We start from the raw sequence: 45,399 nt of genomic DNA, 5'->3' as shown, positions 1-45,399 counted from the left end.
CATCCCGAACTCAGCAGTGAAACGATGCATCGCCGATGGTAGTGTGGGGTTTCCCCATGTGAGAGTAGGTCATCGTCAAGATTAAATTCCGAAACCCCAATTGCGAGAGCAGTTGGGGTTTTGTTTTATGTAGAAGTCCATGAATTTCACTGGCACGCTGCAATGCATCGTTCTGGTACACAGAATTTCTTGACGACCATAGAGCATTGGAACCACCTGATCCCATCCCGAACTCAGCAGTGAAACGATGCATCGCCGATGGTAGTGTGGGGTTTCCCCATGTGAGAGTAGGTCATCGTCAAGATCAAATTCCGAAACCCCTGTCTGCTAACGCAGGCAGGGGTTTTGTCGTTTAGGCAATCGGTATTTACCACTCAGTATCCAACCGCAATATCCTTATATGGCGTGCGCGCAAGTGCCGGTGTGCTGCATTCCCGCAATGAATCGGTGTACCACCGGTCCGGTTTCTCGCTCAAAAAGAAGATGTTTCCTACAAACCCTTAAGATTTCACTCGATTTGGCCGAAAGCCTGATGAGCCATGCGTGCACCGAAATAGAGCGGCCCGCGAAGCCGGCTATACCGTTACATGGAATGTTCCGCTCGGCACGCTCATCCCCCTTTGGCAAAAAGAAGTCGATGAAATGAATCTCAAGTTCAGTCATAAAATTTTGTTGGCCGCGTCAGGCGTGGTGGTCCTAGCCTTCGCGTTATTTACGCTTTACAACGATTACCTGCAACGCAGTACGATCAAGCAGAATCTGGAGTCATCTATCCAGCAATCCGGTGAGCTCACCGCCAGCAGTGTGCAAAACTGGCTCAGTGGTCGAATCCTGGTACTCGAAAGTCTGACTCAGAACATTGCCCACCAAGGCAGTGCTGCGGACCTGCCAGGTTTGGTAGATCAACCTGCACTGACATCGAACTTCCAGTTCACTTATGTCGGGCAAACCAACGGTGTATTCACCCAACGCCCTGACGCCAAAATGCCGGACGACTATGATCCTCGTCAGCGCCCTTGGTACAAACAAGCTGTTGCTGCAGATAAACCCATGCTTACGCCGCCTTATATGGCGGCAGTAGGTGGTCAGATCGTTACCATCGCGATGCCGGTGAAAAAGAACGGCGAATTGCTTGGTGTGGTGGGTGGCGACCTTAGTCTGCAAACCTTGGTGAAAATCATCAACTCGGTGGACTTTGGTGGTATCGGCCATGCTTTTCTGGTCAGCGGCGACGGCCAGGTCATCGTCAGTCCAGACGAAGATCAGGTGATGAAAAACCTCAAGGACATCTATCCAGGCACCACACTTCGCATAGAAAAGCTCAACCAGGACGTAGTACTCAAAGGCCATGATCGCATTCTGTCCTTTACGCCCATCAGCGGTCTGCCAGGTGCCGATTGGTATATCGGATTGTCGATCGACAAAGACAAGGCCTACGCGCCGCTCGGTAAATTCCGCACCTCAGCCTTGATTGCCATGTTGATCGCCGTGGTAGCGATTGCGGTGTTGCTGAGCCTGTTGATCCAAGTGCTACTGCGCCCCTTGACCACCATGGGCGTCGCCATGCAGGACATCGCCCAAGGCGAGGGCGACCTGACTCGTCGCCTGGCTGTCACCAGCAAGGACGAATTTGGCGAAGTAGGCAGTGCGTTCAACCGGTTCGTTGAGCGTATTCACGCTTCGATTTCGGAAGTCTCTTCGGCCACGCGCCAGGTTCATGATTTGTCCCAGCGCGTGATGGCGTCGTCCAACGCGTCGATCATCGGCTCCGACGAGCAAAGTGCACGTACCAACAGCGTTGCTGCGGCGATCAACGAGCTGGGGGCCGCCACTCAGGAGATTGCGCGGAACGCGGCTGATGCATCTCAACACGCCAGCGGTGCCAGTGAGCAGGCTGACGATGGGCGCAAAGTGGTTGAGCAGACCATTTTGGCAATGTCTGAGCTGTCTCAGAAGATCAGTCTTTCGTGCACACAGATTGAAACGCTTAACGCCAGTACCGACAACATTGGTCACATTCTGGATGTGATCAAAGGCATTTCTCAGCAAACCAACTTGCTTGCTCTCAACGCCGCGATCGAAGCCGCGCGTGCTGGTGAGGCCGGGCGTGGCTTTGCTGTGGTGGCCGATGAAGTACGCAACCTGGCTCACCGTACCCAGGAGTCCGCCGAAGAAATTCATAAAATGATCACTTCACTGCAAGTGGGCTCCCGCGAGGCGGTGACCACCATGAATGCCAGCCAGGTCTCAAGTGAGGAAAGTGTTGAGGTCGCCAACCAGGCGGGTGAACGCCTGGTGAGCGTGACGCAGCGAATCGTTGAGATTGACGGCATGAACCAGTCCGTCGCTGCGGCCACTGAGGAGCAAACCGCCGTGGTGGAAACGCTCAACGTGGACATCAACCAGATCAATCTGCTTAACCAGCAGGGCGTAGCCAATCTCAACGAGACACTCAGAGACTGCGATGCCCTGTCGCAACAGGCCAATCGCTTGAAGCAACTGGTCGACAGCTTCAAGATCTGACTTGTCTGGACGGTGCGTAGGAGCGAGCAGCTTCGCTCCTACGCACCGCCCAGCAGCTTACGCACGTTTGCCAGGGCGCTGTCGGCAAAGTCCTGCACAAACGCTTCGAAGCCCACCTGCGTCTTGTCCACTGGCTCGGCAATGATGGTCCAGCTCACCTTGGCGCATTGCACGCCATGTGCCTGCACACGAATCCCTGCCCACAACCTGGCCACGCCCAGCGTGTTATAGATCATGGTCCAGGTCATGTGCATGTCATGATCATCTCGACTATTGAGTTGCTCGACGACACAGTTGCCATCACGGAACGTTTTGGTACGCAATGCACCCACGCCTGTGCCGATCATCTCGACAGACGCCAAGGCCGGGATGAAGGCATCAAAGCTCGAAAACTGCCCCACCATCTCCCACACGCGAAGCGCTCCGCAGTTGATAACGACGCTCGCCACAATCGGCGGGCTGTTCGGGTTGCAGATTAAAGTATCGGGTTGCAGCGGTTTCATATCTTGGTCCTGGAACGGTTCAAAGAAAGCCAATGGCCTTGAGGTACTCAAAGCCTTTGTTCAACAGCGCCGGGTCTTTTTGCGGATAGTGCTCGCCCATCTGCTCAACACCTCGTCGGGCGTTGTCATGCACAATCATCTTGGTATCTCCAATGTCATCATCCAGGCGATCAAGGTAAAACCCGAGTACCCCAAACATTGCGTTGTCCTGGCTCACCGTGCGCAGGGCTTGTTGCCATTGCGCAACGCATACCCGCTCGAATCCGCACCCCACCCGGCTTAATTCATCCAAGTAGCGCTCCCAACTCAACGGCTGTGGGTTATGCAGGTTGAACACGCAGCTATTGGCGTGAAAGCTCATGCAATGGAACGCGATGAAACGCGCCAGGAAGTCCACCGGCATCAGGTCGAAATCCAGTTCCAAGCGGGGCAACAGGCCTAACTGCAGCGACCCCTTGAGCATCAGCATCAAGCGATTTTTCTGCGGTTGGCAAACGCCGGTGCGGCTGTTGAAACTGACGTTGCCCGGACGAAGGATGTTGACCCATGCACCTTGCTCGATCGCACGCCCCAACAGCCGTTCAGCCGTCCACTTGGACAGGTTGTAGCCATTCTTGATGAACAGCGGCGGCGCGGCACCGGCCTGAGCTTCCAGCACATGGCCCTGGGTATCGATGCAGCTGGCGGCTGAAAGCGTCGAGACAAAATTGAACACCTTCTTGCAGTGGGTCTCGCATAGACGCAGGCATTCGAAGATGGGTTCGACGTTGTCCCTGGCCAGTGAGGCGTAGTCCATCACATGGTTGACCTGCGCCGCGTTGTGCACCAGTACGCCGAACTCCCTCGCAAGCTCGTCATACACTGCGTCGGCCAACCCCAATCGAGGTTGGCTGATGTCGGCGGCCAATACCCGCACCCGGCCAAGGTCCAGGTGGTCGAGGCGGTAGTCGCGCAGTGCCTGATTGAACCGCGCCGCTGCGCACTGCCCCGGCTGTTCGCGTACCAGACACGCCACTTGGGCCGCCCCGCCGGCCAGAAGCGCTTCGACAATATGAACGCCCACAAAGCTATTGGCCCCTGTGACCACGACCTTCTTCGGATTGCCCCCAAGCCGCTCGGGCAAGGCTTTCACCCGCCACTCACGTTGCGCATCCCGAACGGCCTGGCCACAGGAGGCGTCAGGCCGCTCTCCCTCTTGCATCAACATGGCGAGCGTGCGGATCGTGGGCACTTCAATGAACTGGCTCAACGCGAAACTGCGGCCAAACTCTTCGCGTACGCGCAGCAACAGCGTCGACAGCAAAATCGAGTGACCGCCCAGGTCGAAGAAGCTGGCATCGACCGACAACTGCGCGGCGGGTACCTCCAGCACCCCGCCCCACAATTGCGCCACTCGTGCTTGAAGCGATGTCGGCGTCACGCCGCCGTTGACCTGCCTGCCTGACCGCCCCGGCAATGCGAGCAGCGCCTGCCTGTCGACTTTCCCATTGCTGGAACAGGGCAATCCTGGCAGCTCGACCCATATTCCCGGCTGCATGTAATCCGGCAACCATTGCCGCGCATGCTGCTTCACGGTTTCTAGCGTAGCGTCCGGTTCGGGCTGCGCGACAAATGCGCAGATTCGGTGGTCACGGTCGATCGCCACGGCAACCTGGCGATACAGCCGGCCGCTGCGCAAACAGTGTTCGATTTCCTGAGGCTCCACCCGGAACCCACGGATTTTCACCTGGTCATCGCGTCGCCCGACCAGCAGGATCCCGTCGGGCGTCCACTGCGCCAGATCACCGCTGCGATAGGCTCGCGTTACCTGGCCTCCCGGCATGGGCAGGTCGACAAACGGTCCATCGTTCTGCTGCGGTACATTGACGTAACCCAGGCTTACCCCAGGGCCGACGATATACACATCGCCCGTTACATGTTCATCCACCGGCTGCAAATGTTCATCGAGGATCAGCACCCGGCTATTGGCAATAGGGCGGCCGAGGTTGCGATTACTGTCGCTCTGGACGAACGTGCGGTGAGTGGCCAGCACCGTGATTTCGGTAGGGCCATACAGGTTGTGGAACTGGCACTGCCCGGCCAGTTGCTCGATGACATGAGGTTCACAGACGTCGCCGCCGGTCAGCAGATGTGTCAGGCCCAGCGGTTGCTCCAGTGGCAGGATACTAAGCAGCGCGGGCGGCAGGAATGCGTGAGTAATACGCTGCCGGCGCAGCAGCGCCAGTAGTTGCACCGGATCACGCCGTTGCGCCTGGCTGGGGACGATCAACTCGGCACCCGCTATCAGGGCAGGGAAAATATCGATCAGCGACGAGTCGAAACTCAGTGGCGAAAACTGCAGCACGCGGCAGTGCTCATCCAGCGCCATGCACGACCCGAACCAGGCTGCGAAATGCGCCAGGTTGCCTTCGCTCAACACAACGCCTTTGGGCAGGCCCGTGGTGCCCGAGGTGTAGAGCACCATGCACGGCGCATCCAGGCATGGTTGATGGCACATCAGTGCGAGCCCACCGTCGACTGACTCTACAGTGCTGACATCCAACGCAGTAAAACGCTCGCGCAATGGATGTTGACCAGCATCCAGCAATACGACGGCCCGGGCGCCTTCGAGCATGGCCTGATGACGTTGCGCGGGTTGGTCTGGCTCCAGTGGCAGGTACACCGCACCACTGCCGAGCACAGCAAGAATACTGGCATAAAGATCCAGGGATTTTTCCAGGCAGACGCCCACAACCGCAGGCGCTTCAAAGGGCTGCAGCACAGGGCGCAAGCGTTGTTGGATCGCCAGAGCGCGAAGATGCAATTCACGGTAAGTCACCGTGGTGCCGGCGATATTCAACGCCGGCCGCTCGGCGAAGGCCTGCAGGCTGGCTTGTATTCGGTCAATCATGACCACTTGCGCCCGCTGCATCACTTCGGGGTTTGCCGTGCGGTTGAATCGATGCAGGAACGCCAATGCCTCAAGCTCCTGCAGGCCTTGTTCGGGCCAGTCGTTGGTGGCTGCGGTCGGTGAGAAGTAGGCGGGGTCCCGCGAAAAACCGCTGACCAACAGCGCCACCCATTCGACCAGTGCATGGGTCACCTGTTGACGCTGCCGTTGGCCGTTTCCGCTGGGCTCGTCGACGACATCCAACATGGCCACCAGCCGGTGCCCACGGTCATAAGCGCGCAATTGCAGTACCGGCAGCCCGCTTTCGGTGATCGGACCAACGCCCAGGCGTAGCAGGATGCAGGCCGCGTCACCGCCATCCAGGGGCTGCGATGAGCTGCCATCTTCAATCCATAGGTCAATGGCTTCGTCGGCCGAGGCGTGCCCGTACTCCTCCAATACCCGCCTGGTGGCCGCCAGGGCCGTGCTGGTGCCGCGCCAGCCGATGGTCAGGCGCCTCATGCCAGCCCCCCGGGGCCCGGCGCGAAGGCGTTCAACGCGTCCGCCACACTCGGCGTCTGCAACAGGCCGCTGTTCTGCAGGAAACCGAGGATATTGCTCATCAAGGGGTGCTGGCGATGGATGGGAAACGCCAGCGCCCTGACGTCATCACGCAGCGCATTGCGCACGTTCGGGCTGATGTCGAGGTGGTCGATCAGGTGCAGGTCGAAATTTTTCTGCAGCTCATGGGTCAGGTAGTGCCCTAGAAACGTCGGCAGAACATGCGCGATAGCATCCCGGTCCTGTGCGCTCGCCGCTTGCCAATACAGGCGGACCAGGCTGGTCCAGAACCGGGCGTGCCGACCTTCGTCAAACAGGTGGTCGGCCATCATGCCGCGGATGGCGCCCTTGACGCTGCTGTCCTTGGAAAACGCCGCCACATCGTGGGTCACGGTATTTTCGGCGATGGCCACGCCAATCAGCTCCACGGCGTCGCGCAGGTGAGCCGGTGCCTGTGCCTGCGCCGCCGGCAACGCGCGGCTCAGTTCAATGTGCGAGGGCAGATCGAGGGGGGCAATGCCCGTCAGCGCCACGGTCTGTTGCAGGAAGTCCAGCGCGACCAGAGCGTGGTAATCCTCGTCCACCACTACGGTCATCGCGTCCACGCGACAGGCGAGCGGGAAGGCCAGCGAGAAGCGATTCTTGGCGATGGCGCGCGCGGTTTTATCGACGATTTCGGTTTCGAAGATCACCACGTCATTGATGAATTTATAAAAGCTTTGCACCAGTACGAATTCGCGCCACTGCGGGCAGTGTTCAACGAACGTCGCGCTGAGCACCAATGGCTGGCGGCACACTGGAAAGATCAGCTTATTGTCGTTTTCCAGCAGACGTCGCGGGCGGGTGCGAATGGTTGCACGGCGTTCCCAATCGTCGGCAAAGCAATGGTAGCCGGCGAGGTTCATGGACGTACCTCCTGCAGCGACACCTGCACCTCATCCCAGAACGTGATTCGGCTGTCCAGCGCGACGATCGCGGTTTCGTTGGCTTGCTGCGCATACGTCGGGTGTGCGTCGGTCAGTTGTCTGAGCAAGCGCTCTGCTGCCGGCGCGTGATCCTGGGCGTCCAGCTCGATATGGCGTCTGAGGTAGGCACATAAGATGGGCGCGCGGTCCTCAATCAGCGCGTCGGCCAGCAGCAGGCGCTCGAACATGCTGGGGATTACACGCTCGCGACCATGAAGAAATACCGCCGCGACACAGTGAGTCGGCGCGTTCAACGCCACGCGCAGCGTGTCGCTGACAAAGCGCCTGGCGCCCGAGGGGGCTTTAGCCTCATGCAACGCTGTGATCGGCGCCACACCCTGGCGTAGCAGGGCCATGAAACGGTTGATCGCGTTGGCGTTGGCGCCGATTTCGCACATTGCCTCCAGATACAGCTCGAAGTGGCTGCAATGACCGTCGCGCGGGTGTGTGTCGGACTCTTCCGCCAGCACGATTTCATTGATCAGGCGAGCTGCCTGCGGGTTGGCAGGTGGCAGCCAGGGCAGTTGAGTACACGTCAACTCCCGTTGCAGCCGTTTGGTGATGGTCATGAAGTCCCAGACAGCAAATACATGGCTCTCCATGAAAAGTTGTAACTTGTTTAGAGATGTAATTTGTTTGAAGAGCGGGTGAGCGCATAACTGCTGCTTTTTTTGTTCAAGTAAAAGTTGATGCATGGTTGCTGCCTATAAGTTGTTGCGTCTGCTGTGAATACAGCGATGAGCTTTTGTGATCGGCAAAGCGATAAGAGATTTAAACCAGGCTCGGCACGCGCCTTGGAACCTGCCGGAATGCACCGTTGGATAAGGTGTCTGGTTTGATGGCGAAGATGATAGTCAGGTTAAACAGTTTGACGAGCATATAAATGTGTTAGATGTTTTTCCAAATAATATGGGCTGTCAGTAAGTTGGTTTTTGAAAGTGGGAAAGTTTCCGCACACAAGCAGGCAGCCTCGGCTTGGTTATTAAGCCAAAGCGAATGTGCCCTATTTATTTAATGGGGAAATTGCGCAGGATCAGGTAGCCCTGCCTCGCTCAAGGGGCAGGGTGCACGCGGTTTTAGTGCGGGTTGTTTCGCTCGGCCTTGCCAAGGCCATCAAGGTAGGTAGAGATCACTTCCATCCCGCGCATCAGGTGATTGCGCAGGGTCAAAATGCTTTCCTGGATCTTCTTCTGCGCCACCAGGTTCAACAGCTCGCGGTGGTCCTCCTGGGACGTCTGACCCAGTCCCATGGCCTCCAGGTTGAAACGCAGGAAGCGCTCTTCCTCATTCAGACCATGTTCCACCAGTTTCAGCAGCCGCTGATTAGGCGCTTTGCTGTACAGGGCCATGTGAAACAAGCGATTGAGTCGGCCAATCTCGGTGTAGTCCTTTTCCTGCTCCAGCGCACGAATGAGCCCGTCAGCATTGGCGATATCAGCCTCGGTCAGCCAGGGAATCGACAAGCGCAGCGCTTCGGATTCCAGCAACATCCGCAGCTCATAGGTTTCGGCCGAATTGTCTTCGATCAAGGGGGCAACCACGGCGCCCTTGTGAGTGACTACATGCAACAGCGATTGGGCCTCCAGCTGACGCAAAGCTTCGCGCACCGGCATGCGGCTGACCCCGAAGAGGCTGGCCAGTTCCTGCTGGCGCATGGCCGTCCCGCAAGGCAGGCGGCCATCGAGTATCGCATTGCGCAGGGTTTCTTCAATCACAGAGCGGGCAAGGTGGGCGGGGATGGGACCGCTGATCTTGATGCTGTTCAAAGGTGTCGGCTTCTGCGTCACGGTTACGCTGCCCTCCTTGCTGAAATGGATGATGGCTAATTGGATCCAATGCACACTAGAGGCTGCTCCCAGGCTTGTCAAACATGCACGGTTTCGGCTTGTAAGCGTATCAACACGGCGCTCTGCGGGCTCACGCCAGGGTTTGATAACGTCTTACAGCAGGTGCCGAACTCGTCCAGGCTCGGACGATTCGGCGGCGAACTTCCTGGTGCTTGCCGTCAGTTTCACGCATATGGTTATTCTTTATTAGTATTTAAATTGAAGTTCTTATGTCTATAAAGTTCAGTTCCTGACTGACCGGGAGTGAACACATGTCCACCGTCTCTACCGTTGCATCCGAGGCTACTCACCTTCAAACGTTTGAAATTCGTGCGCTTCCCGGCAGCGTCGGCGCCGAGGTGGTTGGCCTGGACTTATCCCGGCCCTTCAACGACCGCGACTTCGCGCGCATCCACCGCGCGCATCTGGACCACCACGTGGTGGTGTTTCGCGACCAACGCATCACTCCCCAGCAGCAGATCGCTTTCAGCCGGCGCTTTGGCGTGCTGCAAATCCACGTGCTCAAGCAGTTCCTGCTGGCCAATCATCCGGAAATCCTGATCGTCTCCAATATCATCGAAAACGGCCAGGCCATTGGCCTCGGAGACGCCGGCAAATTCTGGCACTCGGACCTGTCCTATAAAGAGCTGCCCAGTCTCGGCTCGATGCTGCACGCCCAGGAGCTGCCGAGTGAGGGCGGCGACACGCTGTTCGCAGACATGCACAAAGCCTGGGATCAGTTGCCCGCGCATCTGCGCACGGCGGTCGAAGGCCGCCGCGCCGCGCACTCCTACACGGCGCGTTACAGCGAAACCAAATTCGAAGGCAACTGGCGCCCGACCCTGACGCCCGAGCAGCTGGCGCAAGTCGCCGAAGTGGTGCACCCCATCGTACGTACGCACCCGGAAAGCGGCCGCAAGGCGCTGTTTGTCAGTGAGGGGTTCACCACGCGCATCGTCGGGTTGCCGGAGGACGAAAGTCGCGACCTGCTAGCGCAGCTCTACGCCCACAGCGTGTTGGCGCACAACATCTACCGCCATCAATGGCAGCCCCACGACCTGGTGTTCTGGGACAACCGCTCGCTGATCCACCTGGCCGCCGGTTGCCCAAGCCATCTGCGCCGCAAGCTGTTTCGCACCACCATCCAGGGCGACGCGCCTTTCTGATCGGAGCACGACCATGTCCAGACACCTTCCATTTGCACGACTGGCCGCCAGCGTCGGCCTGGGTTTCAGCCTGTTGGTCGGCAGCCTCGCGGCCCCATCGGGGGCGCACGCCGAAGGCGAGATCCGCATCGCCGAACAGTTCGGCATCGTCTACCTGCTGCTCAACGTGGTACGCGACCAGCATCTGATTGAAAAATACGGCAAGCAGGAAGGCATCGACATCAAGGTCGACTGGACCCAACTCTCCGGCGGCGCGGCAGTCAACGACGCATTGCTCTCCGGTTCCATCGACATCGCCGGGGCCGGCGTCGGCCCGTTGTTGACCATCTGGGACCGCACCCACGGCAAGCAGAACGTCAAAGCCGTCGCGTCCCTGGGTAACTTTCCGTACTACCTCGTCAGCAACAACCCCAAGGTCAAGACCATCGCCGATTTTACCGACCAGGACCGCATCGCGGTTCCGGCAGTCGGTGTGTCGGTGCAGTCGCGCTTCCTTCAATACGCCGCCGCTAAGCTGTGGGGCGACCAGGATTTCAACCGCCTCGACAAGTACACCGTCGCAGTTCCGCACCCCGACGCCACTGCAGCGTTGATCGCCGGCGGCACCGAACTGACCGGGCACTTTTCCAACCCGCCGTTCCAGGAGCAAGCCCTGGCCAACCCCAACGTGCACGTGGTGCTCAACACCTACGACCTGCTGGGCCCGAACTCGCCGACCGTGCTGTTCGCCACCGAAAAATTCCGCAACGACAACCCCAAGACTTACAAAGCGTTCGTCGACGCTTTGACCGAAGCCGCACAGTTCGCCCAGAACGACAAAGGCGCGGCGGCCGACACTTACCTGCGCGTGACCAAGGCCAGGATCGATCGCGCCGAGCTGCTCAAAATCATCGACAACCCACAGTTCGAATTCAGCGTCACGCCGAAAAACACCTACCCGCTGGCAGAGTTCCTGTACCGCGTCGGCGCTATCAAGCACAAACCGCAGTCGTGGCAGGACTACTTCTTCCAAGACGCCAAACCCCTGCAGGGAAGCTGAAATGAACGCGCCTTTGCCAGGCCACGCGGCCAGCAGTCTGACCCCCTGCGCGCCGTTGCTGGCGGTGGATAACGTCAGCCTGGAATACCGCACGGCCGAGCGCGTGGTACGGGCCACCCACCAGGTCAGCTTCGAGATCGACCCGGCCGACCGCTACGTGTTGCTCGGCCCGTCCGGCTGCGGCAAATCCACGTTGCTCAAAGCCATCGCCGGGTTTATCAAACCTTGCGAAGGCGAGATTCGCCTGCTGGGGCAAAAAGTCGAGCAACCGGGCCCCGACCGCATCGTGGTGTTCCAGGAGTTCGACCAGTTGCCGCCGTGGAAAACCGTCAAACAGAACGTGATGTTCCCGCTGCTGGCGTCGAAGACCTGCAAGCGCGCCGAAGCCGAAGACCGTGCGCGGCATTACCTCGACAAAGTCGGCCTCAGCGCTTTTGCCGACGCGTACCCTCACACCCTGTCCGGCGGTATGAAGGCGCGCGTGGCGATTGCCCGTGCGCTGGCGATGCAACCGAAAATTTTGTTGATGGACGAACCCTTCGCCGCTCTCGATGCACTGACTCGGCGCAAGATGCAGGAAGAGCTGTTGTTGCTCTGGGAGGAGGTGCGCTTCACCTTGCTGTTCGTCACGCACTCCATTGAGGAGGCGCTGGTGGTGGGCAATCGCATCCTGTTGCTGTCACCGCATCCCGGGCGCGTGCGCGCGGAAATCCACAGTCACCAATATGATCTGCACAGCCTCGGCGGTGCCGACTTTCAGGCCTCGGCGCGACGGATTCATCGGCTGTTGTTCGACGAAGCCACCGAGGCGGAACCCGAGCTGGATTTTGCCGATATTCGCATCGCTTACTAAGGGGCTGCCCATGCGCCAGGAATATGAAATTACCCTTGAGCCGTTGCTCAGCGTGCCGGTGGAGCGAGTACTGCCGCTGCGCCAGCGCCTGTGGCGACAGGGCTGGTTGCGCAAAGGCCTGATCCTGCTCGTGCTCGCCGTCCTCTGGGAAGCCGTTGCGCGCTACCAGGACAACGACTTGTTGCTGCCGAGTGTTGTGCAGACCTTTCACGCGTTCTACGAGGGGCTGCTCAGCGGGGAACTGCTCGGCAAAGTCAGCATCTCGCTGGCGGTGCTGATCAAGGGCTATCTGATCGGCATTGTGCTGGCGTTCGCCCTGACTACCCTGGCGGTGTCGACGCAACTGGGCCGCGACCTGCTCAGCACACTGACCTCGATGTTCAACCCGTTGCCGGCCATTGCCCTACTGCCGCTGGCGCTGCTGTGGTTTGGCCTGGGCCAGAACAGCCTGATCTTTGTGCTGGTGCATTCGGTGTTGTGGGCGCTGGCGCTCAACACCTATTCGGGGTTCCTGGGCGTGTCTGAAACCCTGCGCATGGCCGGTCGCAACTATGGCCTCAAAGGCATTCGCTTTGTACTGTTTATCCTGATCCCGGGGGCGCTGCCGTCCATTCTGGCAGGCCTGAAAATCGGCTGGGCCTTCGCCTGGCGCACGTTGATCGCCGCCGAGTTGGTGTTCGGCGCCACCAGCGGCAAAGGCGGCCTGGGCTGGTACATCTTCCAGAACCGCAACGAGCTGTACACCGACAAGGTATTTGCCGGGCTGGCGGTGGTCATCCTGATCGGCCTGCTGGTGGAGAACCTGGTGTTCGATACCTTCGAACGTCTTACCGTGAAGCGTTGGGGTATGCAGCGCTGAAAGACCCATCCCTGTTACGATTGCGCCCAGTTCACTCCCCACTGCTTATGAGTGCTTGGCATGCAACTACCGGACATGAACCTGCTGGTCGCCCTCGACGCCTTGCTCGATGAAGGCAGTGTGGTCGGCGCCGCGCGCCGCATGAACCTCAGCCCTGCGGCCATGAGCCGTACCCTCACGCGCATACGTGAAGCGGTGGGCGACCCGATCCTGGTGCGTGCCGGGCGCGGCCTGGTGCCGACACCCAAGGCCCTGCAGTTGCAGGATCAGGTGCGCAACGTGGTCGAGCAGGCGGCGCTGCTGTTTCGCTCGGCCGACCAAGTGGACCTGAGTACCCTGCGCCGCCGTTTCAGCGTGCGAGCCAATGACTTCTTTATCGGGGTGTACGGCGGTCGCCTGTTCGACACCATGGAGCGCATGGCGCCGCTGTGCGAGCTGTGTTTCGTGCCCGAAGGCGACACCGACGACGAAGCGCTGCGCGAAGGGCGACTGGACCTGCGCGTGAGCAACACCATGCCGGCCAGCCCTGAAGTGAAAGTCCAGAATCTGTTCTCCACCACCTTCGTGGGCCTGGCGCGGCAAGACCACCCGCTGTTCGATGAAGACATCACCGCCGCACGCTTCGCCAGCTATTCCCATATCAGCATCTCGCGGCGCGGCATTGCCCGTGGTCCGATCGATACCGCGCTCAATGCCCAAGGCCTGGAGCGCCGCGTGGCGATGATCGCGCCGGGTTTTCACGGCGCAATGTTCATGCTGCCCGACTCCGACCTGCTGCTGCCGGTGCCCAAGGAAGCGCTCTACAGCGCCAACCGGTTGAAGCTGCCGCTGCGCGCCTTCCCGCTGCCCATCTCCTTGCCGACACTGGTGCTGGCCCAGTCCTGGCACCCGCGCTTCGACAACGATCCGGCGCACAAATGGCTGCGCGAGACCCTGCGCGAAAGCTGCCACGCCACCTGGCTGGAAGCGCAACCCACCTGACCTCCAAATCATGCAGGGTCAAAATGTGGGAAGGCGCTTGCCCTAATGCCAGTCAGTTAAGGCGAGAGGGGTAATGACTAAAAAACCAGAGCCAGTATGCGAATCCAAACCCCCTCCTCAGTATTAACTGAAAGAACCGGCTCAAAATGTGGGAGGGGGCTTGCCCCCGATAGCGGTCGATCAGATGAAAAATCTATGCCTGTCTTACAGCGTCGAGAGCAAACCCCTTCCCACCTGGAGATTTTTGTCGGATCGAGGATTGCGTTCAGCGCACTTATAAGCTGCCGACAAGTAACTTTTTGTCATGTTTTAGTCTGATTAAACTGCTCGGGTATTTCCTACGCCGAGTTACCTGTTCATGAGTTCCCTCGCTGCCCCCACCCTCGCGGCTGCAGCCCAACCCACCGCCATTACCCCGCCCGTATTCGGCCCGCGCATCATCGTCGGCCTGGTCGGCGTATTGCTGGCGGTGCTGGTGTCCGGTCTCAACGAGATGGTCACCAAGATTGCCCTTGCTGATATCCGCGGTGCGCTGTACATCGGCTTTGACGAAGGCACTTGGCTGGTCGCCGCTTATACCGCTACCTCTGTGGCGGCCATGGCTTTCGCGCCGTGGTGTGCGGTGACGTTCTCGCTGCGCCGCTTCACGCTGTGCGCCATCGGTTTGTTCACGGTGCTGGGCATCCTTTGCCCCTTTGCGCCTGACTACAAAAGCCTGCTGCTGTTGCGCACCGTACAAGGCCTGGCCGGCGGTGCATTGCCGCCGATGCTGATGACCGTAGCGCTGCGCTTCCTGCCGGCGAACGTCAAGTTGTACGGCCTGGCCGGCTACGCACTCACCGCCACCTTCGGCCCGAGCCTGGGCACGCCGCTGGCGGCGCTGTGGACCGAATACGTCGGCTGGCAGTGGGCGTTCTGGCAAATCGTCGCACCGTGCCTGCTGGCGATGGTTGCCGTGGCTTACGGGTTACCGCAGGACCCGTTGCGCCTGGAGCGTTTCAAGCAGTTCAACTGGCGCGGCCTGCTGCTGGGCTTCCCGGCGATCTGCATGCTGGTCATCGGCGTGCTGCAAGGCAATCGCCTGGACTGGTTCGAGTCCGGTCTGATCACCTTCCTGCTCAGTGGTGGCAGCCTGTTGCTGGTGTTGTTCCTGTTCAACGAATGGTCGCATCCGCTGCCGTTTTTCAAGCTGCAGATGCTGGGCCTGCGCAACCTCGCGTTTGCCTTGATCGTGTTGGCGGGCGTGCTGATGGTGCTGACCTCGGTGATCCTCATTCCGTCGAGTTTTCTCGCCCAGGTGCAGGGTTACCGGCCACTGCAAACCGCACCGCTGATGCTGCTGATGGCGCTGCCGCAATTGATCGCACTGCCGTTGGTGGCGGCGCTGTGCAACCTGCGCTGGATCGATTGCCGCTGGGTGTTGGGCACGGGCCTGGGCCTGCTGGTGCTGTCCTGCGTGGGCAGCGCACATCTGACATCGGCGTGGATCCGCGACGACTTCTACGTGCTGTACCTGCTGCAGATCTTCGGGCAACCCATGGCCGTGTTGCCGTTATTAATGCTCTCCACCGGCAGTATCCAACCGGTGGAAGGGCCGTTCGCCTCGGCCTGGTTCAACACCGTCAAAGGCCTGGCCGCCGTGATCGCCACCGGTGTGCTGGAGGTGCTGACCACCCGCCGCGTGCATTTCCACTCGAGCACACTGGTAGACGGCCTCGGCAACTCGCCGCTGGCCGACGCCGATGCACCGGGCCTGGCGCACCGCCTGCACGAACAGGCCGTGGTGCTCACCTCGTCGGATCTGTACTACGTCATGGCTGCGGTCGCGGCGGCTCTGATCCTGCTGATTTTCTGGATGCCCACGCGGATCTTTCCGCCGCGCGCACCGACCTAGTTCAAAGGACTCCCCATGAAACGCAAAGACAAAGTTGCCGTGTCCGTAATCGCCCTGTTCGCCGTCGGTGTGCTGGTGTACCTGGCCGCGCCTGGCCTGTTGGGCAGCCGGCAGCAGACCACCAACGACGCCTTCGTTGCCGCCGACTTCACTCTGGTCGCACCGCGCGTGGCCGGTTTTATCAAGCAAGTGCTGGTCGAAGACAACCAGCGCGTCAAAGCCGGGCAACTGCTGGCGCTGATCGACGACCGCGATTTTCGCGCTGCCGCTCAGGCCGCCGATGCCGACACACTGGTGGCCCAAGCCCAACTGAAAAACGCCACCGCGACACTGGAGCGGCAAACCTCGGTGATCGCCCAGGCTCAGGCCACGGTGGCGGCGGATCGCGCCGAAGTGGCCTTCGCCGAACACGAACTGAACCGCTACAACCATCTGGCCGGTGTCGGCGCCGGCACCGTGCAGAACGCTCAGCAGGCCAAGACCCGCATCGACCAGGCCACCGCTCGCCTGGCCAAGGCCACGGCCGTGCTGGCGGCCGAGCGCAAACAGGTGGAAATCCTCATGGCCCGGCGCGATGCCGCCGAGGGCGGGCTCAAACGCGCCCAGGCGGCGCTGGAAATGGCCAGTTATCAACTGTCCTACACACGCATCGTCGCGCCGGTGGATGGCATGGTCGGTGAGCGCGCTGTGCGGGTCGGTGCCTACGTGACACCGGGCAGCAAGTTGCTGGCGGTGGTGCCGTTGGCCGAGGCGTATGTGGTGGCCAATTTCCAGGAAACCCAGCTGTCCCACATGCATGCCGGTCAGGCTGTGCAGGTGCGCGTCGACAGCCTCGACGGTGAAGTGCTCAACGGCCATCTGGAAAGCCTGGCGCCCGCCACCGGAGTGACCTTCGCCTCGATCAAACCGGACAACGCCACCGGCAACTTCACCAAAGTCGTGCAGCGTGTTCCGGTGAAGATCGTGCTTGAGCCCAATCAGCCGCTGACCGAGCGTCTGCGGGTCGGTATGTCGGTGGAAGCCAGCGTCGACACCCAAGCCGCAGCACCACAGCGCGAGGTGGCCCAGCAATGAGACACCTCGCCTGGCTCACCCTCGGCCTCGTCAGCCTGAGCGCCTGCACCGTCGGCCCGGACTTCCAGCGCCCCCAAAGCGCGCAGCCCGCGCAGTGGACCGAACCCCAAGGCCGTCAGGCTGCCAGCCATGCCGTCAGCGATCCGTTGCAGGAGCGTTGGTGGGACGTGTTCCACGACGCGCAATTGTCGGCCCTGACCCGGCGCGCCCTCAGCGATAACCTCGACTTGAAACTGGCCAGCAGTCGCCTGCAACAAAGCCGTGCGGTGCGCCAGGTAACCACCGCCGAGCGTTACCCCAGCGCCAACGCCACCGGCGCCTATCAGCGCAAACGCAACAGCGCCAAAGGCCTCAACGACCCGTCCGGCGAAAACGGCCGCGCCGCGTTCAACCAATGGGATGTCGGATTTTCCGCCGCCTGGGAGCTGGACTTCTGGGGCCGCATCAAACGCGAAACCGAAGCGGCCGACGCCACGCTGCAAGTCGCGGAGAACGACCGCCGCGCCGTGCTGCTGTCGGTGCTGGCTGAAACCGCCCAGGACTACATCCAACTGCGCGGCGTGCAGAATACCCGCGCTGTCACCGAGCAAAACCTCGACGTCGCGCGGCACAGTCTCAAGCTCTCGCAATTGCGCCTGGCCGACGGCGTGGCGACCGACCTGGATGTGGCCGAAGCGGCCGCCCAAGTCGCTGCCATCGAAGCACGCCTGCCCGACCTGCAGCAGCGCCAGGACCAGTTGATCAACGCCCTGAGCCTGCTGGTGGGCGAGCCGCCGCAAGCACTGCACGCACAATTGTCCAAGGACGCCGGCGTGCCACAGGCCCAGCGCCAGGTCGCCATCGGCCTGCCGTCTGAATTGGCCGAACGTCGCCCCGATATCCGCCAGGCCGAGGCACGGTTGCATGCCGCCACCGCCAGCATCGGCGTGGCCAAGGGCGATTTTTACCCGCGCATCACCTTGTCCGGCAGCCTCGGCTCCCAGGCCATGCAACTGTCGGATTTCGGTTCGTGGGGCTCACGCGCCTTTGCCTTCGGCCCACAGCTGAGCCTGCCGCTGTTCAATGGCGGGCGCCTGCAAGGCATGCTCGAGCTGCGCGAAGCCCAGCAACAGGAAGCGGCAATCGCCTACCAGCAAACCGTATTGCGCGCCTGGCATGAAATCGACGATCAACTGACCCGCTACAACGCCAGCCAACTGCGCCGCGACAGCCTGGCCGAAGCCGTGCGCCAGAACCAGATCGCTCTCACTACCGCGCAGCATCAATACGTCGAGGGCGTGGTGGACTTCGTCAACGTGCTCACCGTGCAGAGCGCGTTGCTGGCGACGCAGGAGCAATGGGTGGAGAGTTCCACCGGCGTGTCGCTGGCCATGGTTGGGTTGTACAAGGCATTGGGAGGAGGGTGGGAGTCGGTGTATCCGCTGCAGGCGACCGTGCCTTAGCCGAGTATTCAGGGATTGCGCAAAAACACCACATACCCCCGAAACCACTCATTGCCCTGCAAATACCCCGGCGCCTGCCATTCACCGCCCTGAATCAAGCCGATCTTGAACGGCAGCCCCAGCCGATTCATCCGCGGCAAGTACGCGGCGTAATCCGGGATGCTGTGGCGGCCTTGATAGGTCTGCACCACCACTTCATCCACCACGCCTTTGAGCTGGGCGATGGCGGCCGGGTCGGCGTTGCTGCTCCAGTCCATCAGGCCGGTGATGCTCAGCTGCAGGTCGGCGGGCAGGCGCTGGCGCAGGTCGCGCAGGAAGTCGGCGTATTCGTGCAGGTATTGGGTGCGGGCGTCGAAGTCGATCTGGATGCCCACCACCGGGTTGCCCGCGTCGCGCCAGCGTTGCACCTGGCCGAGCAGGCGGGTGTAGACCGTTTCGGGCCAGCGCAGGGTATGGGCGCGGTACACCACCCAGACTTCGCCCTGGGTCAGGCGCGGCACGCTCATGCCTTGGGCGATCAATTGCACACCGCGCTGGGGCGCGCGGCGGGAGGCGTTGATCTGACCCTGAAGGATGTACAGGGTCTTGGCCTGCTTGAGCACCGGTTGCGCAGCGACGCCACTCCACAGCCAGAAGGCGTCATAGTCGTGGGCGTCGACGGCGCCGAGGGCCGGGCTTGCCAGCAGCAGCAAGCCTAGCCACAGGTGCCTCACCAGTAGTACTGCAGCGATTTGCCCCACTGGGTGTCGGCGTAGCCGCTTTTGAGCTGGCGGAACCAGGCTTTACGCACGGCCGGCTCAACGTCCTGTCCGCCGCAGCTGTTATAACCGGCCGGGGCATAGCAGTTGATGGCGCGGAACAGGGCATAGGCCTTGTCAGTCTTCGGGGCCTTGGCGTCGCTGATCACCTGCTTGTAACCGTCGAGCCGCGAGAACGTCGCTCCTTTGAACTCCGATGCAGTGCTGCCCAGGCTGCCGGCGGTGCGCGCCTGTTCCAGCGGCATGCTGTCCAGGTTATTGCGCAGGATGAACTCGCCGAGGCAGTTCAGGGCCTGGGGGTTCCTGGCCTCGGTTTGCAGGGTCGCGGCGGTTTGCGCGATGGCCGGGCAGGTGTAGCCGGAGGCGGCTTGTTCGCCGTTCCACTGGAACAGCTTCAACGTCTGGCCTTCGCTGTACACATAACCCAGGCTGCTGCTCAGCTTGTCTTCGGGCGCCGGGGTCGGCAGTTGCTTGAAGTCCTCGGCAAAGGTAGCGAACTGGCCGCGCAGCAGGTCTTTGTAGAGCAATACGAATTGCGCAGTCTGGCGCTCCACCGGATCGCTGGCCTGGGCGATCTGCTGGCGCAGCAGCTCGGGTCCTGCGTTATTGCGCAGCAGGATGTAACGCACCTGCTTGGCGCTGATTGGCGAGTCGGCGGCAAATACCTTGGCCAGCTGGCCGCTGCGCTCGTAGTTCATCGCTAGGGCCAGCTCCAGTTGATCACGCTGCAACGGCAATTTGGCCAGCGGCAGCAGTTGCAGCCACAGTGCCTCTGCGCCTTTCCAGTCCTGCTTGGCTTCCAGCGCCAGGGCGCGCAGGGTCTGCTGGCTGAAGGCGAAGTAATTCAGGCTGGACGGCACGCTTTGCGGCAGCTGCTTCAAAGCGGCATCCGGCTGATGCTCGATGTACAGCGCGCACACCGCCAGCAGGTAATCGTAGAGTTCGGGCTCGCTGGCAAACAGGGCTTTTTGCTTTTCCAGGTCTGCGCGGGAAAGGGTCGGCTGGTTGCCGCCGCGCATCACCATCAGGTCGCTGACCAGCTGGATCATCGGCGTTTTCACCGGCTGGCTGTTGACCATCAGTAACTTGAGGTCAGCTTCTTCCACCAACTCATCCTCGGACACGTTGCGCTGCGCGTCGCTGGCCTGCGTCAGGCTCCAGGCATAGGCCTCGGCGAGTTTGCCGCCGTCGTCGGCCAACCAGTAGACGCGACGCAGCAGACCGCGCGCCGAAGCGCTGTAGTCGCCCTGTGGGTAAGTGCTCAGGTAGCTGTCGAAGGCCTGTTCGGCGTTGGCCAGCGCCGACTTATCCACACGCTGCAGATTCGGCACGCCGTCGGCGTCGTAAGTATCGGCCTGGGCCTGGTTCAGCGCAGTGCGCGCGGTCATGTACAGGGCGGCTTCCTTGAGCCAGGGCAGGGCGCTGCTGCGGGCGGCGCTGAAACCGCGCTCGGCTTCGGCAAACCGGCCACTGTAAAAGTCGGCGGCGGCTTGCAGGTAGGTGTACAGCTGCTGGCCGTCGGTCGATTGCAGTTGCTGGGCATTCGCCACGACCGGTCCATCCCACTCGCAGGTGGTGAGCAGTTGCAGGCGCGCCTTGACCAGCAGTTCGCGCTCGGCGGCCGGCATGTCAGCCTTGACCGCCTGACGCACAAACGCGGTGGCGCTGTCATCGTCGTTGCTGCGGCAGCGGCTGCCTTCACCTGTAACAAACGCCTCGCCGGCGGTGGTGTAGTCCTCGCGCTTGATGCCCAGGGGCTGCAACAGATTGTCGAGTTCGGCAGTCGACGAACTGTCGCCGCCGTCATCCGGCTCGGTTTCCGAGCTTCCGCGCAGCGTCAGGCGATACACCGGGAATGGCACCGGACCAAAACCCTCGGCCAGGTCATCTTCGCTCAGGGCGTTGGGGGTCAGGGCGGTGTTTTTTTTGTCGGCCAACAGCAGGCGCAGGTTGACCCGGCTGTCGTTGCCGGGGTTGAGGAACGGCTGGTTGCTGCACGGGTCCAGGGTGTCACGGGTAATGCGCCAGTCGGGGTAACACGAGTCGTCGGAGCTGGCCTGGGCCTGCAGGGAAGTGGCAGCCAGCAGGGCGAGTGCCAGAGGTGACAAAAAACCGATGCGCATGAGGTGTCCTTGATCCTGGGTGCTGGGAGGACAGCAATAATAACGTGATCTTACGATCACTAAGGTGAAGGCCTACACAAATTGCCGATTTGTCCGATTACTGAAGCGATTCGCAGGCTTTTGACCTAAAGTGGCGCCCAATGCGCATGCGCAGTAGTTGTGCTGCAGTGGGGCAGTAGTCGCGGAGGCGGTATGCGTCGGTCGGTATCAGAACCGTACGAAAAAACGAGTGCGTGGGGTTCCATCAATCAGTACGCGTCGGGTTGGCAGCGCGTTGTGGGGCTCAGTCATCTGTGGTGGGTGCCCGTCATCGCATTCGCCGTGGCGCTGAGGCTGTACAACCTGACCGCCGCCGCGATCTGGGGGGATGAAGGTTCGAGTCTGCTCCTGAGCGAGTACGCACTGGACGACCTTTGGTTTCATGCCGCCCATGACGTGCACCCGCCGCTGTACTTTTTCATGCTGCGCGGTTGGATCGAGTGCTTCGGTGACAGCATCGCCTCGATACGCAGCATGAGCGTGCTGCCCGGCGTCATTGCCGTGGGCCTGGGCGTGTGGCTCACGCGACAACTGTCCACCCGCCGCGCCGCGTTGCTGGCCGGTGTCATGCTGGCGCTGTTGCCCACGGCCGTGCGCTACAGCCAGGAAGTGCGCATGTATTCGCTGCTCGGCGTGTGGCTGTTAGGCGCCACCCTGGCACTGGTGTATTGGGTTCGCCAGCCCACGCGCGCACGTTACCTGGTGCTGTACGCACTGCTGATGAGCGCCGGTTTCTATACCCATTACTTCACTGCGCTGTGTGTGCTGGTGCACTGGGCTTATCTGGGGGTGGTGAGCGCAAGGCAAGCCAGTGGCGAGCGTCTGCTTATGCGCCCGGCGTGGTGGGCGGCCAACGCGGCCATTGTGCTGGTGTACCTGCCTTGGCTACCGAACCTGCTGGACCTGGTGCAACACGTCGACCAGCTCAAGGTGGGAGGTGACATAGGCTGGGAAGAGCCGGTGGACATGCTGTCGCTGCCGTCGATGATCTGGCAGTTCCTGCTGCAGGACGAAGGCCTTGAACTCTGGCGCCCTTTATTCTGGGCTTTCCCGTTGGTGCTGGCAGCTGTCGTGGTGGTCACTGGATGGCTGGATCGCGAGCCCGGCCGGCCGGCCGTTCTGCTGGGGCTGTTTTTCCTGCTCCCGGTGTTGCTGGTGTACGGGGTGTCTTTTATTTCTCCCGTGTTTATCGAGCGTTACCTCACCGTCTATGCCTTGGGTCTGCCCATCGTGGTTGCCATGGCCATTGACCGCCTGCCCTCACGGCTATCGCTTTTGGGGGCGGCGCTGTTTGTGCTGTTCGTCGTCGCAGAGCTGGCAGGGCTCAAAAACAACTACACAGTGGATGAGCGTGACCAATTCAACGTGCCGGTGGAATTCGTTAACCAGCACTATCAAGAAGACGACCGCATCATCCTCAGCGACATGATGTGGTACCTCAGTTACGTGTATTACGACCAGACCGATGCTCAGCTGCAGCTCTACACCCCGCCCAAGCCCGACGGCACGCCGACCCGGCCGAACGCGTACGGCTTCGGCACCCTGGTCGACCAGGACGGCGGGCGCATTTACCTCGACCATCTGTCGGCTCTGCCCGCCGACACTCGCCGCGTCTGGCTGATCAGCAGCAACGATGCACCGGACGAGTTTGCGCCGCTGCCCGTGGGCTGGCGCGAGCTGAGTCGCCAGGATGGCGGCGGCGCCAGGGCGCGCTTGTTTGTGCTGTGCGCTGTGCCGCAACCGCAACCCGAAAGCTGCCGCTAGACTCAGTTAACGACCTTGTTTAAGGAACCCATCATGGAATCGCCCGTGCACAGCTTGCCATCGTTGTTCAAACAACTTGGCCTGGAGCATGACCCGGTCAGCATTGAGCGGTTTGTGACCGCCCACTCGCCACTCAAGCCGGATCTGAAATTGGCAGATGCGTTTTTCTGGACGCAGAGCCAGAAAGCGTTTTTGCGTGAGGAAATACTGGACGACGCCGATTGGGCGGAAGTAGTGGATGAGTTGAATCTGATGTTGCGGGATGGCCGAGGGGTGTAAAAAAATCTTTTGGAAATTGTGGTTTTGTAAAAAAAAAGGTGAGTGGTAAAAAAATCTGGGCTCAAATCGCCAACAGCTACTGGCGGATTTCAACGGCGTGGGCTCTCTGCATTGTTGCGCCACCGTGGAGCGAACGGCCCCAACCCTCCCACATGCGTCCTGCGGTGTTGCTGCTGAATCGCTCCATCGATCGCGAAATTGTTTCAAAACTTGACGCAATTCGATCCTTCCACCATATTGATAGTTAGCAAACTAACTGTATGCGAACTATCCAGTGCCTCACTCTCTCGAACAACTCCAGATGAACCTCAGCAGCAGCATGGTGGTGGGCGCCCGTAACTGGCGCAAAATCTGCCAGACCACGCTGGTGAGCTACGGTATTTCCGAAGCCTGCGCCGTGCCGTTGTTGATGATCGGCCGTCTGGGCGACGGCGTGCATCAGGTCAAGGTCGCCCATGCGTCGGGGATGGAAAGCCCGTCCCTGGTGCGCCTGCTCGACCAGCTGTGCAACGGCGGCTACGTGTGCCGCACCGAAGATGTCCATGACCGTCGCGCCAAGGCCTTGAGCCTCACCGAACGTGGTCGCGAACTGGTGCAGGCGGTGGAGGTGCAACTGGTGCGCCTGCGTAAAGACGTGCTGGCGGATATCGCGCCGGCCGATATGGAGGCGGCGCTGCGGGTGTTGCGTGCCTTTGAGGCGGCGACGCTTTGAACGGATTCTTCACCGGTTTCCCGCCTGCTCGCGACTGGTTCTATGGCGTACGCACCTTTGCGGCGTCGATGATCGCCCTGTACATCGCCATGCTGATGCAGATGCCCCGTCCGTATTGGGCGATGGCCACGGTCTACATCGTTTCCAGCCCGTTTGTCGGCCCCACCAGTTCCAAAGCGCTGTACCGCGCCATCGGCACCCTGATGGGGGCGGCGGCGGCGGTGTTTTTTGTGCCGATGTTCGTGCAGTCGCCGTACATCCTGGTGGTGGTGATCGCCTTGTGGACGGGCACCTTGCTGTTTCTGTCCATGCACCTGCGCACCGCCAACAACTACGCGTTGATGCTGGCCGGCTACACCTTGCCGTTGATTGCCCTGCCGGTGGTGGACAACCCCCTGGCGGTATGGGACGTGGCCGAGGCGCGTACCGAAGAAATCTTCCTCGGCATCGTGGTGGCCGCCGTGGTCGGCGCGATGTTCTGGCCGCGGCGCCTGGCGCCGGTGTTCGACGGTTCGGTGGCCAAATGGTTTGCCGACGCACAGGTCTACAGCCAGCGGTTCCTCACGCGTACGGTGCAGCCTGACGAAATCAGCACTTTGCGCGGCGGCATGGTCGCCACCTTCAACACCCTGGAATTGATGATCGGCCAGTTGCCCCACGAAGGCGCGCGGCCGCAGACGGTGCGCAATACCAAGGAGCTGCGCGGGCGCATGATCCACCTGCTGCCGGTGGTGGAGGAGTTGGATGACGCCTTGTACGCCGTCGAACAGCGCGCGCCGCAGTTTCTCGAACGCCTCAAACCGCTGCTGGACGCCACCGCCCAGTGGCTGCAAAGCAGCACCGACAACCCGTCGCTGGACAGTTGGCGCGCCCTGCGTGACCGGATCGAAGCTCAACAACCCGAGGGCGATGCGCTGGATGACCGCCACACCCTGCTGTTTTCCAACGCCCTTTACCGCCTCGGCGAATGGGTCGACCTGTGGCAGGACTGCCGCAGCCTGCAGGCCGCCATCCATTGCGAAAGCCAGGACACCTGGCGCGCCGTCTACCGTCACTGGCGCCTGGGCCGGCTCACGCCGTTTCTCGACCGTGGCCTGATGTTCTACTCGGCGTTTTCCACCGTCACCGCGATTATCGTCGCCTCGGTGCTGTGGATTCTGCTGGGCTGGACCGACGGCGGCAGCGCGGTGATCCTGGCCGCCGTGGCGTGCAGTTTCTTCGCCTCGATGGACGACCCCGCGCCGCAGATCTACCGGTTCTTTTTCTGGACGGCGATGTCGGTGCTGTTTGCCAGCCTCTATCTGTTTTTGGTGCTGCCCAACCTGCACGATTTTCCGATGCTGGTACTGGCATTCGCCGTGCCGTTTATCTGCATCGGCACGCTGACCGTGCAGCCGCGCTTCTACCTGGGCATGCTGCTGACGCTGGTCAACACCTCGTCGTTTATCAGCATCCAGGGCGCCTATGACGCCGACTTCCTCAACTTCGCCAACGTCAACCTGGCCGGGCCCGTGGGCCTGCTGTTCGCGTTTGTGTGGACGCTGATCGCCCGCCCGTTCGGCGCCGAGCTGGCCGCCAAGCGCCTGACCCGTTTCAGCTGGCACGACATCGTCGGCCTCACCGAGCCGGCCACATTGGCCGAACACCGACACCTGGCGGTGCAAATGCTTGACCGCTTGATGCAGCACCTGCCGCGCCTGGCCCTGATCAACCAGGACACCGGCATCGCCCTGCGCGACTTGCGCGTGGCGCTCAACCTGCTCGACCTGCTGGCCTACTCGCCGCGCATCCTCGGCGTGCCGCGTGTGCTGCTCAACCAAGTGGTGGAAGGCGTGGGCGGTTACTTCAAGGCCTGCCTGAAAGCGGGTGAACGCTTGCCTGCGCCCAGCGGTCTGCTGATGACCCTCGACCGCACGCGCCGTGCCCTCAACGGTCAGGGCCTGCAAAACGAAGACGACACCCGCCTGCACCTGCTGCATGCGCTGGCGGGCCTGCGCCTGGCGTTGTTGCCCGGCGTGGAATTTATTGGCGGCACGGAGATGGAAGCGCCGCTGCCCGATGGAGCGCCTTTATGATCGGTGATCTGGATATCAGTGGGGTGTTCCTGCCCACGCTGCTGGTGCTGATGGGCATTACGTACGTGCTGTTTCTGGTGGTGCACGGGTTATTGACCCGCCTCCACTTCTATCGCCTGGTCTGGCACCGGGCATTGTTCAATGTGGGGCTCTACGCGCTGTTGCTGGGCGCGGTGGACTCACTCAGTCGATACCTGATGACATGAAAAAACCTTTTTTGACTATTGGCCGTGTGGTCCTGACGCTGCTGATCGTGAGTTTTGCGGTGGTGGTCGTGTGGCGCATGGTCATGTACTACATGTTTGCGCCCTGGACCCGTGACGGGCACATCCGTGCCGACATCGTGCAGATCGCCCCGGACGTGTCCGGGCTGATCCAGCGCGTGGATGTGCACGACAACCAATTGGTAAGCAAAGGCCAGGTGCTGTTTGCGGTCGACCAGGACCGCTTCAAACTGGCGCTGCGTCAGGCCCAGGCCGCCGTGGCCGACCGCCAGGAAACCCTGGCGCAGGCCCAGCGCGAATATAAGCGCAACCGTGGCCTCGGCAACCTGGTGCCCAGCGAACAGTTGGAAGAAAGCCAGTCTCGCGTGGCCCGCGCCCAATCGGCCCTGGCCGAAGCCCAGGTGACGGTGGATTCGGCGCAGCTCAACCTCGACCGTTCGGTAATCCGCAGCCCCGTGGACGGCTACGTCAACGACCGCGCGCCGCGCACCCAGGAGTTCGTCACCGCGGGGCGCCCGGTGTTGTCGGTGGTGGACAGCAACTCGTTTCACATCGACGGCTATTTCGAAGAGACCAAGCTCGACGGTATCCACGTCGGCATGGGCGTCGACATCCGCGTGATCGGCGACAACGCCCGTTTGCACGGGCATGTGCAGAGCATCGTCGCCGGCATCGAAGACCGCGACCGCAGCAGTGGCTCCAACCTGCTGCCCAACGTCAACCCGGCGTTCAGTTGGGTACGGCTTGCCCAGCGAATCCCGGTGCGCATTGCCTTTGACGAGGTGCCGGCGGACTTTCGCATGATCGCCGGGCGTACCGCCACGGTGTCGATCATTGATGACCAACCCAAGGACGGAGCCCGGCCATGAAGCAGTTGTTGGCCATCGTTGCCCTGGGTTCTCTGCTGTCGGCCTGCCAGATGGTCGGCCCGGATTACCAGGTGCCGGACACCGCCGCGGTCAAGCGCGGCGACCTGCAAGGGCAACTGCCGGCCGATGGCAAGAACGTAGTGTCGGCGCCGGTGCCGGCTGACTGGTGGAAGCTCTACAACGACCCGCGCCTGGATGAGCTGGTACGCCAGGCCATGGCCTCCAACACCGACCTGCGCGTGGCTGCGGCCAACCTGCAACGCGCGCGGTATCAGGTGCAGCAGGCCGAATCCGCCGGGGGCTGGAGCGCCGGCGCCAAGGCCGAGGCGCAACGCCTGCAGGAATCGGGCGAAGCCTTCCTGCTGCCGGAAAAGGTCCCCGTGGGCAATATCGGCAGCGTGGGCATCACCACGTCTTATCAATTCGACCTGTTCGGCACCTTGCAGCGCGGCATCGAAAGCGCCCAGGCCAGCGCCGACGCGACCCAGGCCGCCGCCGATATAGCACGCATCACCCTGGTGGCCGATGTGGTGCGCTCTTACACGCAAGTCTGCGCCGCTAACGAAGAACTGGCGATTGCCAACCATTCCCTGCAGCTGCAGGCGCAAAGCACCACGCTGACTCAGCGCCTGCGCGATGCCGGCCGGGGCGACGAAACCCAGGTGACCCGCTCGCAGACGCAATACAAGTCCCTGCGCGCCGACATGCCGCGCTACCAGGCGGCGCGCCAGGCCGGCCTTTATCGACTGTCGATGCTGCTGGCCAAACCCGTCGAGCAACTGCCGGCGGGCACCGGCGACTGTGCCGAGCTGCCGCACATCGCCCAATTGCTGCCGGTGGGCGACGGCGCCACGCTGCTCAAGCGCCGCCCCGACGTGCGCCAGGCCGAACGCCAGCTGGCTGCCGCCACCGCGCGCATCGGCGTGGCCACCGGCGCGCTGTACCCGGACATCGCCATCGGCGCCAGCGTCGGCACCGTGGGCCTGCTCGACAACCTCGGCGAACCGGCGACCAACCGCTGGGGCTTCGGCCCGATGATCAGTTGGACCGTACCGACCAACGGCGCCCGCGCACGCATCCATGAGGCCGAAGCCGCCACCCAGGGCGCCCTGGCGCATTTCGATGGGGTGGTGCTCAACGCGATCCGCGAAACCCAGACCGGCCTGGCCCAGTACACCGCCGTGTTGCAGCGTCGCGACGCATTGGCCGAGGCCGAGCAATCGGCGCAACAGGCGGCGGACCAGACGCACCGCTTCTTCCAGGCCGGTCGTGCGTCGTTCCTGGCCGACCTGCAGGCCACGCGCACCTACACCGATATGCGTGCCCAATTGGCGGCGGCCAACACCCAGGTCGCCATGAGCCAGATCGACCTGTTCCTGGCCCTCGGCGGTGGTTGGGAAAGCGGACGAACGCAAGCCTCCGCGCCCGGCAAACCCTGAGCGAATAGCTATGCTTTGACAGGCGGGCGCCGTGGCTGTTGAGCCAGGCGCGCGCCTGACACTGCTCGCGTTTGCTCATGGGGATTCCAATAATGAAAAACCCTTATGCTCCCGCTTTCTGGTGCGTGCTCTTCGCACTGGTGCTGTTATCGGCCGCGTATTTCTACGGCGTCATGCTCGCCCACCCCCTCGACAAGGCCATGGTGTTCCTCGACAGCGCCTGCCTGGTGATCGGCACCTTGTCCATCGGCGTGGTGGCCTGGGCGTCCTACCAGAATCAACGCGTCAAGAAAAAACTCCTCGAACAAGGCAAGACCCGCGTGGCCATCTGGGACACCAAGGTCGCGCTGCGCCGCGTCGAAACCGTGTTCGACCGCTACTTCTGGGGCAGCTACTGGCAGCCGGGGCGTACCTTCCAGGAAGTCATGGGCGACCTCACCGGCACGCCGTTGGAAAAAAGTCTCGAAACCCTGAAAAAACAGTGCGTGGTGCTCGACAAGCAGATCGCCGAAGGTCGGCATTGGCTGAATAACGCGCGGGAATTGTCCGATGTCGCCACGCAGATGGCCCGCGAACGCTACCAGCTGGACTTCTGCGATCCCAAGGTCGACACCCCCGGCAATGCCGTGATCCACCGCGAGTTCGAGGTGCTGGTGTACACCTGGACAGCACGTTTGAAGAGCTTCGATCACCAGCTTGACGAAATCGAGTTGGAGTATTCGTGAACCAGTAGCGATCTGATGCCTCTGAAAGGTTGCGCCGTTTAAGGCCGCCAGTGCTAATCTTCCCCCGTTTTCGGCGGGCTTGAGCCAACCCCTACAGGGTTCAAGGAAGACAGCCCACTTCTCACAGGATTTGATCAGGTCACTTCATGAATAAGCCAGCAGTCGTTCTTTTGGGTTTTGTTGTCGCCGTCGGCGTCGTCAGTGCAGGCGGCGCCTGGTACACCGGCAAGCAGCTGGAGCCGGTGTTGCAGACCGCAATCCAGAACGCCAACAAGGAACTGCAAACCTCCATGGCCGGCGTCGACGGCAGCGTCGCCCTTGAATTGGTGTCGCTGGAACGTGGCGTGTTCAGCAGCACCGCGCATTACCGCCTGAAAGCGCAGGGCTCGGTGTTCGGCGAAGAAAACCCGAACCCGGAGCTGCTGTTCGTCGACCATATCGAACACGGCCCGTTGCCGTTCTCGCGCCTGGTCACGCTTAAATGGCTGCCGGTCATGGCCACCAGTCATTACCAGCTGGAAAAGAACGCCACCACCGAGAAGTGGTTTGCCGCCGCCAAAGACGTGTCGCCGCTCAAGGGCGTGGCCAATATCAGCTACACCCGCGCGGTCAACGGCAATGTCGAACTGCTGCCCCTGGAGTTCAAGGATGACAAGTCCTCGGTGAGCTTCTCCGGCGCCAACATGAATTTCGACAGCACCGCCGAAGGCCAGAAGGTCAAGGCCGACGGTTTCATGAACAGCCTCAAGGTCGCCGCCGTGGATGCCCAGGGCGCGCCGTTCGAAGCCGAACTGGCCGGCCTGACCGTGGCCAGCAACCTGGCCAAGTCCACCTTCGGTTTCTACACCGGGCAGAACACCGTGGAACTGACGGACGCCAAGTTCACCGTCGGCGTGCAGAAAGACGTGATCTCGCTCAAAGGCTTTGAGCAGAAAGACTCCAGCGAAACCAAGGACAACAACCTGGCCGGCCGCGTCGACTACAAAATCGACGAGATCGGCTACAAGGGCAAACCCGTCGGCTCGGCCGCCATGGCGCTGAGCATGAAAAACGTCGACGTCCCCGCCATGCTGGTGTTGACCAAGCTCTACCAGGACAAGCTGCAGCCGGTTCAAGCCGCCGCCGCCGCTGGCGAACCCGCGCCTGAATTGCAGTTGACCGAAGCCGAGCAGGCCCTGGCCGAGGCCAACGTCAACCAACTGCTGGCCGCCAAGCCGCAATTGGCGCTGGAAAACCTGTCGTTGAAAACCACCCACGGCGAAAGCAAGTTCAACCTGGTGGTCGACCTGGCCAAACCCGCGTCGATGGAATTGCCGCCGGTGGAACTGGGCAAGCAGATGGTGTCGCTGCTGGACGCCAACCTGACCCTGTCCAAGCCAATGATCGCCGATGTGTCGGCCCTGCAGGCCCAGGCTGTTGGCCTGACCGACCCTAAAGCCATCGAGCAGCAAGCCCAGATGGCCGCCGAGATGGTCAGCGGCACGGCCGTGGGCGCACAACTGGCGACCCTGGTCGGCAACGACGTGGTGTCCAAACTGCACTACGCCAACAATGAAGTGACCTTCAACGGCCAGAAAATGACCGTCGAGCAGTTCATCGGCTTTGTGATGTCCAAAGTCGGCGCGGTCAGCGGCGAGCAATAATCGCGTCAGTGCACTGAGTATGCTGTGGCGAGGGAGATTGCTCCTTCGCCACACGCAGCGTTCCCTCCCGTCCCGCGTATAAATCCCACGTCCTTATCCAAATCTGAACAATTGTTCTGATTTGCGCTTTTGCGCCCCGCGCTCGGCGATAGTGCCCACAGGAAAGCTAGGCCGGGTCATGAGACGTCGGCACCCTGAAGCGAAACGCCCAGGACTACCTATCGTTACAGCTTTCCCTGTAAGGAAGCTCACGATATGTTGCCAAACCCTCCACTCAGTGCATCAGGCCGGTTGCGACTGCTTATCGGGGTCGCCTTGTGCAGCCAATTGTTGATGCCCGCTTACGCCCTGGCCGACTCGGCCTACGATGCGCTGATCATTCAGGCGCGCAATGGCAACTTCACCTCCGCCCTTACGCAATTGCGCCAGTTGTCCGCCGAGCGCCAGACGCCCGGCCAGGTCAGCGATCACCTGGTGATTGCCGGTTGGGCCGGCCAGGACGCCGAAGTGCTGCAGGTCTACGAGGCCCAGGGCAAGCACCGCAACCTCAGCACCCAGGCGCTCGCCACGGTGGCGCGCACCTATCGCAACCAGAAACAGTGGGCCCAGGCCGAGGCGGTGTACCGTCAGGCGTTGCTGCGCGAACCGAACAACATCGACCTGCAACTGGGCCTGGCCCTCACCCAGGCCGATGGCGGCAAGGCCAACGAGGCGGTGCAGAGCACCCGTGCATTGGTGGCCGCCAAGCCTGACGACCCCAACCGCCGCATGGCCCTGGGTTATGCGCTGACCCGTGCCGGCTTGAACTACGACGCCCTGTTCGAATTCGACCAGGCTTTTATGCGCGCCGGCGATAAACCCGAAGTTGCTCGCGAGTACATCGTTGCCCTGCAAAAGGCTCGCTTGCCGGAGGCTGCGTTGCGCCTGTCGGCCCAGCGTCCGGGCCTGCTGGATGCGGTTACCCAACGCCGCCTGGAAGGCGACCTGGCCGCCGAGCGTGTGCGCATGGCCGAGTTCGCCACCCGCAGCGAACAGGAGCGCTACGTGATCGCCGACCGTGCGCTGCAGGCTTACGACAACCTGCTCGCACGCTGGACCCCCGACGCCAGCGCCCACGATGACGTGGTGCGCTGGCGCATCGATCGCCTGGGCGCCCTCAAGGCTCGGGCGCGCACGGCGGATGTGGTGCGCGAATACGAAACCTTGACCCGCGAAGGCGTGCAATTACCCACCTACGCCGTGCGCTGGGTGGCGGCGTCCTACCTGGACCAACGCCAGCCGGAAAAGGCCGAGCCGCTCTACCGTCAGGCCCTGAGCGCCGCCGATGCCGAGCCGGATGACCGTGTCGAAGACACCACCGCGTTGTTCTACGCCCTGCAGGAGAGCGATCAGGGCGAGCAAGCGCGTGAAGTCGCCAATGGCCTGGCCAACAGCCAGAAACCCCGGGTTGAACTCAAGGGCCTGCCCATCGGCAACCCCAACGATTCATGGATGGACGCCCAACAACTGGCCGCCCAGTCCGGCGTCTACGGCGGTGACCTGCCGGGCAGCGAGGCCGGGTTGGATGCACTGGTGGCCAAGGCCCCGGGCAACGTCGGCCTGCGCCTGGCCCAGGCCGACATGTACCGCGCCCGCGACCTGCCGCGCCGCGCCGAAGGCATCCTGAAGGAAACCGAAGCCCAGGCCCCGCGCGACATCGGCCTGGAAGTGTCCCAGGCTTACACCGCCATGGACTTGCAGGAGTGGCGCCAGCTCGACGTGCTCACCGACGACGTGGTCGCGCGCAACCCCGACAGTCGCCAGGTGCAGCGCCTCAACCGCCTGCGCAATGTGCATGACATGGCCGAACTGCGCGTCGAAGCCTACACCGGCAAAAGCTACGGTGGCGGCAATGACAGCGACGCCGGTGCGGTGGCCGGCAGCCGTGACTGGGGCATCGAGAGCGTGATCTACACGCCGCCCATCGACGAAGACTGGCGCCTGTTCGCCGGTGCCGGTTACGCCACCGCCGACTTTGAAGAAGGCACCGGCCAGCACCGCTGGCAGCGCGTCGGCGTGGAACGGCGCACCCGTGACCTGACCCTGGAAGCCGAGGTGTCCAACCACTCCTACGGCTTTGGTTCCAAGCAGGGCGCGCGCGTGGCGTTTGCCCATGACCTCAACGACCATTGGCAATACGGGGCTAGCCTCGATTACCTCGCCGCCACCACTCCGTTGCGGGCGTTGAACGCCGATATCACCGCCAATGGCGGCAGCGGCTTTATCCGCTGGCGCGCCAACGAAAGCCGCGAGTGGAAGTTGTCCGTCAGCCCGTCCCATTTCAGTGACGGCAATGATCGCGTCGAAGCAGTGCTCACCGGCCGCGAGGGCCTCTACAGCTCGCCGAAGGTGCAAGTGGACCTGGGCCTGGAAGTTGCCACCAGCCGCAACAGCAAGGAAGACACGGTGTATTTCAACCCGAAGTCGGACTTCAGCGTGTTGCCCACCGTCAACGTCAACCATGTGCTCTACCACCGCTACGAGACCCAGTGGAGTCAGCAGTTCCAAGTCGGTGCGGGTACTTACAACCAGCGGGATTATTCCACCGGTGGCGTCGGCCTGATCGGCTATGGCCAACGCTTTCGCTGGAACGACGTATTGGAAGTCGGCGCCAACCTGAGCCTGATCAGCCGACCCTACGACGGTGATCGCGAACGCGATCTGCGCCTGCTCGTCGACCTCACTTACCGTTTCTAAAAGAGCCTGACCATGACTGTTCTCAGCCGTTGCTTGTTGCTCCTGGGTGTATTGCTGGCCAGCGCCTGCGCCCAGCAACCCGCGCCCTTCACCCCACCCGCCGAGCGGCCGACCCCGGCCAACGAAGCGGCGTGGCCGAAGAACCATTTCCTGGGGATCGCTTACCACGACGTGTCGGACCGCGATCCCGACCAGGCCGTGGTGGCGGTGCGTACCGAGCGGCTGATCGAACAATTGGCCTGGCTGCGCGAGAACGGTTACCAGGCGGTCAGCGTCGACCAGATCCTCGCCGCCCGCCGTGGCGGCCCGGCATTGCCGCCCAAGGCGATCATGCTGAGTTTCGACGACGGCTATTCGAGCTTCTATACCCGCGTGATGCCGATTCTGCGCGCCTATCACTGGCCGGCATTGCTGGCGCCGGTGGGCTACTGGATCGACACGCCGATGAATAAACCCGTGGACTTCGCCGGCATGCCGCGGCCCCGGGGTGAGTTCCTCACCTGGGAGCAGATTCGCGAGGTGTCGCAATCGGGTCTGGTGGAAATCGCCGCGCACACCGACGCCAACCACAAAGGCATCCTGGCCAACCCCCAGGGCAACCTGGAGCCGGCCGCGACCACCCGCAGCTACGATCCGGCGACCCAGCGCTACGAAACCGAAGCGCAGTTCCAGGCGCGCATGCGCGCCGACGTGGTGGCGATCTCCAACAAGATCCGCGCCGTCACCGGCAAGGCGCCACGGGTGTGGGTATGGCCGTATGGCGCAGCCGACGGCACGTCGCTGGCGGTGGTCGGCGAGCAGGGTTACCAGATGGCCCTCACCCTCGAAGACGGCCTCGACAACCTCGGCGACCTGATGAGCAGCCCGCGCTTTCTGGTGGCCTCCGACCCGGACGGCGAGCACTTCGCCAACAGCATCGTGGCCGTGCAGGCCAAGGCGCCGTTGCGCGTGCTGCATGTGGACCTGGACAACGTGTACGACCCGGACGCCGCCCAGCAGGCGCGCAACCTCGACCAACTGGTGCAGCGCGTGGTGGATATGGGCGCCGGCACAGTGTTCCTGCAAGCCTTCGCCGACCCCAAGGGCGACGGCCTGGTGCATTCACTGTATTTCCCTAACCGCCACTTGCCGATGCGCGCCGACCTGTTCAACCGCGTCGCCTGGCAGCTGCGTACCCGCGCCCATGCCAGCGTGTATGCCTGGATGCCGGTGCTCAGCTTTGCCCTTGACCCCAAGCTCCCACGTGTAACGCGCTGGGACCCGAAAACCGGCAACGTCGGCCTCGATCCCGACCAGTACCAGCGCCTGTCGCCATTCGATCCGGCCGTGCGCAAAATCATCGGCGAGATCTACGAGGACCTGGCGCGGGTGGGGCCGATCGACGGCATCCTTTATCACGACGATGCGGTGTTCAACGACTTCGAAGACGCCAGCCCCGCCGCGCTCAAGACCTACGCCGCCAACGGCTTGCCCGATAGCATTGCGGCCTTGCGCGCCGACCCGGCGGTGATGCAGCGCTGGACGCGTTTCAAGAGCCGCTACCTGATCGACTTCACCCACGAACTGACCGCCAAGGTGCGCGCCATCCGCGGCCCGCAGGTGCTGACCGCGCGCAACATCTTCGCCGAGCCGATGCTTAACCCGCCGAGCGAAGCCTGGTTCGCGCAGAACCTCGACGATTTCCTCCAGGCTTACGACTGGACCGCACCGATGGCCATGCCGTTGATGGAAGGCCAGCAGGTAAACACCTCCAATGCCTGGCTGGAAAAACTGGTAGCCACCGTTAAAAAGCGCTCCGGCGCGCTGGAGCGCACGGTGTTTGAACTGCAGGCCAAAGACTGGCGCACCAAAGACGCCACCGATATCAACGGTGCGCAAATGGCCGAATGGATGGGTGTGCTCAAACGCCAGGGGGTCACGAGTTTTGGTTATTACCCGGACAACTTCCTGGAAAACTCTCCGGACTTGAAGACCGTGCGTCCGGCCCTTTCCAACCAATGGAACCCTTGACCATGTTCGACAGAATCCTGGCTTTATTCGTACTGGCGCTGGTGTTGGGCGTGCCTCTGGGCCTGATCTTCCTGGTCACCGGGCAGTTCCTGATGGACTTCGTATTCTTCTACCCGCTGTTCATGTCAGCGCTGTGGATTGCCGGCGGCCTGTACTTCTGGCTGCACTGGGAACGCCACTGGCCCTGGCAGGAAGACACTCCGGCGCCGACCCTGGCCGGCAATCCGCTGATCTCGATCATCATCCCTTGCTACAACGAAGGGGATAACGCCGCCGATACCATCCATGCGGCGCTCGGCCAGCTGTACACGAACATTGAAGTGATCGCGGTCAACGACGGCTCCAAGGACAACACCGCAGCGGTGCTCGATGCCCTGGCATTGGAGCATCCACGCCTGCGCGTGCTGCACCTGGCACAGAACCAGGGCAAGGCCGTGGCCCTGCGCATGGGTGCGGTGGCGGCGCGCAGCGAATACCTGGTGTGCATCGACGGCGATGCGTTGCTCGACAAAAACGCGGCGGCTTATCTGGTCGCGCCGATGCTCGATAACCCCCGGCTGGGCGCTGTTACCGGCAACCCACGGATTCGCACGCGGTCGACTTTGATCGGCCGTGTGCAGGTGGGCGAGTTCTCGTCGATCATCGGTTTGATCAAGCGCACCCAGCGCGTGTTCGGCCGGATCTTCACGGTGTCGGGTGTGGTGGTGGCGTTCCGTAAGAAAGCGCTGGACCGCATCGACTACTGGAGCACCGACATGATCACCGAGGACATCGACGTGAGTTGGAAGCTGCAGTTGGACCACTGGAGCATTTTCTACGAGCCGCGCGCGTTGTGCTGGATCCTGATGCCCGAAACCGTCGGCGGCCTGTGGAAGCAGCGTTTGCGCTGGGCCCAGGGCGGCGCCGAAGTGCTGTTCAAGAACATCCGCGGCATCTGGCAATGGCGTCACCGCTACCTGTGGCCGTTGCTGTTCGAGTACTGCCTGTCCACCGGCTGGGCGTTTACCTTCCTGCTGTCGGTGATTTTCTGGGGCGTGGGCAAGTTTATTCCGCTGCCGCAGGCAATCGCCGTCGACGCCCTGATGCCGCCGGCGTTTACCGGTCTGGTGCTGGCGATGGTGTGTCTGCTGCAGTTCGCGGTCAGCATTATCATCGACCGCCGTTACGAGAAAGACCTATGGAAAACCCTGTTCTGGACGGTGTGGTACCCGATGGTGTTCTGGCTGGTCAGCCTGTTTACCACGCTGGTGAGTTTCCCCAAGGTGCTGTTCAACCAGCATCAGAAACGCGCGCGCTGGGTGAGCCCGGACCGTGGTATCAAACCTGTCAGTGAGGAGGCGTGATCATGAACCTGGTCAGAACTCGCCAAAGCCTGGTGATGTGGATTATCGACGTGCTGTTGACCCTGATGGCCTGGGCCGGCTTGATCTGGTTGCTCGCGCGCGGCATCACTTCGATGCTCGAAACCCATGGCGGCCCGCGGATCGAAGCACCGATTTTCGCAGCGCTCAACACCCTGCAGATCTACCTGTGGATCGCCTTGTTCAACGCGGTGATCCTGGTCTCCTGGGCGCGCTATCAGCAACGCAAAGGCCGCAAATTCGCCCAGCGCCGCGCACAAACCAGCGGCCTGAGCGACAAGCATCTCAGTGAGAGCTTCAAATTGGGCGCGGGCGACCTGGAACAACTGCGCCGTCCGGGCGTACTGGTGATTCACAACGATGAAGACGGCGGTGTGGGCGAAGTTAAATCCCACGTCTCCCGTGACGTGGAACGCCCGCCACTGACCCTCGTGCCCGGCCAGGAAAAAGGCCAGGACATCGGCTGAATCCCCTGGGTGGATAGCTTCCGGCCGTGCAGTCATGGGGTGAGCGGGCTTGTTGTGGTGAGCAGGGCAAGCCTGCTCACCACAACAACCTCATTTTCTCAGGTTATGTTTACGCCGAAGCTGTGTAGACACCTGTACCTGCAAGGGGGCACGAAAAACAGGTGGCCCTGCCGGTGAGCGTTTCCTGCCTTGCAGCGCAATCCCGACAAATGGGATCCAATTCACAAAACGCCCGCGAACTTTTCCTGCTTTCTCGGTACTAACCTATCTCGGCGGAACCTTGATGGCGAAATAATGGCTATTTATCAAGGTGCTCGGCTCATATTCAAAAAGAATCGCCACTGGTCGGAATAATCACTCCAGCGAATGGCATTAGTTCTTTTTGATGTTTTTTTATTATTAATAATCAATAGGTTAGGCGTTAAGTAAGTGCGAGCGTGCAACTAACCCCTGTGCTTGGGTTAGAGCAAGTTCGATGTTAGTTTGCGCCCCCTTGATTTTTCGACGGATCGAACATGCCCCTGTTATTGCCACGGATTCGGTTATCGCTGTGCACTTTCCTGCTCGCTTGTTTAAGCGTGAACAGTGCGTCCGCCGCGCCTACGCCCGGCGATCAGGACCTGATCCGCGACCGGCAGAATCGCCTGCTCGAAGAACAGAGCCGTCGCCTGCAGGAGCTTCAGGACCTGCCCGGCAAACAGACCAAGCCCGCCGCTCCAACGACGCCGGCAGACACTCGTTGCTTCCCGATCCAAGACATCGAACTCAAGGGCGCCGACAGCCTGTCCGTCGCCGACCGCGCGCGCCTGCTCAAACCCTACATCGGCCAGTGCCTGGGCGTGTCGCAGCTCAATGAACTGCTCAAGGTCATCACCGACTATTACATCGCCAAAGGCCGCGTCACCAGCCGTGCCTACTTGCCGCAGCAAGACCTGTCCAGCGGCCACCTGCAAGTGCTGGTGGTCGAAGGCAAACTCGAAGCGCTGAAAAGCGCCGAAGGCAGCAGCGTGACCGACCGCGAACTGGCCATGGCCTTTCCCGGCAAGGTCGGCGAGGCGCTGAACCTGCGCGAAATCGAGCAACTGGTGGACCAACTCAACCGCTTGCCCTCCAAGCAGGCGCAGATGGAACTGACCCCAGGCCAGCAGATCGGCGGCAGTGACGTGGTGGTCAAGAACACCCCGCAAAAGCCCTGGCGCGCCAGCCTGTCGCGTAACAACGACGGCCAGAAAAGCACCGGCGAACAGCAGTGGGGCGCCGGCCTGGAATGGGACAGCCCCCTGGGCCTGGGCGACCAACTGATGCTGCGCGGCGGCCACGATGCGGTCAGCGACCACCAGAAAACCTCGAAAAACAGCATGCTCTATTACAACGTGCCATGGGGCTGGTGGAACTTCAGCTACACCTACAGCGAAAGCGACTACCGCACGTACGGCCAGACCGACAGCACCAAATTCAAGCTCAATGGCGACAATGAGAACCACCAGCTGCGCGCCGAGCGGGTGATCCACCGCGACGACGTGAGCAAGACCTCGGTGAACGTCGGCCTGGCCCATCTGCGTACCAACAACTACGTCCTCGACGTGCGCACCGCGCCGAGCAGCAACCGCCTCAGCGAACTCCAGTTCGGCATCAACCACGGTCGGCGCATCGGCAATGCGTTCGTCAACCTCGACCTGGGCATGCAGAACGGCATCGGCCTGCTCGATGCCCAGTCTGAAGAAGAACGCGATCCGTTCGGCAACCGCCAGGCCAATTCGCGCTACCGCAAATACACCGCCACCGTCAGCTATCTGCAGCCGTTCACGCTGTGGGGCGAGTCGTTGAGTTTTTCCAGCCTGGCCACCGGTCAGCGCAGCGAAGACATTCTGTTCAGCCCGCAACGCGTGAGCCTGGGCGGCTCGGCCTCGGTACGCGGTTTCAAGGATCAGCAACTGACCGGCGACAGCGGCGGCTACTGGCGCAACGAGGTGCGCTGGGCACGCCCGGTGACCCTGGATTGGATGCGCCCGGCCTTTGCCGAGTACGGCGCCAGCGTCGGCTACGACCAGGGCGTGATCAGCAACGACCGCTACAACGGCGATGTGCATGGCCGCGTGTCCAGCAACTCCCTGGAACTGTTCGCCCGGGGCAAGCACGTCAGCACCAGCGTGACCTTTGCCCATTCTTTGGAAAGACCGGCCGTAGTGAGCGAGCGCGAAGCGCCGATCTACTTCCGTATGGACTTCTTCCTGTAATTCAACGCCCCGCCGCAATGAGAATCTGACAATGGATGTTCGCCAATTTGCCTTCCTGGCCCGCCAACCTTCCGCCGCTTTGAAGCCGCGTGACGCGTTCTTCGGCCTGCCCAAGCGCGGGCTGGCGTTGATCCTGGCCAACGCGCTGTTCTGGCAGCCGCTGCTGGCCCAGGCCGAAGGCATTGTGGTCAGCGCGCCGGGCACCACTGTTGGCGCGGCGGGCAATGGCGTGCCCGTAGTGAACATCGCCACGCCCAACGGCGCCGGCTTGTCCCATAACCAGTTCCAGCAATACAACGTCGGCCCCAACGGCGTGATCCTCAACAACGCCAGCGGCGCGGTGACCAACACCCAGTTGGGCGGCTACATCGTCGATAACCCCAACCTCAAAGGCGGCGCGGCCAGCGTCATCCTCAACGAAGTCACCGGCAGCAACCCCAGCCAATTGCGCGGGTACACCGAAGTGGCGGGGCAGTCGGCCAAAGTCATCGTCGCCAACCCGTACGGCGTCACCTGCAGCGGCTGCGGCTTTATCAACACGCCGAACGTCACCCTCACCACCGGCAAGCCGGTGCTCGACGCGAACGGTCAACTGCAGCGCTACCAGGTTGACGGCGGCGCGGTGACCATCGACGGCGAAGGCTTGAACGCCAGCAACGTCGACCGCTTCGACATCATCACCCGCTCGGCCAAGATCAACGCGCAGATCAACGCGCGCGAACTGAACGTAATCGCCGGGCGCAACGATGTGGACGCCCAAAGCCTGAAAACCACACCGCGCGCCGACGACGGCAGCGCCAAGCCCGAGCTGGCGATCGACTCCAGCGCGTTGGGCGGCATGTACGCCGGCGCGATCAAGCTGGTGGGCACCGAGGCCGGGGTGGGGGTGAAACTCGACGGCACGCTGGCGGCCAGTGGTGGGGATATTCAGCTCGATGCCAATGGGCGTCTGAGCATGGCGCAGGCAGCGGCCACCGCCGGCAACATCAAGGTCACAGCGCAGAACGTCGACCTCACCGATAAGGTCTACGCCACCGGCAACGTGCAGATCACCAGCGCCCAGGCCCTGGTCAACCAGAAGAGCGTGGCGGCCGGCCAGCGCATTGAACTCAATGCCGCGACCGTCACCAACCCCGGCATCGTCGAGGCCGGCGTCGCTTCCGACAACAGCCGCAATACCACCGGCGACCTGGTAGTCAACGCGCAAACCGTCACCACCTCCGGCAACCTGCTGGCCAGCCGCGCCCTGGCGATCACCGCCGCGCAGGCGCTGACCAACCAGGGCGCGATCATCCAGGCCAAGACCGTCGACGTCAGCAGCGCCAAGTTGACTAACCAGGGCGCCACCGCGCGCCTGTTCGGCGAAAAGAGCCTGGCGATCAACTCGCCGGCCATCGTCAACCTCGGTGGTCTGATTCGCTTCGGTGAAGGCCAGGCCGCCACGCTCAACAGCGCATCCCTGAACAACCAGGGCCGTATCGAGATGGCCGGCGGCAGCCTGGTACTCACCAGTGCCGACCTGAACAACAGCGGCGGGCAAATCATCGCCAACGAGCTGACGCTCAACGCCGGCAAGCTCAATAACCAGAACGGCGTGCTGGTGGGCAAGACCGCCAACGTCAATGCCACCGAGCTCGACAACAGCCTCAAGGGCCTGATCCAGGCCGACGGCGGCGCGCTCAACCTCACCGTCACCAACGGCTTCAACAACGCCCAGGGTTTCGCCCAGGCCAGCACCGACCTGACCGTCAACGCCGGCACCCTCGGCAGCAATGCCGGCGGCGTATTGAGCGCCGACACCGGCAAGCTGACCCTCACCGCCGCACAACAGCTCAACAACGCCCAGGGCCGCGTGCAGGCCGGGCAGGGCAATATCGAACTGCACGCCGCGAACCTGGATAACCAGAGCGGCGTCATCGTCGGCAAACAATTGCTGCTCGACGTCGCCGGTGGCGATATCGATAACCGCGCCGGACGCGTATTGGGTGACCAACTCGACGTACGCGCCTCCGGCCTCGACAACCGCAGCGCCGGCTTGCTCGCCGGTGGCGCCCAGGGCGTAAGCCTGCTGCTCAAAGGCCCGGGCCAATTGCTCAACGCCCAGGGCCGCATCCAGAGCGAAGGCCTGCTGCAACTGCACGGCGAGCGTTTCGACAACAGTGCCGGCATCCTGCTCGGCCAAACCGTCGATGTGACGGCGCAGCGCTTCACCAACAGCAACAAAGGCGCGTTGGTCAGCGATGGCGGCGACGTGGTGCTCAACGTCAGCGACCTGTTGACTAACGTCGGCGGCCAGATCGACGCGGGCGAGCGCAGTGTGTTGGTCAAGCAACTCACCACCCTCGACAACAGCGGCGGCACCCTGCGTGGCAAGCGCCTGGACATCACCGCCCAGCACCTGAATAACAACGACGACGGCCAACTGCTGGCCGGCGCCGGGGGCTTGAGCTTCAGCGGCCAGGATGTGAGCAACCGCAAGGGTCTGATCCTCAGCGGCGGCGCCCTCACCGAGTTGCACACCACCAGCCTGGATAACCAGGGCGGCACGGTGCAAGGCGACAGCCTGACCGTCACCGCCGACAAGGTCGACAACGGCAGCGGCGGCCTGATGGCGAGCCTGGTCGGCAACCTGCAACTGACCGTCGAAGCGCTGGCCAACCGTGGCGGCAAACTGTTCGGCAAAGAACAGCTGACCGTCAGCGGCGCCACCCTCGACAACAGCGAGGGCGGCCAGGTCAGCGGCAACCTGCTCAACCTGACCTCACGCGACACCCTCACCAACCAGGGCGGCCTGATCGAAGCCAACCAGGGGCTGAGCCTCAACGGTGGCAACCTGGACAACAGCGCCAAAGGCCAACTGCGCGCGCTTGGCGGTGCCAGCAGCAGCCTCAACCTCAGCGGCGCGGTGAACAACGAGGGCGGCACCCTCGAATTCGGCAGCGCGGCCTTCAGCCTCGACGCCACCAGCCTGAATAACCAGGCCGGCCTGTTGCAGCACGCCGGCAGCGGCCTGTTTCGCATCAACACCGCCAGCCTCAACGGCAGCCAGGGCACTATCAACGGCATGGGCACCGCCGACTGGGCGTTCGGCAAAGTCGACGGGCTCGGTCGCCTGCAACTCAACGAAGTGCTTACCTACAAAAGTGCTCAAGGCCTGGCCCTCAAGGCCGGCGACCGCATGGCCAGCGGCAAGGGCCTGGTCCTCAATGTGGCAAGCCTGGACAACGGCGGCGAACTGCTCAGCGACGGTGACCTGAGCATCACCACTGGCGACATGAGCAACAGCGGTCGCGTGTCGGCCCTGCAGACACTCACCGTGGCGGCGAACAACCTCAGCCAGAACGGCGGCCGCCTGGCGGCCAACAATACCCGCCTGACACTGGGCGGCACCCTGGACAACCTCGGTTTCCTCACTGCGCGTCAGCAACTGGATATCGCCGCGGCGCAGATCAATAACCGCGGCACCCTCGGCGCCCAGGGTGCGGTAAATCTCACTGCGGTCAACGGCATCACCAACGCGGCCGATTCGCTGCTGTTCAGCGGTGGCAACCTGACTCTGCGCGCCAATGGTTTCAGCAACCTTCATGGCGACGTCTACAGCAAAGGCGACTTGAGCTTCGCCGCGCGCGATGGCGGGCGTGCCGCGCTGTTCAGCAACCGTTCCGGCACCGTGGAAAGCGAAGGCTCGATCGGCATCAATGCGGGCTTTATCGAAAACGCCAAAGATGAATTCGAACTCGGGCAGACGCTGACCACCGGCAGCTTGAGTTGGATCTGTGGCCAGCACTGCGGCGAAAAAGATTGGTGGGAAAAAGGCGTCATCACCATCTACGAGACCTACCTTGAGGCGGCGACCAAGGATTCGGCAGCGGCGCGCCTGGTAGCTGGCAAAAACATGCTGCTGCAAGGCGACAATGTGCAGAATCGCTACAGCCTGATGGCTGCCAATGGCGACCTGAGTATTGCCGCCGGTGACCTGCTTAACCAGGGTGCCGCCACGCGCACAGGGCAGCGCAAGATTGTCGTCACCACGCCAGGACGTGTCTCCGACGATTTATTTGAACGCATGCAATGGGTCGACGTTCCCGCTTTCAATGCGGCCACGGCGGCTGGGCATTTCGATAAGGCGCGCTTCGAAGAGCTGAAAAACCGCTCACCCAATAGCTATCCTTTCGAGCACATAAGCGACGTCACCACCTGGACCAACAACAGTGGCCCCGGCTACGACGCCACCCTGCAAGCCGGCGGCACGGTCAACCTCAACGTCGCCCGCACCCTGCAAAACGGCACGCTGCACAACAACACCCTGGCCCAGTTGACCGGCACCCTCGGCGACGACCAGACCGGCATCCCCGTTGGTGGCATCAACATCAACCTGAGCAAACACGCCAACGACCCGAGCGCCAAGGCCGCCGGCAGCATCCTGCCCGTAGCAGGCGCGGCCCCCGGCGGCGGCTTCGTGCCCGTGGACTACACCGGCACCGCCTTCGCCCCGGTCGACCCGACCACCTCGCCCAACTTCCAACTGCCCAAGGGCGAGTACGGCCTGTTCGTTAAAAATCCTGACCCGACCAGCCATTACCTGATCGAGACCAACCCCGAGTTCGCCTCCCTCACGGGCTTCTTCAGCTCCGACTACATGCTCGGCAAACTTGGCTACAGCTCGGACAACGCCTGGCGTCGCCTCGGCGATGGCCAATACGAGAGTCGCCTGATTCGCGACGCCGTGCTCGCCCAAACCGGCCAACGCTTTCTTGCCGGCGGCCTGTACAGCGACGCCGACCAGTTCCGCTACCTGATGGACAACGCCCTGGCCAGCAAAGATGCGCTGCGCCTGAGCCTGGGTGTCACCCTCACCCGCCAGCAAGTCGGCGCCCTGACCCACGACATCGTGTGGATGGAAAACCGCGTGGTCGACGGCCAGACCGTCCTCGTGCCCGTGCTCTACCTGGCCCAGGCCGAGTCGCGCAACGTGCGCGGCAACAGCCTGATCCAGGGCCGCGACCTCAACTTGGTCACCGGCGGCGACCTGATCAACGTCGGCACCCTGCGCGCCAGCAACAACCTCTCCGCTGCGGCTGGCGGCAGTCTCTACAACGGCGGCCTGATCGAAGCCGGCAACAACCTGACGTTGCTGGCCCAGGACAGCATCCGCAACGCCATGGCCGGTGAGATTCGCGGCAAGCAAGTCCGCCTCACCGCCCTCCGAGGCGACATCACCAACGACACCACTGCTATCCAAGTGCGTGACGGCGTCGGCATGCGCACCCTCACCGACGGCAGCGGCGGCACCATCGTCGCCCGCGAAAACCTGGCCATGGACGCTGGCCGCGACCTCACCAACCGGGGTGCCCTCACTGCCGGCAATGACGCCAACCTCACC

31 protein-coding genes and 2 rRNA genes are annotated in these 45,399 nt (G+C 62.2%); 26 read left to right on the top strand and 7 right to left on the bottom strand.

What is annotated here, in order from left to right:
- The 3 genes from rrf (G7025_RS27300) to G7025_RS25590 all read left to right on the top strand — a co-directional run.
- Positions 1 to 81: ribosomal RNA gene (rrf, locus tag G7025_RS27300) — 5S ribosomal RNA — on the top strand; the annotation flags it as partial.
- 107 nt (positions 82 to 188) lie between these two features.
- A 5S ribosomal RNA gene (gene rrf, locus G7025_RS25595) occupies positions 189 to 304 on the top strand.
- Positions 305 to 642: 338 nt separating this feature from the next.
- Positions 643 to 2,523 (top strand): methyl-accepting chemotaxis protein, encoded by a 1,881-nt coding sequence (locus G7025_RS25590; RefSeq protein WP_181081784.1) that lies wholly within the window; start codon positions 643 to 645, stop codon positions 2,521 to 2,523.
- 38 nt (positions 2,524 to 2,561) lie between these two features.
- On the opposite strand, the gene G7025_RS25585 is transcribed toward G7025_RS25590, so the two are convergent.
- The 5 genes from G7025_RS25585 to G7025_RS25565 form a co-directional block, all read right to left on the bottom strand.
- Positions 2,562 to 3,026 (bottom strand): SRPBCC family protein, encoded by a 465-nt coding sequence (locus G7025_RS25585; RefSeq protein ID WP_181081783.1) that lies wholly within the window; start codon positions 3,024 to 3,026, stop codon positions 2,562 to 2,564.
- Positions 3,027 to 3,045: 19 nt separating this feature from the next.
- The gene (locus tag G7025_RS25580) at positions 3,046 to 6,417 is read right to left on the bottom strand and encodes an amino acid adenylation domain-containing protein (protein ID WP_181081782.1); all 3,372 of its coding nucleotides are present in this window, start codon (positions 6,415 to 6,417) and stop codon (positions 3,046 to 3,048) included.
- Positions 6,414 to 7,361 (bottom strand): diiron oxygenase, encoded by a 948-nt coding sequence (locus G7025_RS25575; protein WP_181081781.1) that lies wholly within the window; start codon positions 7,359 to 7,361, stop codon positions 6,414 to 6,416. Before G7025_RS25575 ends, G7025_RS25580 begins: the two co-directional genes overlap by 4 nt.
- A complete protein-coding gene (locus G7025_RS25570; RefSeq protein WP_181081780.1) occupies positions 7,358 to 8,116 on the bottom strand; it encodes a DUF3050 domain-containing protein in 759 nt (252 codons plus the stop codon). Before G7025_RS25570 ends, G7025_RS25575 begins: the two co-directional genes overlap by 4 nt.
- Positions 8,117 to 8,497: 381 nt before the next feature.
- Positions 8,498 to 9,208, bottom strand: a complete 711-nt coding sequence (locus G7025_RS25565; protein ID WP_181081779.1) for a GntR family transcriptional regulator — start codon at positions 9,206 to 9,208, stop codon at positions 8,498 to 8,500.
- 311 nt (positions 9,209 to 9,519) lie between these two features.
- Between G7025_RS25565 and G7025_RS25560 the strand changes: the two genes are divergently transcribed.
- The 8 genes from G7025_RS25560 (at position 9,520) to G7025_RS25525 (ending at position 18,555) form a co-directional block, all read left to right on the top strand.
- Complete coding sequence (locus tag G7025_RS25560; RefSeq protein ID WP_181081778.1) at positions 9,520 to 10,413, top strand: TauD/TfdA dioxygenase family protein; 894 nt, start codon at positions 9,520 to 9,522, stop codon at positions 10,411 to 10,413.
- Between the two features lie 13 nt (positions 10,414 to 10,426).
- Positions 10,427 to 11,452 (top strand): ABC transporter substrate-binding protein, encoded by a 1,026-nt coding sequence (locus G7025_RS25555; RefSeq protein WP_181081777.1) that lies wholly within the window; start codon positions 10,427 to 10,429, stop codon positions 11,450 to 11,452.
- Position 11,453: 1 nt separating this feature from the next.
- Entirely contained in the window at positions 11,454 to 12,305 is an 852-nt protein-coding gene (locus tag G7025_RS25550) for an ABC transporter ATP-binding protein (protein ID WP_181081776.1), read from the top strand.
- A gap of 10 nt (positions 12,306 to 12,315) precedes the next feature.
- Entirely contained in the window at positions 12,316 to 13,164 is an 849-nt protein-coding gene (locus tag G7025_RS25545; RefSeq protein WP_181081775.1) for an ABC transporter permease, read from the top strand.
- Between the two features lie 60 nt (positions 13,165 to 13,224).
- Positions 13,225 to 14,145 carry a LysR family transcriptional regulator gene (locus tag G7025_RS25540; RefSeq protein ID WP_181081774.1) on the top strand — a complete coding sequence of 307 codons (921 nt, stop codon included), beginning with the start codon at positions 13,225 to 13,227 and terminating at the stop codon, positions 14,143 to 14,145.
- A gap of 358 nt (positions 14,146 to 14,503) precedes the next feature.
- Positions 14,504 to 16,039: an MFS transporter gene (locus G7025_RS25535; RefSeq protein WP_181081773.1), complete on the top strand. Its 1,536-nt coding sequence runs from the start codon at positions 14,504 to 14,506 to the stop codon at positions 16,037 to 16,039.
- 15 nt (positions 16,040 to 16,054) lie between these two features.
- Positions 16,055 to 17,113 (top strand): HlyD family secretion protein, encoded by a 1,059-nt coding sequence (locus tag G7025_RS25530; RefSeq protein WP_181081772.1) that lies wholly within the window; start codon positions 16,055 to 16,057, stop codon positions 17,111 to 17,113.
- On the top strand, positions 17,110 to 18,555 hold the full coding sequence (locus G7025_RS25525) for an efflux transporter outer membrane subunit (RefSeq protein WP_181081771.1): 1,446 nt from the start codon (positions 17,110 to 17,112) through the stop codon (positions 18,553 to 18,555). Before G7025_RS25530 ends, G7025_RS25525 begins: the two co-directional genes overlap by 4 nt.
- 8 nt (positions 18,556 to 18,563) lie before the next feature.
- On the opposite strand, the gene G7025_RS25520 is transcribed toward G7025_RS25525, so the two are convergent.
- Entirely contained in the window at positions 18,564 to 19,268 is a 705-nt protein-coding gene (locus G7025_RS25520; RefSeq protein WP_181081770.1) for a DUF3142 domain-containing protein, read from the bottom strand.
- On the bottom strand, positions 19,265 to 21,436 hold the full coding sequence (locus G7025_RS25515) for an outer membrane assembly lipoprotein YfiO (protein ID WP_181081769.1): 2,172 nt from the start codon (positions 21,434 to 21,436) through the stop codon (positions 19,265 to 19,267). The genes G7025_RS25520 and G7025_RS25515 overlap by 4 nt, the downstream gene beginning before the upstream one ends.
- Positions 21,437 to 21,628: 192 nt before the next feature.
- Here G7025_RS25515 and G7025_RS25510 point away from each other — a divergent pair, with 192 nt between their 5' ends.
- The 15 genes from G7025_RS25510 to G7025_RS25440 form a co-directional block, all read left to right on the top strand.
- Positions 21,629 to 23,239, top strand: coding sequence for a glycosyltransferase family 39 protein (locus tag G7025_RS25510; RefSeq protein ID WP_181081768.1), 1,611 nt, complete (start codon positions 21,629 to 21,631; stop codon positions 23,237 to 23,239).
- 33 nt (positions 23,240 to 23,272) lie between these two features.
- On the top strand, positions 23,273 to 23,518 hold the full coding sequence (locus G7025_RS25505) for a DUF2789 domain-containing protein (RefSeq protein WP_181081767.1): 246 nt from the start codon (positions 23,273 to 23,275) through the stop codon (positions 23,516 to 23,518).
- Between the two features lie 301 nt (positions 23,519 to 23,819).
- Positions 23,820 to 24,230 carry a MarR family winged helix-turn-helix transcriptional regulator gene (locus tag G7025_RS25500; protein WP_181081766.1) on the top strand — a complete coding sequence of 137 codons (411 nt, stop codon included), beginning with the start codon at positions 23,820 to 23,822 and terminating at the stop codon, positions 24,228 to 24,230.
- The gene (locus G7025_RS25495; RefSeq protein ID WP_181081765.1) at positions 24,227 to 26,305 is read left to right on the top strand and encodes an FUSC family protein; all 2,079 of its coding nucleotides are present in this window, start codon (positions 24,227 to 24,229) and stop codon (positions 26,303 to 26,305) included. The genes G7025_RS25500 and G7025_RS25495 overlap by 4 nt, the downstream gene beginning before the upstream one ends.
- Complete coding sequence (locus G7025_RS25490; protein WP_010214247.1) at positions 26,302 to 26,511, top strand: DUF1656 domain-containing protein; 210 nt, start codon at positions 26,302 to 26,304, stop codon at positions 26,509 to 26,511. Before G7025_RS25495 ends, G7025_RS25490 begins: the two co-directional genes overlap by 4 nt.
- Positions 26,508 to 27,398, top strand: coding sequence for an efflux RND transporter periplasmic adaptor subunit (locus tag G7025_RS25485; protein ID WP_181081764.1), 891 nt, complete (start codon positions 26,508 to 26,510; stop codon positions 27,396 to 27,398). Before G7025_RS25490 ends, G7025_RS25485 begins: the two co-directional genes overlap by 4 nt.
- Positions 27,395 to 28,837 (top strand): efflux transporter outer membrane subunit, encoded by a 1,443-nt coding sequence (locus tag G7025_RS25480; protein ID WP_181081763.1) that lies wholly within the window; start codon positions 27,395 to 27,397, stop codon positions 28,835 to 28,837. Before G7025_RS25485 ends, G7025_RS25480 begins: the two co-directional genes overlap by 4 nt.
- A 92-nt stretch (positions 28,838 to 28,929) precedes the next feature.
- Positions 28,930 to 29,562: an NADH:ubiquinone oxidoreductase subunit N gene (locus tag G7025_RS25475; protein ID WP_181081762.1), complete on the top strand. Its 633-nt coding sequence runs from the start codon at positions 28,930 to 28,932 to the stop codon at positions 29,560 to 29,562.
- A 146-nt stretch (positions 29,563 to 29,708) separates the two neighbouring features.
- Positions 29,709 to 31,205, top strand: coding sequence for a YdgA family protein (locus tag G7025_RS25470; protein ID WP_181081761.1), 1,497 nt, complete (start codon positions 29,709 to 29,711; stop codon positions 31,203 to 31,205).
- 255 nt (positions 31,206 to 31,460) lie between these two features.
- Complete coding sequence (gene pgaA, locus G7025_RS25465; RefSeq protein ID WP_181081760.1) at positions 31,461 to 33,941, top strand: poly-beta-1,6 N-acetyl-D-glucosamine export porin PgaA; 2,481 nt, start codon at positions 31,461 to 31,463, stop codon at positions 33,939 to 33,941.
- Between the two features lie 12 nt (positions 33,942 to 33,953).
- Complete coding sequence (gene pgaB / locus G7025_RS25460; RefSeq protein WP_181081759.1) at positions 33,954 to 35,951, top strand: poly-beta-1,6-N-acetyl-D-glucosamine N-deacetylase PgaB; 1,998 nt, start codon at positions 33,954 to 33,956, stop codon at positions 35,949 to 35,951.
- A 2-nt stretch (positions 35,952 to 35,953) separates the two neighbouring features.
- Positions 35,954 to 37,294, top strand: coding sequence for a poly-beta-1,6-N-acetyl-D-glucosamine synthase (gene pgaC, locus G7025_RS25455; RefSeq protein WP_181081758.1), 1,341 nt, complete (start codon positions 35,954 to 35,956; stop codon positions 37,292 to 37,294).
- A gap of 2 nt (positions 37,295 to 37,296) precedes the next feature.
- On the top strand, positions 37,297 to 37,779 hold the full coding sequence (pgaD, locus tag G7025_RS25450) for a poly-beta-1,6-N-acetyl-D-glucosamine biosynthesis protein PgaD (RefSeq protein WP_181081757.1): 483 nt from the start codon (positions 37,297 to 37,299) through the stop codon (positions 37,777 to 37,779).
- Between the two features lie 515 nt (positions 37,780 to 38,294).
- Positions 38,295 to 40,016: a ShlB/FhaC/HecB family hemolysin secretion/activation protein gene (locus tag G7025_RS25445; protein ID WP_181081756.1), complete on the top strand. Its 1,722-nt coding sequence runs from the start codon at positions 38,295 to 38,297 to the stop codon at positions 40,014 to 40,016.
- A 31-nt stretch (positions 40,017 to 40,047) separates the two neighbouring features.
- The coding region (locus G7025_RS25440) for a two-partner secretion domain-containing protein (RefSeq protein WP_181081755.1) at positions 40,048 to 45,399 on the top strand (5,352 nt) is incomplete at its 3' end.

The organism is Pseudomonas lurida (genome assembly GCF_013522705.1).
In the GTDB taxonomy this organism is placed as follows: Bacteria; Pseudomonadota; Gammaproteobacteria; order Pseudomonadales; family Pseudomonadaceae; genus Aquipseudomonas; species Aquipseudomonas quebecensis.
This window is presented reverse-complemented; position numbering and strand designations above follow the sequence as displayed.

Bases quoted from the DNA above. Each gene is read 5' to 3' on its own strand.
- pgaA (WP_181081760.1), top strand. From the start codon at position 31,461: ATGTTGCCAAACCCTCCACTCAGTGCATCAGGCCGGTTGCGACTGCTT.
- G7025_RS25445 (WP_181081756.1), top strand. From the start codon at position 38,295: ATGCCCCTGTTATTGCCACGGATTCGGTTATCGCTGTGCACTTTCCTG.
- G7025_RS25575 (WP_181081781.1), bottom strand. From the start codon at position 7,361: ATGAACCTCGCCGGCTACCATTGCTTTGCCGACGATTGGGAACGCCGT.
- pgaC (WP_181081758.1), top strand. From the start codon at position 35,954: ATGTTCGACAGAATCCTGGCTTTATTCGTACTGGCGCTGGTGTTGGGC.
- G7025_RS25525 (WP_181081771.1), top strand. From the start codon at position 17,110: ATGAGACACCTCGCCTGGCTCACCCTCGGCCTCGTCAGCCTGAGCGCC.
- G7025_RS25530 (WP_181081772.1), top strand. From the start codon at position 16,055: ATGAAACGCAAAGACAAAGTTGCCGTGTCCGTAATCGCCCTGTTCGCC.
- G7025_RS25535 (WP_181081773.1), top strand. From the start codon at position 14,504: ATGAGTTCCCTCGCTGCCCCCACCCTCGCGGCTGCAGCCCAACCCACC.
- G7025_RS25570 (WP_181081780.1), bottom strand. From the start codon at position 8,116: ATGCATCAACTTTTACTTGAACAAAAAAAGCAGCAGTTATGCGCTCAC.
- G7025_RS25480 (WP_181081763.1), top strand. From the start codon at position 27,395: ATGAAGCAGTTGTTGGCCATCGTTGCCCTGGGTTCTCTGCTGTCGGCC.
- G7025_RS25500 (WP_181081766.1), top strand. From the start codon at position 23,820: ATGAACCTCAGCAGCAGCATGGTGGTGGGCGCCCGTAACTGGCGCAAA.
- G7025_RS25555 (WP_181081777.1), top strand. From the start codon at position 10,427: ATGTCCAGACACCTTCCATTTGCACGACTGGCCGCCAGCGTCGGCCTG.
- G7025_RS25490 (WP_010214247.1), top strand. From the start codon at position 26,302: ATGATCGGTGATCTGGATATCAGTGGGGTGTTCCTGCCCACGCTGCTG.
- G7025_RS25545 (WP_181081775.1), top strand. From the start codon at position 12,316: ATGCGCCAGGAATATGAAATTACCCTTGAGCCGTTGCTCAGCGTGCCG.
- G7025_RS25580 (WP_181081782.1), bottom strand. From the start codon at position 6,417: ATGAGGCGCCTGACCATCGGCTGGCGCGGCACCAGCACGGCCCTGGCG.
- G7025_RS25510 (WP_181081768.1), top strand. From the start codon at position 21,629: ATGCGTCGGTCGGTATCAGAACCGTACGAAAAAACGAGTGCGTGGGGT.
- pgaD (WP_181081757.1), top strand. From the start codon at position 37,297: ATGAACCTGGTCAGAACTCGCCAAAGCCTGGTGATGTGGATTATCGAC.
- G7025_RS25505 (WP_181081767.1), top strand. From the start codon at position 23,273: ATGGAATCGCCCGTGCACAGCTTGCCATCGTTGTTCAAACAACTTGGC.
- pgaB (WP_181081759.1), top strand. From the start codon at position 33,954: ATGACTGTTCTCAGCCGTTGCTTGTTGCTCCTGGGTGTATTGCTGGCC.
- G7025_RS25590 (WP_181081784.1), top strand. From the start codon at position 643: ATGAATCTCAAGTTCAGTCATAAAATTTTGTTGGCCGCGTCAGGCGTG.
- G7025_RS25550 (WP_181081776.1), top strand. From the start codon at position 11,454: ATGAACGCGCCTTTGCCAGGCCACGCGGCCAGCAGTCTGACCCCCTGC.
- G7025_RS25515 (WP_181081769.1), bottom strand. From the start codon at position 21,436: ATGCGCATCGGTTTTTTGTCACCTCTGGCACTCGCCCTGCTGGCTGCC.
- G7025_RS25475 (WP_181081762.1), top strand. From the start codon at position 28,930: ATGAAAAACCCTTATGCTCCCGCTTTCTGGTGCGTGCTCTTCGCACTG.
- G7025_RS25485 (WP_181081764.1), top strand. From the start codon at position 26,508: ATGAAAAAACCTTTTTTGACTATTGGCCGTGTGGTCCTGACGCTGCTG.
- G7025_RS25540 (WP_181081774.1), top strand. From the start codon at position 13,225: ATGCAACTACCGGACATGAACCTGCTGGTCGCCCTCGACGCCTTGCTC.
- G7025_RS25470 (WP_181081761.1), top strand. From the start codon at position 29,709: ATGAATAAGCCAGCAGTCGTTCTTTTGGGTTTTGTTGTCGCCGTCGGC.
- G7025_RS25560 (WP_181081778.1), top strand. From the start codon at position 9,520: ATGTCCACCGTCTCTACCGTTGCATCCGAGGCTACTCACCTTCAAACG.
- G7025_RS25585 (WP_181081783.1), bottom strand. From the start codon at position 3,026: ATGAAACCGCTGCAACCCGATACTTTAATCTGCAACCCGAACAGCCCG.